Here is a 55,277-nt window from a genome sequence, read left to right as displayed (position 1 = left end):
GCCGCCATTCTCGCTTCCAGGGCAGCGCTGCTGCTGGGGGCAGGGAGGGTGTATTGCGGCCTGCTCGCAAGCCAGCCTTTGGCGCTGGATACGGCGCAGGCGGAACTGATGCTGCGCGATGCCGCCAGTGTGCCGACGTTGTCCAACGTATTGGCAGTCGGGCCCGGCATGGGGGTCTCGAGCGCGGCGATGGCGATTCTGCATGAGGTGCTGGCACATCCGCAATCCTTGGTGCTGGACGCGGATGCGCTGAACCTGGTGGCAGAACACCTCGAACTTCAGCAGAAATTAAAATGGCGCGCTGCAGGCAGCACGGTACTGACCCCGCATCCCGGCGAGGCGGCCCGCCTGCTCGGCTGCAGCAACGCCGAAGTGCAGGCCGACCGCATTGCCAGCGCGCTGAAGCTTGCCCATGGATATCAGGTCGCCGTCGTCCTCAAGGGTTGCGGCAGCATCATTGCCCTGCCGGACGGGCGCTGGTTCGTCAACCGGAGCGGCAATCCCGGCATGGCGAGTGCGGGCATGGGCGATACCTTGTGCGGCATCATTGCCGCCTTGCTTGCGCAGTCCATGGACATGGAGCAGGCGGTGTTGCTCGGGGTTTACCTGCATGGCGCCGCCGCCGATGCCTTGGTCGGGCGCGGTATCGGCCCAATCGGCCTGACTGCCGGCGAGGTGGCGTCGTCCGCAAGGGAATTGCTCAACCGCTGGGTGTACGGCAAGGCTTGAGGCTCTGCAACAGGGATCGTCAAGGCAGCTCCTGAAGCGATCATTCAAGTATTGATCCTTACTGGTTGAATATTAATCATAAGGGCTTCCGAGCCGCTGTGTTGGCGGATTTTCCCATTTGTCGGCAATAGGCGTTTGCAGTAAAATCTAGCCCCGTCCGCAATGTCCCAAAGTTTTTATTCCATGACCAAATTCGTATTCGTTACCGGCGGGGTTGTTTCCTCTTTAGGTAAAGGCATTGCAGCCGCCAGTTTAGGCGCAATTCTCGAGTCGCGTGGCATCAAAGTGACCATGCTCAAGCTTGACCCCTACATCAACGTCGACCCGGGCACCATGAGCCCGTTCCAGCACGGCGAGGTGTTCGTCACCGACGACGGCGCCGAGACTGACCTCGACCTGGGCCATTACGAGCGCTTCATCAGCGCGCGCATGGGCAAGCGCAACAACTTCACCACCGGCCAGATCTACGAAACCGTGATCAAGAAGGAGCGCCGCGGCGAATATCTGGGCAAGACCGTGCAGGTGATTCCGCACATCACCGACGAGATCAAGGCTCACGTGAAGCGCGGCGCCGAAGGCGCCGACGTGGCGATTGTCGAAGTCGGCGGTACGGTGGGCGACATCGAGTCCCTGCCTTTCCTCGAAGCCATCCGCCAGATGGGCATCGAGGAAGGCCGCACCAATACCTGTTTCATGCACCTGACGCTGCTGCCGTGGATTCCCACCGCAGGCGAGCTCAAGACCAAGCCTACCCAGCATTCCGTGAAGGAACTGCGCGAGATCGGTATCCAGCCCGACATTCTGCTCTGCCGTGCGGACCGCGCCATCCCCGAGGACGAAAAGCGCAAGATCGCCTTGTTCACCAACGTGCCGCACGAGGCGGTGATCTCGGTGATGGACGCCGACAGTATTTACAGCATTCCCCGCATGCTGCACGAGCAGATGCTGGACGAGATCGTCTGTCACAAACTCAACCTGCTCGCGCGCGCGGCGGACCTGTCGAGCTGGAACCGCATCGTGCATACGCTCAAGAACCCCAAGCATGAGGTCAATATCGCCTTCGTCGGCAAGTATGTAGACCTGACCGAATCCTACAAGTCGCTGACCGAAGCCTTGATTCATGCCGGCATCCATAACGAATCCAAGGTCAATATCCACTATATCGATTCCGAGGACGTGGAAAAGCAGGGCACCGGCGAACTCGAAAAGATGGACGCCATCCTGGTGCCGGGCGGTTTCGGCAAGCGCGGGACGGAAGGCAAGATCGCCGCGATCCGCTATGCGCGCGAAAGCAAGACGCCATACCTGGGCATCTGCCTGGGCATGCAGCTGGCCGTGATCGAGTTTGCGCGCAATGTCGCCAGGCTCGAGAATGCCAACAGCACCGAGTTCGACCCCAAGACCCCGCATCCGCTGGTGGGCCTGATTACCGAGTGGAAGAACGCCGACGGCAAGGTGGAGCAGCGCAGCGAGGATTCCGACCTCGGCGGCACCATGCGCCTGGGCGCGCAGAAGTGTCCCATCGTGCCGGATACCAAGGCGTTTACTATTTACGGCGCCGAAGTCAACGAGCGCCACCGCCACCGCTACGAAGTCAACAACAACTATGTGGAGAAGCTGGAAAAGGCCGGCCTGGTGGTGTCGGCGCGCACGCCGACCGAGCAGCTCTGTGAAATGGTCGAGCTGCCAAGCGACGTGCATCCCTGGTTCGTCGCCTGCCAGTTCCACCCTGAATTCACTTCCAATCCACGCAGCGGGCATCCCTTGTTCAATGCCTATATTGCAGCGGCCCTGGCCAACAGAAAGGCGTAAACAACATGCAGCTTTGCGGTTTTGAGGTTGGCATAGACCAGCCCTTGTTCCTGATTGCCGGCCCATGCGTGATCGAATCGCAGGAAATGGCGATCGAGACGGCAGGCCAGCTCAAGGAAATCACCACTGCGCTGGGCATCAACTTCATCTACAAGTCCTCCTACGACAAGGCCAACCGCAGCTCCAACAAGACCTTCCGCGGTTTCGGCATGGACGAGGGCTTGAAGATTCTCGACGAAGTGCGCCGTCAGGTCGGCGTGCCCATCCTTACCGACGTGCATACCGAAGAGCAGGTGCCGCACGTCGCCGCGGTGGTGGACGTCTTGCAGACGCCGGCCTTCCTCTGCCGCCAGACCGACTTCATCACCGCATGCGCCAAGTCCGGCAAGCCGGTGAATATCAAGAAGGGCCAGTTCCTGGCGCCCGGGGACATGAAGCAGGTGGTGCAGAAGGCGAAGGAGGCCAACGGCGGCGCGGATACCATCATGGTGTGCGAGCGCGGCGCTTCTTTTGGCTACAATACTTTAGTCTCTGACATGCGAGGACTCGCCATTATGCGCGAGACGAATTGCCCGGTGGTGTTCGATGCCACGCATTCAGTCCAGCAGCCTGGCGGCCAGGGGGACAAGAGCGGCGGCCAGCGCGAGTTCGTGCCTGTGCTGGCGCGTGCCGCAGTCGCCAGCGGCGTGGCAGGGGTGTTCATGGAAACCCATCCAGACCCTGCCAAAGCCTTGTCCGACGGCCCGAACGCCTGGCCTTTGTCCAAGATGAAGGCCTTGCTGGAAGTGTTGGTCGACCTCGACCGTGTGGTGAAAAAAGCCGGCTTCATCGAACATACGGTGTAAACCGGAACAAAAAATCCAAATCTAAATTGAGGAAATAAAGCATGAGTGCAATTGTTGATATTATTGCCCGCGAGATCATCGATTCCCGCGGTAACCCCACAGTCGAGGTAGATGTCCTGCTCGAGTCCGGCGTGATCGGCCGTGCGGCCGTGCCTTCCGGCGCCTCCACCGGCACCAAGGAAGCGGTCGAGCTGCGCGACGGTGATGCCGCGCGTTACCTCGGTAAGGGCGTGTTGCAGGCGGTCGAGAACGTCAATACCGAAATCACCGAAGCCATCATCGGCCTGGATGTTGAAGAGCAGAGCTTCATCGACCAGACCCTGATCGACCTCGACGGCACCGAGAACAAGAGCCGCCTGGGCGCCAATGCCATCCTCGCGGTCTCCATGGCCTGCGCCCGTGCCGCGGCTGAAGAGTCCGGCCTGCCGCTCTACCGCTACCTCGGCGGTTCCGGCTTCATGCAACTGCCTACCCCGATGATGAACATCATCAACGGCGGCGCGCATGCCGACAATAGCGTGGACATGCAGGAATTCATGATCATCCCCGCCGGCCTGCCGACATTCCGCGAAGCCCTGCGTGCTGGCGCCGAAGTGTTCCATGCCTTGAAGAAAATCCTGCACAACGAAGGCTTGGCGACCACCGTGGGTGATGAAGGCGGCTTTGCGCCCGACCTGCCGTCCAACGAAGCCGCGATCCAGTACATCCTGCAGGCGATCACGGCTGCAGGCTACGAGCCGGGACGCGACATCCTGCTGGGCCTGGATTGCGCCAGCTCCGAGTTCTACAAGGACGGCCTCTACCACCTGGAATCCGAAGGCCTGCAACTGACGTCGGAGCAGTTCACCGACTACCTGGCGACCTGGGTCGACAAGTACCCCATCGTCAGCATTGAGGACGGCATGTCCGAGCATGACTGGGACGGCTGGAAGCTGCTGACCGACCGCATCGGCAAGAAGGTGCAGCTGGTGGGCGACGACCTGTTCGTGACCAACGCCAAGATCCTGCGCGAAGGCATCCAGAAGGGCGTGGGCAACTCCGTGCTGATCAAGGTCAACCAGATCGGCACCCTGACCGAGACCTTCACCACCATCGAGACCGCCAAGCGCGCCGGCTACACTGCCGTGATCTCGCACCGTTCCGGCGAGACCGAGGACACCACGATTGCCGATATCTCGGTCGCGACCAATGCGTTGCAGATCAAGACCGGCTCCCTGTCCCGTTCCGAGCGCATCGCCAAGTACAACCAGCTGCTGCGTATCGAGGAAGAGCTCGGCGATGCCACCAGCTATGCAGGCAAAGAAGCGTTCTATAACCTGAAGTGAAATTCCTCACCCTCATCTTCGTCGCCCTGATTGCCTTGCTGCAGTATCCGCTGTGGCTGGGCAAGGGCAGCTGGCTGAGGGTGTGGGACCTGAACCAGAAGATCGTCGCGCAGAAGAGCAGCAATGCCCAATTGAAGCTGCGCAACGACACCCTGGACGCTGAAGTGCGCGACCTCAAGCAGGGCAATACCGCGATCGAGGAGCGCGCGCGCAGCGAACTGGGGATGATCAAGCAGGACGAAGTGTTCTATCAGGTCATCGACCAGATCCCTGCCGCATCTGGGGCTCCATCTGCCATTCCTGCCGCGCCGGATGGTGCGCATTGATCTGGTTGACCAACCAGGGCCGGCATGGGCAGATACAGATTAATCCTCTTGATCACCGTCATCCTCGCCATGGGGGTGATGGCGACGTCGTACATCAGCTATCGCGTGTCGCGCGCTTCCATCCACGATGCGATCGTGGAGAGCATGCTGCCTCTCACCTCCGACAATATCTATTCCGAGATCCAGAAGGATCTCATCCGGCCCGTCTTCATTTCCTCCATGATGGCTTCGGATACTTTCCTGCGTGATTGGGTGTTGGAAGGGGAACAGAACCATGACAGGATTAGCCGTTACTTGTGGGAGGTGCAGAATCGCTATGGCGCTTTCGTTAGCTTCTTTGTATCGGATCGTAGCCGCAACTACTATTACAACCGGGGCTTGCTCAAGCAGGTGAGCCCCGACGTCGAGGACGACGCCTGGTATTACCGCGCGCGTGGGATGCAGGCGCCTTACGAGATCAATGTGGATCGCAATACGTCGCATGCGGATGGGCTCATCATCTTTATCAATTACAAGGTGCTGGACTACGACGGCAGCTATCTCGGCTTGGTCGGCGTGGGGTTGGCTGTGGACTCGGTACAAAAACTCGTCAGCCATTACCAGCACAAGTTCAAGCGCGATGTTTACTTTATCGATGCCGAAGGCCTGGTAAGGCTTTCCGGTAGCCGCTACCATGCGACGGGCAGCCGGATTCAGGATAAGCCGGGCCTGGAGCAGGTGTTTCGCCAGGCACGGCAGCAGGGGGCGCCTGCCAGTTTCGAGTATGACCGCCAGGATAGCCGGCAGTTGATCAATATCCGCTTCATTCCGGAGTTGAACTGGTATCTGTGCGTGGAGCAGAACGAGAGCGAAGCCACGCGCGATATCCGCCATGCCTTGCATGCCAACCTCCTGTTGTGCCTGGTGGTGACGGCCATCGTGGTAGCATTGGTCCACGTCGTCCTGCGCCGATACCAGGGCAAGCTGGAAACCATGGCGACCACGGATACCCTGACAGGGTTGCCCAACCGGCGCGCGTTCGACATCGTGATCGACATATTCAGGAACGAGAACGACCGCGCTCGCAGCAACCTGGCTTTCATTACGCTCGATATCGATCATTTCAAGGCCATCAACGATCGTCTGGGCCACTTCGGCGGCGACCATGTCCTGGTCGAGGCTGCCAGGATACTGAAATCCAGCACCCGGGCGGCGGATTTCATCTGCCGCTGGGGAGGGGAGGAGTTCCTCCTCGTGGTCAAGGATTGCGACGAGCACAACGCAATGCTGCTGGCCGAGAAGATGCGTAGCGCCATCGAGCACGAAGCGATCGGTTATAAGGGGGCGCAGATTCGCATCACGGCTAGCTTGGGCGTGGCCGTGGCCAGAGCCGGGGACAAGGTGGAAGCCATGCTGGAGCGTGCGGACCAGGCCTTGTACGAAGCCAAGAGGGCGGGCCGCAACCGGGCCGTGCTGGGCGCTGTTGACCGCTGACGGTCAGCGGCAATCCGCTGCAATCTTTTCCAGGTCCTTCACTGTAAGCGCCCCCGGTTTGCGGAAACAGATATGCTCATTCTTATCCAGCGCCACAGTGAAGGGCAGTACGCCGATCTTGTTGCCCGCTTTGCGCATGAGCCCGGTCACATTCATGCCCGGCCGCAATACGGTTGAGCTGACCGGATGCTGATCCAGAAAACGCTGCGCCATGGCGGCGCTATCCGTATTGACCAGCAAAACGCTCCAATCCGGGCGTTGGGCCGCGAATTGATCGAGCATCGGCAGCTCCGCCACGCATGGCGGACAATCCACTCCCCAGAAATTGACCAGCACCGGCTTGGCGACTTGGCGCAATTCGACAAAGCGCGTGCCGTCCAGCGTCGGCAGTTTGAAATCCCACGCCGGTTCTGCTGCGGCATGGCTGTCCGAGACCAATAGCAGGATGAAAAGCAGTCTGCGCATCTATCGGCGATCCAGTCAGAAATTCAGCTTGAGCCCGGCGTAGAGATAGCGGCCGCGGCCCGGGCCCCATAAATGCGTGAAGTCCACGTTGCCCGCGCCGTCAATCCAGAGAAAGTTTTCCTTGTTGACCTGCTGGTAGTCGAACAGGTTGTCGGCGCCGGCATAGAGCGCCACGGTCTTGTTGACCTGGTATTCCGCACGTACGTCGGTGGTGGCGTAGGAAGGGCTATGGTCGCGCTTGCGGCTGCCGTCGAAGTTGTAGCGCGGATTGTTGGCGTAATCGTAGAACTTGGCGAGATCATGCGTGCCAGTCCAGTTCACGCGCAGGTAGGCGGTCCATGGACCTTGCTCATAATCCACAGTAAAGAAAGCGCGCGCCTTGGGTCGGGAAAAGATCAGCGTCCCGGGCGTAAACTCATAATGAAAACGTTCCCCGCCGACACTGACCACCGTGCTGGGCGTGAGCTGGTAGGAGAGGTTGATGTCGACGCCTTGCACCACGACCTTGTCGGGCGAATTCTCGAACAGAGTGACCGTACCGGTGCCGCCAGCCGGATCAGGTTCGCCCGGCGTCAGGATCGCCATATCATGGATGCGGTTGTAATTGTATGAGCTGACCACCGCCAGCCGCTCGTCGGCATAACTCAGAGCATAACTGAGGTTGTCGGACTTCTCCGGCTTGCTCAGCAGCCGGATGATGCGGATGTCGTCGAGGATGCCGTGATCCTGCTCGAAGAAGCTGGTCGGCGCGCGGAAGCCGCGTCCTACACTGAAACGGCTCGCGACCTCATCAGTATGGTGGTAGAGCAGATTGAGCCGCGGCGAGGTGATGGTGCCGAACACATTGTGGTCGTCCGCGCGTACCGAGGCATTGAGTTCCAGCTTGTCTTCAAGGAAAGTGCGGTAGGCCTGCAGGAACATGGCCGGGGTGCGGTAGCGGTAATTGTCCACGCCCTGCACGAAGTCATCCTGCGCCGCGGAATAGCCGTGGCTGCGCAAGTCTTCATAGCGGTAATTCAGCCCGGCGGTCAGCAGCCAATCCGCCAGCGGAAACTGGTAAGAGGCTTCCAAATAGTATTGCTGCTGCTTGGCCTTATAGGTGGTGATTTCGTAAAAACTGTCCTGCTTGTGCTGGGCGGCGCCGACAGCCAGGCGCAGCTTGCCGTCGCCCAGCTGTTTTTCTGCCGACGTGGTGAACTGCACCCGGTCGGTGAAAATGATTTCCGATAGTCCGGCCCGGCCCAGATCCCAAGGCAGGAATCCGCTGCCGTCCGGTGCGAACCAGCCATTGCTCACAGGCGAGCCATGCCGTCCGCGGCTGAAATCGAAAGGATTGCCCGACTGGTCCGCCTTGATGGCGCTGTAGCTTTTGCCGAGCGCGCCGCCGTTGCGCTTCTCGTCCACAATGTCCAGCCGTCCGCGGACCGTGAATCCGCCCAGGTCGTCGGCGAACCAGCCTATGCCCAGCATCTTGCGGTCATAGCCGGTATATTCGGAAACGCCTTCGCCGCTGGCATCCACCGCATCATGGCGGTTCTGGCTGAACGTCGCGGTCAACGCGCCGCTTTCCAATGTTTTTGCCAGATAGCCCTCATACAGCCGTGAGCCGAAGCTGCCCCCTTGAATGCGCAGCTTGGCGCTATCCTGCTGCGGCCGCTTGCTGACGATATTGACCGATCCCGCGAGCGCTTCCGGCGCGATCAGGCTGGCGCCCGCGCCGCGTGCGATATCGATGCGTTCTATGCCCCAGACGCTGACGCTGTCGAGGCCATAGGCCGAGGAGACGGACGAGTAGATGGGGATGCCGTCGATCAGCAATGTGGTATAGCGGCCGGGCAGATTGTTGAGCAACACATTGCGCACGTTGCAGATCGAGCACTCCACCTGCACGGCAATGCCGGGCTGCTTCTCCAGCGCCTCGGTCAGGTTGACGGCGCCGGATTGCTCGATGCGGCGTTCGCTGATGGATTCGGTCTTGACGATGTCGTCGCGCAGCGCGCCGGGCCTGGTCGAGCCCTGGTTGGTGCGGCTCTTGATGGTGATCGGCGGGAGCTGTATCTGGGCAGTGTCCTCTTCGGCCCGCGGGCTGGATAGGGGCAGCAATCCCAGGCAGAATGAGGCTAGCCATGCGGCAAAAAGTTTAGTGGGGGTCATATGCATCCCTTGAATAATCGATAATTTATGATAATGATAATTATTATCGTTTAATGATGCAATCCCTTTTTGACGAAATGGCTTTGTCGCGCTCCTGAAAGCGGATTATTTTTCCAAGGCATAAGGCAGGGATAATAGGGCGAGCTGCTGCCCCTGCCAGCTCAAGCCGCCAGCTTCCACGCTCTCGAGCCGCAATTCGGCAAGGACATCCTGCCCGCCAGCGGGGTTGGGCGCGCTGCGCACGATTTGGCCTGCGGCAATGCCGTTGGCGTCCACGATTTCCTCGCCTGCCGCAGGCTTGGCGTCACCGGCGACATGGGCAAGATGCGTGCGGCGTTTGACCTTGCCCAGGTAATGCGTGCGCGCGACGATCTCCTGGCCGGTGTAGCAGCCTTTCTTGAAGTTGATGCCGTTCAGCAGGTCGAGATTGACCATTTGCGGCACGAATGCCTCCTGCGTGGCGGCGACGATCTCGGGAATGCCTGCTTGGATTTCGCGCCAGTCCCAATCGGCCTTGTTCGCCGGGACAAGGTGCTGGCTCAATGCGGTCCAGAGCTCGGCAGCCTGCGCGGCCTGGCTGAGCAGCTCGTAACGCGGCAACGTGCCGGGCAGGCGGATGACGGTGATGCCGTCTTGGCTCACCTGGGCATACTCGGTTTCAGGGATATGGCTGAAACGGGTTTTCAATGCCGCTTCCGCCGCATTGCCCGCAATGCCGATGCGCACGGTTTCGTCGCTGCGGTCCGCAACCACCACCTTGGAGCGCAATATGTACATGCGCAGCCGCTTTGCGATGGATTCGAGCAGGCCGCGATCGAACTGCAGGTACAATTTGCCATCCTGGGCAAAGGCGAGGAACAGCGCCAGCAAGCGTCCCTTGGGCGAGCAATAGCCGCTGTAATGGCTGCTGCCGCCATCCAGCTTCTTGACGTCATTGGTCACCTGGCCCTGCAGGAACGTGACCGCGTCTTCACCCTCCAGCGACAACAGGCCATAATGCGACAAGTCGGCGATGATGTTGTCGTCAGCCTTGGCCTGGCCGGGAAATTGAATGATGCCGTCCTGCACTGTCGCGCCTTGTTCGGACAGGAATTGCTGCCATGAAGTCATGAATCATCCTCTGAATGAATAAACTGCAGAAAACACCGCACCATTATAGCGTGAAGCCGGCGACCCTGATCCTGGGGCCGTCGCGCTGGCTTGCTTTCCTGTTCCTGTCGATAGGTGCCATTGCTGGTGTTTCCATCATGCTGCTGCCGTGGGCATGGTGGCTGAAAGCCATTCTCATCGCCGGCATCATGGCCGCCATTGCCAGGAAAATTTGGTGCGATGCCTGGCGCAGGCATCCGTCCTCGCCCGTGATGATCGAGCTGGATCATGCGGGCAAACTCTGGCTCGCCACGCGCAACGGCATGCGTTATCCCGCCCAAGTGCAGGGCAGTACGTTGGTGATGGCGGGCCTGACCGTGCTCAACCTCAAGCTGGAATATGGACGGGCTTCCTGCGTGATCCTACCGGATGCCGTGGATGCGGAAGCCTTCCGATGCTTGCGCGTGTGGCTGCGTTGGCGTGCGCATGAAGAGGAGGTAGAAGCTGCTGTGGAGAAATGAGGCGGGTTGTCCGGCCTGATCGGCAACAGTGAAAACAAATTTTCCGCAGCGAGGATTGGGCCGGCTTTAACGGATAATCACCTGATGCTGGAGCAACGGCGGTCCCAATAGGTCTCGAACTGGTTTTTCTTGAACTCTTCAACCTCGTATGCAGAGTCGGTCGGCTCTATCCACACCGACTCAAAACGCCCGGCTTCCTTGTCGAAAATCTTGATGAAGCGCGTCCATTCGGGTTCATCTGGCCGTTTCACCTCGCCACAGAGGTTCAGGCTGTCGTCGAATTCCGTCACGATTAGCCCGCGGAATTGAATGCTGTCACGGTGGGATTGCCCATTCAGCATATCTTGCTTGGCAGCTTCTTCGAATGTTTTTTTGTCGGTATAAGGGCTTGCATGGGCTTGGTATTGAAATACCAATATCCAGGCAGACAAGGCGATTGCAATCAACTTCATACAACTTCCTGAGCATCCAAAGATTTTGGATTGTAATACATTGCTGAGATTGACTAATGGTCAATCCCATATTGGAGAGCACGGTATAAGCCTGAGCGAGATGTTCCCATCATTGCGGCGCAATGCTTATCGTGATTTCGTCCTACGTGGATTGGAGGCTTAAAACTGCCCTAATTGCCGGCGCAATGCCGCTACTTCTTCCATCAGGTCGACGGCGAGCGCAGCCAGTTGCGGGTCGGCATCGAAGCTGTGCTCCAGGTCGGCAATACGGCGGGCACGCAACAGGGTGGCGCTGGCAAACCGCCATTCGGCGGCAGCGTTACCGTGAGTTGGGTGCAGTACGCCGGCTTCGACATGGGTGAGCACCCATTCGGGGGCCTGGCGCACGCAGTGAGCCAGTTGTTCCAATGTCAGCGCTGCGTCTTCCAGCAGTTCTGTCAGTTCAGCGGGTACGAGGGTAGGGGTGTTGGTGGTCATGGGATGGCTCCACAGATAAGGTTCAGCGCGGATCAAAGCCGGGGTAGGCGGCGGCCAGGGCGTTCCAGGCAGCCTTCTGCGTATCAGTGACGGCGCCGGGCACGGCGATGTCCAGCTCCAGGTACAAATCGCCCGGGGCGCTGGCCGAAGGAATGCCACGGCCCTTCAGGCGCAGCTTTCGTCCGCTGCCGGAGCCAGCGGGCACGTTGACCTCGACCGTGGCACCGTCAGGCGTGGTGACCTGCACGCCGCCGCCCAGCGCAGCCTCCCAGGGCGTGACCCATAATTTTTGTGTGATGTCGCGGCCCTCGATGCGCCAGCGCGTATCATGACGGAAATGCACTTCCAGGAACAGGTCGCCCGCAGCGCCGCCGCCAAAGCCGGGGCTTCCTTGGCCCGCCAGGCGGATAAGCTGGCCTTCCTTCACACCTTGCGGAATCTTGACTTGCAAGGTGCGTTCCTCCGGGACAGGCTGGCCTTGCTCGTCCAGCTGTACGCCGCGTAGCGTGATGCCGCGCTCGGCGCCCCTGTAGGCGTCGATCAATTCCAGCTCGATGCGGGCATGGCGGTCCTCGCCGCGCATCTGGGCAGAGCCCCGGCCTTGGCGGCCGCCGGTGTGGGCGCGACCCGCGCGGCCAAACAACTGCTCGAAGAAATCGCTATGCTCGCCGCCTTCACCAAACTGGCTGTGGAAGGCATGGCGGAAAGCCTCGGCATTTTCATTGCCGCCGGAGAATTCGAAGCCCTCGTTCCAGCCCGGGGGCGGCCGGATATCGTCACCCGAGCGGGCGCCTGCGGCCCAGTTCTGCGCACCCACGGTGTCATAGGCCGCACGCTTCTCGGGGTCGGATAGTACGGTGTTGGCCTCGTTCACCTCGGCCATGCGCTCCGTGGCATCGGGTTCCTTGCTCACGTCTGGGTGGTATTTGCGCGCCAGCTTACGGTAGGCTTTCTTGATGTCGTCGGCGCTGGCTGATTTATCCACGCCGAGAATCTGGTAATAGTCCTTGAATTCCATAAATAAACTTGCCTCAGTGCGCTGCGGTGGATGGTTTTCCAGCACGGAGTCTGCGTGCCTCGTTTGCCGTAAGGTTGTTTCGCTTCTGAAAGCAGCATACTGTCCGAGCATGTCTTTGTCGAGGGATGGACGTAGGTAGCGGCCTGGCTGGAGTTATCCTGACCTAGCGCCACACCTATTCAGCATGTAGGGCGCAATGCTCTTTGGTTATTGCGTCCTGCGCGGGCTGCGTGATAGGGAGGTCGTCAAGCAATACAGCCAGGGCATGCTGGTGGAAAAGCAGGCTCTGGATAACGGCTTGTCCGACCGCCAGATCTGGAGCATCCTGAAAAAGACCGAGATGGACGATAGTCAGGAGAGTTTGTTTTGAAAGGGGAGAGTATGAAAAAAATAGTGTTGCTACTAATGGTGGCTATGAATAGCGCCTATGCTGACACTGCGCCTGCTATCAAGCTGAAAACCAATGTGATCAACGAAAAATCCGTAGTTGCTGGATTGCCTCTGACTTTTGCGGAGAAGGGCAAAAGCAACAATAACCGTCCGAGGAGTCGCTGGAAAATTACAGACAGTCGATTGGATAAGGATCTTGATTGGACGGTTGAGTTTATTGGGCAAAAAATGGCCGATGCTGACAAGGTGCAATGGGGGTGCGCCGAGTACGATGCCGCCGGGAATCTCGCCAGCGCAGTGCCAGAAATCAATGCCTGCCATCAGTTTCTGGTCAAGATGCTCGGCAAGTTTGTGGCAGACCCGGCACCATTGGCTGTATATTTAATTAAAACCTCAGAGTTGAGAAAGCAATCATTTGGTGTACGGCAGGGGGATTTTTCATTTGAAGTACACAAAGATTTCTATGGGGTTGTCCGAGAGTCCAGAAGGGTTAACGACTTCAAGAATTATTGACCATGTCTCAAATAAAGCCCGAGTAGGGCGCAATAAGCAACGGGCATTGCGCCGTATGTTATCTGACCTTTGACTGATTGAGCAAAGCGCCGAGTTTCACTTTTTCTCTAAGTGATTAACTACCTTACGATATAAAGCCCGCTTGAGCAGCCTCCTCAACCGTTGCGGCGTATACGAGGCAAGTACCAATCCCCCAGCGACAATCGCAAGCAGCCAATCGATATGCATAGGCGCAAAGTCGCGTCTGCTGGGCTTGAGCTGGTGCATCGCGGTTTTGACATCCTCGACATGGTCGCCGTTGACGTAAGCAGCGCCGATTTCCTCGCTGAGTTTGATCAGGTATTCCTCATCCAGGGTGGACTGGTAGCGGTCATTCTCGGAGACGGCCGTGCCTTTGTCGCGCGTGCCCAGGTTTTGCTGCGAAATCTGGGCGACGCCGGGTTGCAGCACGAAGTTTTCTGCCGACCAGTAACCCAGAAGCTTATTGTTTTCATCGAACTTGGGGATGGGTTGCGGCTCCTTGCTGCCTATGCCGACCATCAGCCAGTCGCCGTCTTTCTGGAAGTTGCTGAGGTCGCGGGTATTGAAGGCATGCAGACGCGGGGCTTCTTCGCCGTCGGTGAAGAAGATCGCCTGGGTGGGTTCGGGCATGGTGCGCAGCAGGCGTGCCAGTGAATCGATGCCTTCGCGCAGGCGGGTGTTGCCGGACCAGGCTTGGCGCCATTCTATGCGGGCGATGGTGTCCTGGATGGCGGCGTAGTTCTCGCAGACTTCGATCGGCGTGTAAAGCGCGGCGACGCTGAGACCGGAGAAAAACGCCAGGCTGACGCGGCTGCCGCACGGCATGCTGGCGACCAGGTCGTGCGCAACATGCTTGGTGTATTCCAGGCGTGAAATATCCTCGCCGCGCCAGGTCATGCCCTTGGTGTTCATGCTTTGGCTGATGTCGATCACCAGCATGGTGCTGTAGATGTTGTGCGGCACCGGGATGGTGGGCTTGAATGCGGCCGTCAATAGCAGCAGCAGCGCCAGCATCGGCAGCAGGGTCTCGCGGTGCATATAAGGCTTGAGGCGGGCGGGCAGCATGGTCTTGTTACGGCAGTCCTACCGGGATGTTGCCCATGATGAGGCCGGGCGAGTCTGATTCGCCCGATCCCGGCGTGGGGGTCGAGGGCAGCATGCTGAGCACGCGGTCGAGGTTATGGCGCGCATCCCAGAAGCTGTGGTCGAGACGCAGGGATTGCTCGTAGGCCGTGCGTGCCTGGTTGAGCAGGTATTCCGTCTCGTCTCGCACCGTGATGTCCCGCCCGTTCACCGCCAGGCCGCGCAGGAAGAAGATATTGCCGGTGTTGAACTGCACTGCGGATTTTTGCGTGCTGTCGCCTTTTTCCAGCAGTTGCCCGAACAGTTGCGTGGCTTCCTGGTAGCGTCCGTTGCGGGCCTGCCAGTAGGCCACCGCGAACTTGGCCTCATAGCTGTCCTGGCGCGTACTGGGGGATTTGCCTTGCTGGATGGCCTGGTTGAAGGCACGGATTTCCTGGATCTGGTAGGACTGCCATCCGGCCAGGCCGAGAGAGCCGATGGCGAGTAGGGCGAATCCCCAGATGAGCTTGCTGGCGCTTAGTGCCATGTTCTGACCTCGATGAATTTTGCCAGCAGCAGCAACGACAACAGCACGGCTGCCAGCAGGTAGCAATAGGGAGCGAAATCGCGGCCGGGAATTTCTTCCTGGTAGCGGATGGGTTTCTTTTCCTTGCGGTTGATGTCCTCGATCGCGGCGGCCAGCGATTTCGGATCTTCGGCCTCGTAGGCCTGGTAGCCGGTGCGCAGGGTCTTGAAGAAGTCGTTGAGCTCAAGCGCGGGCGGCAGCGGCTTGTCTTCCGGGGGCACATAGCTGGTATCGAAGATGCTGGTGGCGCCCGGCTGGCGCAGCACGATCCAGTACAGCGTCACGTTCATGCGCTCCAGCCAGTCGCGGATTTTCTGCTGGGTGTTGGCGCCCATGCGGCCGCCGCCGTCGGACAGCAGGATGATGGCGCGCGAACCCGAGTCGGGGGTCTTGTCGAACTGGGCGAGGCCGGTGGTGAGGCCGCTGCCGATATTGGTCTGGAACAGGGCGGCACCACCCGCAGCACGAATTGCCGCCAATATGGCCTCGCGGTTGTCAGTGAGTGGCAAGGCGTGCATGGCGGAGTTGCTGAAGGTGACCATGCCGAACATGTCGTTGCTGCGCTCATTGACGAAATGCGTGATGAGGCGCTCGGCCGCGGCGGCCTTGGATTCCCCGGCGACGCCGCTGGTTTCCGCGCCGGAGAAGGCTTCGTCCATGCTCGCGCTGCGGTCGATCACCAGCACCAGTTGCGCGCCCTGGCCGATGCGCTCGATATATTGCGCATCGGTCGCCGGCCCGGCGGCGCCCAATAGCATGAAGCACAGCGCCAGCGCGGCGAGTATTTTCAGCAATATGCCCAGCAAATCCGAGAGGCGGTCGCGCGGCAGCAGGCTCAACCAGGAATAGCTGCGGCTATGCTGGCGGTCCAGCAACAAGGGCGCCAGGCTGAGCGGCAGCAGCATGAGCAGCCAGGCGTGGTTGAAATTCACTTACTTCATCCCCCGCTCGATGTCGCGGCAGCGGCGGCCGAACTGGCGCAACCATGCGTGCGGGTCTGCCGGGACGTTCCGCTCGGAGCTGTCGAAAAATATCGCTCGGGACAATAAGAAAAAGCGCGCGACATCTTCCGCCAGCGGGGTGAAAGCGGGCTTGATGCGGATGATCTCCTCGGCGCTGAAGACGCTTTGCCTGCAACTCTGCTTGAACGCTTGGTGCAGGTGGTTGACGGCTGCTTCCAATCCGTCCGCGTCATGGCTGGTTTTCCTGAGCTTGCGATAGGCCTTGGCGAACGGGCCGCCCATGCGGGGCAGCCAGGCATGGTTGCCCAGGATGTACAACAGCCCGAGCAGGCTCAGTCCGAAGATGGCGAATGCGCCGTAAAGAACCTGCCGTTGCCTATGATCGCTGATCAGCAACGGGCCGCGCAGCGGGCTCATGTCCTTGCTGATATTGACCGAGCCATAAACGGCCAATGGCGAAATGCGGAAATTCCAGCTCGGGATACGCACCTGGAACAATTTGCCGTTGCCGGAGAACTTCACGAACTCTGGCGGTAATGCAGCCGGCTTGGCGACGATGCTGGAGGTGAACACCTGGTAGCTGAGTTCCAGCGTGTAGATGTTCTGGCCGTTTTCGTGCGATTCGCTGACCTTGCTGGCATAGATCTCGATGCCCTGTTCCTTGTTGCGGTAGCGCTTCTGGTTGCCGGGGATGGGCAGCGAGGTCGGCAGCAGCTTGTACTGATCGTTGACCTTGAGCGTGATGGTACGGCTGAGGACATCGCCGACGTGGTACCCCACTTCGCGTGCCGGGTTTTTGGCTATGATCTCGACAGGCGGGTCGTCGGCCTTCGCGGCAGGAGTTTCAGCCGCGGGAACCTCCGCCGCCTGGGCCGGAATGCTTGCCAGCATGGCGGCCAGCAAGAGGAATATGTTGAATCTGTGGAGTGCGATCATGTTCATGCTGTCACAAACTGGTAGAAGTATTCCGTCAAGGCGTCTGCGTCGAAGCCTTGCTCGATAAAGAAGGGCGGGACGTCGAAGCGCATGAACAATGCGTTGAGTGCGGCATGGCGTTCTGCAAATGCCGCCTGGATGCGGGCGTGGGTGGATTTGCGCAACATCAGCGTACGTTTCTCGCCGGTCTCGCTGTCGGTGACATGCGTCAGCCCGAATTCGGGGATGGCGCTGTATTCGGCCACATCCCACAACACGATGGGCACGATATGGTGCCGCTGCATGGAAACCAGTGCTTCCTCGAGAGCTTCCAGCGGCATGTGGAAGTCCGAGACTAGCAAGACCAATGCGCGTTCGCGCGGCAGGTAGCGGCTGACCTGCAGGATGCCCGCACCGCCGACATGGGGAGGGCGGTAGTCTTTCAAGGATTCAGCCAGCAAGTAGGCCGCCTGCACCCGCGTGCTGGCAGGGATTACCCACGCGTCACGGACTTCCTCGTCGAAGCCGATGAAGCCGAAAGGGTCGTTGATGCGAGAAGCCGACTGTGCGGCGGAGGCGGTGATTTCCGCGGCAATCCTGAGCTTGTTGAAATGGCCGGAGAACCCCATTGAGCCAGATAGGTCGCAAGCGACGAACACGGGCACCGCGCTGCGCTGGTTGTAGATGCGCACATAGACCTGCTCCATTGGGTCGCGCAGGCTGAGGCGCAAATCGATACGCCGCGGGTCGGGATAGGAGATCAGGGGCGCATGCCCGACGAAATCCATGCCCAGCCCGCGTTGCGCGCTGGCATGGCGGCCAGGATGGCGGCCGCGGGAACGCCAGCCGATCTGGTAGCTGAACTCCTTGGCTAGCTCGTTCATGGCGTTCAGGTGGCGCTGATGGTGTGAATGGCCTGGCTGAGCAGTTCGCGTGCAATCTCGGTGCGGCGCATTTCGTAAATCGGGTTGAAGACCAGTCGGTGCGCGATGGTTTCGTGGAACACGGCATGAATGTCTTCGGGCAGCACCGCCTCGCGGCCGTTGAGCCAGGCGTTGACGCGCGCTGCGCGCATCATCATGGCGATCCCGCGCGGACTGGCGCCGGCCACCACCAGGCGCTTGATGTCCACGCCTTCGACCTTGAGGCCATAATCGGCCGGGCTACGGGTCGCCAGCCAGAGGTCGAGCGTATAACGGCGCAAGGCAGGGCTGGCCTGCACGCTGGACTGGATCAGCGATGCGATCTGGTTGAGCCCGTCGAACTGCAGGATGCCTGGATTCACCTGGTCGACCAGGGCATCGACGTCATGGAAGCGCGTCTCGAAAATCAATGATTCCATGATGTCGGCGTCGGCTGGGACGGTGATGGGGATTTCCATCATGAAGCGGTCGCGCGCGGCGGAGGGGATTTCGAACGTCTCTTCTTTTTCCACCTGGTTGCGGTCGGCGAACACCAGCATGTGGGGAAAATGATGCTCGCGGTTGAAGGCGGACAAGGTGCGTTCCGCCATCACGCGCAACAGCAGCGAGTGTACCTGCGGACGCGCGCGGTTGATTTCGTTGAAGAAAAACACCGACAGGTTGGTGCCGTGCGACAGCAGCGGGCCCGGGCTCACGTGCGGGCGGCCGTCGTCCCCGAGGTAGGTGTGGTACACCAGGTCGTTGGGCATCAGGTCTATGGTGCCCTCGATACGCTGGTAGCCGCCGCCGATGCCTCGCGTGAAGGCGCGCAGCAACGTCGTCTTGCCGACGCCGACATCGCCCTCCAGCAGTACGTGGCCGCGGGCAAAGATGGCGGTGGTGATCAGGCGTATCGCATTGGCCTGGCCGACCACGACCTGATTGACGTTGTTTTCCAATTGCAATGCCTGCGCACGCCAGTCGGCCAATTGACGGTCACTCATGTGGTGGATTCCAGTACTAGGTTGAATGGTTGATGGGGAAAATTTCCCGTATGGTAGGGCTTTTAATTCATGGTGTAAACAGATCGGTATAGTTTTGGCGCGGGCTTGCCGTTTTGTGCCGTCATACACGGCAAGCCGGTGGAACCGGGACTGGATTTGCGGAGATTTATTAATACTTTCACAGCTTAGGGCTTTTGTTAAAAAGCATTTCAGGCGAAAATAACGGGATTATCAGTACAGAATAATTAAATGCAAAAACAGAATAGTTTCACCTTTGAAGAATTGCTTTCTTGTGGTCGTGGCGAAATGTTCGGGGAAGGCAATGCGCAATTGCCCTTGCCGCCGATGTTGATGTTTGACCGGATCGTCTCCATTACTGAAGATGGCGGTCAATATGGCAACGGGCAGATTATCGCGGAGCTGGACGTCAGGCCCGACCTCTGGTTCTTCAACTGCCATTTCGAGGGCGACCCGGTGATGCCGGGTTGTCTGGGCCTGGATGCCATGTGGCAATTGGTAGGTTTCTACCTCGGCTGGATGGGCGGCAAGGGCCGCGGCCGCGCATTGGGCGCGGGCGAAGTGAAGTTTACCGGCCAGGTGCTGCCTACTGGTAAACTGATTACTTATCGTATTGACCTCAAGCGCGTGATTATGCGCAAGCTGGTCATGGGCATCGCCGATGCCCACATGGAAATTGACGGTCGCGAGATTTATGCAGCCAACGACTTGCGCGTCGGCCTGTTCACACGCACCGACAATTTCTAGCAGATTATTCTGCTGAAACAGCCTATCGCTATTGATTGAATTAATGTGGGAGAACACGCAATGCGTCGTGTCGTCGTCACCGGGATGGGCATCATTTCCAGTCTCGGTAACAACAAATCTGAAGTCCTGGACAGCCTGAAGGCAGGCCGTTCCGGCATCCGTTTTCAACAGGAGTATGTTGATCAGGGGCTGCGTTCGCACGTCGCCGGCTCGATCGAGAACCTCGAGCTGGAAGCCCTGATCGACCGCAAGCTCATGCGCTTCATGGGCAAGGGGCATGCCTATGCCTGGCTGGCCATGCAGGAGGCGATTGCCGATGCCGGCCTGCCGCCCGAACTGGTGTCCAATATCCGCACCGGTCTGATCGTGGGCCAGGGTGGTGCCTCGCACGAGAACATCCTGTCCGGCGTGGATACCTTGCGTGCCAAGGGCGTGCGCCGCGTCGGCCCTTACATGGTGACCAAGGCCATGGCGAGCGGGGTGTCCGCATGCCTGGCGACGGGTGCCGAGATCAAGGGCATCAACTATGGCATCAGTTCCGCCTGTGCGACCAGCGCCCACTGTATCGGCGCAGCCGTGGAGCAGATTCAGCTCGGCAAGCAGGATATCGTGTTTGCCGGCGGAGGCGAGGAAGAGCACTGGACGCTGTCCTTCATGTTCGATGCCATGGGCGCATTGTCCAGCAAGTACAACGCGACCCCGGAGAAGGCATCTCGCACGTATGACGTCGACCGCGACGGCTTCGTGATTTCCGGCGGTGGCGGCATCGTGGTGGTCGAGGAGTACGAGCATGCCAAGGCGCGCGGCGCGAAGATCTATGCCGAAATCGTCGGCTACGGCGCGACTTCCGACGGCTACGACATGGTGGCGCCTAGCGGCGAGGGCGCCGAGCGTTGCATGCGCCTGGCCTTGCAAGGCGTGGAAGGTCAGGTGGATTACATCAACACCCACGGCACCAGCACGCCGGTGGGCGACGTGAAGGAGCTGGAAGCGATCCGCGCCGTGTTCGGCGGCAGCGATGTCGCGATCGCCTCCACCAAGTCGCTGTCCGGCCATGCGCTGGGCGCCGCAGGCGTCAATGAGGCGATCTATACCCTGCTGATGATGGAGAATAACTTCATCGCGGCTTCGGCCAATATCGACAATCTCGACCCGGCAGCCGAAGGCCTGAACATCGTGCGCGAGCGCATCGACAACGCCAATATCCAGACCGCGGTGTCGAACAGCTTCGGTTTCGGCGGTACCAATGCCACGCTAACATTCTCGCGCAGGCAGCTTGCTTGATCTGATTGAACGGGGCCGATGGCCCCGTTGTCATGTTGGAGTCTGGAGTGTGTATCAAGGGCTGTGGGTATGAAACGCTATGAAAAGCTGGTGCACGATATTGCGACGGCCATTCGCTCCGGGGTGCTCGCTCCAGGCGAAAAACTGCCTTCCGTGCGCCAGGCCTGCCTCAATCACAAGCTGAGCCCTGCCACGGTTTTCCGCGCCTATTACGAACTGGAAAACCTGGGCCTGATCCGCGCCCAGCCCAAATCGGGCTATTACGTCAGCAACCATGCCATCAAGCAGCTGGCTTCCAAGACCACGCCCGCGCCCGGGCAGGAAAGCACCGCCGTCAGCATTTCCGACATGGTGTTTTCCATCCTTGGCTCGATCAAGGACCCGGACACGGTGCCGCTTGGCTCGGCTTTTCCCTGGCCGGGATTGTTCCCGCTGGAGCGCCTGTCCCGCTCATTGGCGCATGCCACGCGCGACATGGGTCCAGCCGCCATCGTCGAGTCATTGCCGCCCGGCAACCGCGACCTGCGCCGGCAGATTGCAAGGCGTTATCTCATGCAGGGCATAGAGGCGGATGTCGATAGTATATTGATCACCAATGGCGCCTTCGAGGCATTGAATCTGTGCCTCGAGGCCGTCACCAAGCCCGGAGACCTGGTCGCCATCGAGTCGCCTGCCTTTTACGGGTGCTTGCAGGCGCTGGAGCGCCTGCAGTTGAAGGCGGTGGAAATCCCGGTAGACCCGGTGCTGGGCATGGACCTCGAGTACCTGGAAAGAATGCTGGAAAAGTGCCCGATACGCGCTTGCTGGAGCATGACCAGCTTCCAGAACCCCATGGGGGTTTCCATGCCCGCGGAGCGCAAGCAGGCGCTGGTCGAGCTGTTGACACGGCACAGCATTCCCTTGATCGAGGACGACGTATACGGCGAGCTCTATTTCGGCATGCAGGAGCACAGGCCTGCCAAGGCGTATGACAAGGAAGGCTATGTCATGCATTGCAGCTCGTTCTCCAAGACGCTGGCGCCCGGCTACCGCATTGGCTGGGCGTTGCTGCCAAGCCGCTTCGAGCGCGAAGTGGAGCGGCTCAAAGTGATCACTTCCTTATCCACCAGTACGATCGCCCAGGCGGCGATCGCGGATTTCCTCCAGCATGGAGGCTATGATCGCCACTTGCGCAGGCTCCGCACCAAGTTCGAGTTGCAGCAATATCAGTATCTGCACTTGATCGCGCAGCATTTCCCCGCGGAAGCGCAGGTGACGCGACCCCATGGCGGGTATTTCCTCTGGGTGGCCTTGCCGGAGGAGGTGGACGCATTGATGTTGTTCCAACGCGCGCTGGAGCAGGGAGTGAGCATTGCGCCCGGCCCGATCTTCTCTGCCCGGCGTCAATGCTGCAATTGCATCCGCATCAATTACAGCAAGCCGGTGGATGCCGAGATCGAGCGGGCGTTCAAGACCTTGGGACGTTTGATGGGTACGCTTGAGAGGTGCGATGCGGCCATCAGTGCGGACGAAAGGTGAGGTTGCCTGGCTGTGATGCCAGCCAGGCCTGTTGACCAGCTTTTATTCCTTGATCGTGACCGACTCGATCACGATGTTCTGGAATGGCGCGTCGCCGCCGTCGGTGGGCATGATCGCGATACGCTGCACCACATCCATGCCCTTGATCACGCGGCCGAACACGGTATAGCCCCATCCCGTCTCGGAGCGTTCGCTGAAATTGAGCGAGGCGTTGTTGGCGACGTTGATGAAGAACTGGTCGGAAGCCGAATGGGGATCGCCGGTGCGCGCCATGGCGATCGTGCCGGTGGCGTTGGTCAGGCCGTTGTCCGCCTCGTTCCTGATCGGCGGATGCGTGGGCTTGGGCTCGAAATTGGCGTCCAGCCCGCCGCCTTGGATCATGAAGCCTGCGATCACGCGGTGGAAGATCGTGCCTGCGTAATGGCCTTCCTTGGCGTAGCGGATGAAGTTGGCCACGGTGTTGGGGGCTTTTTCGCTATTGAGGTCGACGACAATCAGACCCTCGCTGGTCTGGATTTCGGCGAGCGGCTCGGCCATGGCCGGCATGGTTCCCAATAACAGGACCAGGAGTGTTGGCAGATGCAGGAGTTTGGACAGCATAGAACAATTTCCTCAATGACAAGTTGGGGCTGAAGATACGGACAACGGGGCAAACAAATACACCAGGCCTTCCAGATCGACGTGGTTGAGCGCGTAGGTGGCTTGCTGCTGTACAACGGGTTTTGCATGGTAGGCCACGCCGCAGCCGGCGGCAGACATCATCTTGAGGTCGTTGGCGCCGTCGCCGATGGCGGCCACCTGGTCGTGCCGCAGGCCCAGCTCCTGGCGGAAGCGCTCCAGATAGTCGGCCTTGGCCTGGGCGTCGACAATATGGCCGAGCAGGCGCCCGGTCAGCTTGCCATCGACGATCTCCAGCGAATTGGCCTTGGCGACGTCCAGGTCCAGCATGTCCTTGACCCGGTCGGCAAAGAAGTCGAAGCCGCCAGACACCAGCATGGTCTTGATGCCGTGCTGCTTGCACGCCGCGATCCAGGCTTGCGCGCCGGGCGTCAATTGCAGTCGCTCGTCGATCACGCGCTGCAAGGCAGACGCGTCCAGCCCCTTGAGCAGGGCCACGCGGCGGCGCAGGCTTTCGGCAAACTCGATCTCGCCGCGCATCGCGCTCTCCGTGATCGCCGCGACTTGCGGCTTGAGGCCTTGCATGTCGGCAATCTCGTCTATGCACTCTATGGTGATCAGGGTGGAGTCCATGTCCATCACCGCCAGGCCCAGGTTGTTCAGCTGATGTTTGTCTTCCACCAGCGCGACGTCAATGCGCTGCTCGAGGCAGAACGCATGCAGTGCGGGAGGAATCTCTGCCTGGCCAGCCAACTGATAGGCATGTTCGCCGATCTGGATAAACTGCTGGTGGCTGGCGCTGAGTAGCTGGTGGATATGGGCCAATTGCTCGAATCTGATTGCCGGGCCCTGGATGACGAGGCGCATATGCGAAAACACTATGGGGTGAAAATTGGGCTTTATTATACATGGCTGTAACTATTGCCGGATTCGAACTTGCTCGCCTGCTGATGCGGCCCCTGGGTCTCCGTGCTGGCGCAATACGGGGATTTGCGCGAAAATACGCTATTAGTCCATCACAAAAGTAAAAACATGAATTTGCATGAGTATCAGGCCAAGGCGCTGCTGCAGCGTTACGGCGTGAACGTGCCGCGCAGCCAAGTGGCGGAGACGGCACAGGCAGCTGTGGATGCCGCGCGGGCCCTGGAGGGCGATGCCTGGGTGGTCAAGGCCCAGGTGCATGCCGGCGGCCGCGGCAAGGCCGGCGGCGTCAAGCTGGTGCGCAACCTGGACGAGGTGCAGGATATCGCGGTCAGCCTGCTTGGCAAGCGCTTGGTCACCTACCAGAACGCTCCGGACGGCCAGCCCGTGGAAAAAGTGCTGGTCGAGGAAACGCTGCCGATCGCCCGTGAACTGTATGTCTCCATGCTCGTGGACCGCTCGCTGGAGCGCGTCGTGCTGGTCGCTTCGGCTGCGGGCGGCATGGAAATCGAGGAAATCGCCAAGGACAGTCCGGAAAAAATCCTGCAGGAGGTCTGCGACCCGCTGAACGGGTTGGTGGATTACCAGGCACGCAATATCGCGTTTGCCCTGGGGCTGGCCGGCGACCAGATCGCGGCGTTCACGCGGCTGGCCAAGGGGCTGTACCGCCTGTTCAAGGAAAACGACCTGGCATTGCTGGAAATCAATCCGCTGATCGTTACCGCGGAAGGCGCCCTAGTGGCGCTGGATTGCAAGATGAGCGTCGATGACAATGCGCTCTACCGCCGCCGCGAACTTGCGGAGCAGCGGGACTGGAGTCAGGACGACGCCAAGGAGGCCGAGGCGCATAATGCCGGGCTCAACTACATTGCTTTGAACGGCAATATCGGCTGTATGGTGAACGGCGCCGGCCTGGCCATGGCGACCATGGACCTGATCAAGCTGCACGGCGGCGCGCCCGCCAACTTCCTCGACGTCGGCGGCGGCGCTACCGCGACCACGGTGGCGCGCGCGTTCAAGATCATTCTCGCCGACCCCAACGTCAAGGCCATTCTCGTCAATATCTTCGGCGGCATCATGCGTTGCGACATCATTGCCGAAGGCATCATCACTGCAGTCAAGGAAGTGGGCATCGAGATTCCCGTGGTGGTCCGCCTGGAAGGCACCAATGTCGAGCTCGGCCGCAAGATGCTGAGAGAGAGCGGCTTATCCATAATTTCTGCCGCAGGCCTCACCGATGCCGCGCAGCAGGCAGTAGCAGCAGTGAAGGCGTAACGATGGCGATACTGGTCAACAAGCATACCAAGGTCCTCTGCCAGGGCTTTACCGGCAAGCAGGGCACATTCCATTCCGAGCAGGCGCTGGCCTACGGCACCCAGATGGTGGGCGGCGTCACGCCGGGCAAGGGCGGTCAACGCCATCTCGACCTGCCCGTTTTCAATACCATGCGCGCCGCAGTGGGCGAGACAGGGGCCAATGCCTCGGTGATTTACGTGCCTCCCGCATTCGCCGCGGATTCCATCCTGGAAGCCTGCGATGCGGGCATCGAGCTGATCGTCTGCATTACCGAGGGCATCCCGGTGCTGGACATGCTCAACGTCAAGGCGGCGCTCCAGGCCAACGGCGCCCGGTTGGTCGGCCCCAACTGTCCCGGCGTGATCACGCCGGACGAATGCAAAATCGGCATCATGCCCGGCAGCATCCACCTGCGCGGCAAGGTCGGCATCGTATCGCGCTCCGGCACCTTGACCTATGAGGCCGTGCACCAGACGACGGCGCTGGGCCTGGGGCAGTCCACTTGCGTCGGCATCGGCGGCGACCCGATCCGCGGCATGGATTTCGTCGATTGCCTAGAGCTGTTCGAGGCCGATCCGGAAACCGAGGCGATCATCATGGTGGGCGAGATCGGCGGCAGCGACGAAGAGGCGGCGGCGGAATACATCAAGCAATACGTGAGCAAGCCGGTCGCGGGTTACATTGCCGGCCAGACGGCGCCAGCGGGCAAGCGCATGGGGCATGCAGGCGCGATCATTTCCGGCGGCAGCGGCAAGGCCGAGGACAAGATCAGGGCATTGGAGCAAGCCGGGGTCGTGGTGGCCAGTTCGCCGGCGGGGCTGGGCGAAGCGGTCCAGGCCGCGATCAAGGCCAAGCAATAGGTATCGGGTAGGCAATTTGTGTTCAATTTATCAGCCATGGAAATCTCTATGTTGCGTCGTTTAACTGCAGTGGTGCTCTGTAGCGCATGGCTGGGCATGGCGGCAGCGCCCGCCATTGCGCAGGACCAGGTGCCTTACCTCCTGACCGTGTCGTCCAAGGGCGACCTTGCCACCGTCAAGTCATTGCTGAACAGCGGGGTCAATCCCAATACCAAGGATGCGGAGGGCATCACCGCCCTGATGTACGCGGCGCGCAAGGACAAGGCGGACGTCGCACGCGCCTTGCTGGAAAAAGGGGCCGACGTGAACGCCAAGGATGCGGGCGGCTGGACGGCGCTCATGTTCGCAGCCAAGAAGAACTTTGTCGCCACCGCCAAGGTGCTGCTCGAGCATGGCGCGGATGCCAAGGTGCGCGACGAATCCGGTTGGAGCGCATTGGGCATGGCGGCAACCTCCGGCTACAGCGAAATGGTGGGCCTGTTGGTGGAGCGCGGCATCGACCCCAGCAGCAAGAGCGACGACGGCAAGAGCATCCTCATGTATGCCGCCAGAAACGGCGATATCGACACTATCAATACCCTGCTGGCCCAGGGCGCCGACATCGCCGCACGCGACCGTTTCGGCCTGACCGCGCTCATGTATGCGGCGCGCGAGGGCAACGCAGAGGCGACCGCATTGCTGCTCGACAAGGGCGCCAAGGTGGACGCCCAGGACAAGACCAAGTGGACCGCGCTGGGCTGGGCTGTCAAGAAGTCCCAGGAGGCAACGGCCAAGGTGTTGATCGAGAAGGGCGCCAACGTCAACCACAGGGATTCCGAAGGCACGCCCATCCTGCAATATGCAGTGAGCGAGGGCAATGTCGAGCTGGTCAAGCTGCTGCTGGCCAGCGGCGCCGACGTGAAGGCCAAGGACCAGTACGGCCTGACCGCGCTGGTCTACGCCCTGAAAGGCAAGAAACCCGAAATCGTGCAGTTGATCAAGGATGCAGGTGGCAGCTACTAAAGTGCAGTTATGCCGGATGCAGCAATGTCGCGGATGCCGGCTTTTGCAAATTGCAGGCGTGACATGAAGATCGCGGTTGCTCAACTCAACGCCACGGCCGGCGACCTGGGAGGCAATGCCGCCAGGATCGTCGAACAGGCCCTGCGTGCCGAAGCCGTCGGGGCGACCTTGCTGCTCTGTCCCGAACTGGCGTTGTCCGGATATTCTCCTGAGGACCTGCTGTTGCGGGACGATTTCAACCAGGCATGCGAGCGCGCGCTGCATGCCTTGGCGCAGGAGTTGCCCGCTGCATTGACCGTGGTGGTCGGGCATCCGCGCAAGCATCTTGGCAACCGCTATAACGCGGCCTCGGTGCTGGAGGGCGGCAAGGTCCGCCATACCTATCATAAAGAACTGCTGCCCAACGACAGCGTGTTCGACGAAGTGCGCTACTTCAGCGAGGGCAGCGAGGCGCTGGTCATCGACCACCGGGGCCATAAGCTCGGCATCGTGATCTGTGCCGACGTCTGGGCGCCCGAGCCCGCCCGCCGCGCGCGCGATGCGGGCGCGGAATTGCTGCTGGTGCTGAATGCCTCGCCGTATCACATCGGCAAGCAGCAGGAACGCCATGCCGTGGTGCGCGACCGCATCAAGGAAACCGGGTTGCCCGTGGTCTATGTCAACCTGGTCGGCGGCCAGGATGAGCTGGTATTCGACGGAGCGTCGTTCGTGATGAACGATGAAGGCACATTGACGCAGCAACTGCCGTCATTTGAGGAGGCATTGGGCATCGTGTCCTTCAGCGATGGGGCGCCCGAGCTGGCGGAGGTTCATCCTGTGCCCGAGTTGGAACCGGCGGTTTATCAGGCGCTGAGCCTGGGGTTCCGGGATTACGTCGTCAAGAACAATTTTCCTGGCGTGCTGCTTGGCTTGTCGGGAGGCATCGATTCCGCACTGACGCTGGCGATTGCCGTGGATGTGCTGGGTGCCGACAAGGTGCAGGCAGTGATGATGCCTTCGGAGTTCACGGCTTCCATCAGCATGGAGGATGCCCGTGCGATGGCGGCGGGGCTCGGCGTGCGCTATAGCGAGGTTGCGATAGGCTCCGTATTCGAATCGTTTTGCGCGGCCTTGGCGCCGGAGTTTGCTGGCAAGCCGTTCGACACTGCGGAGGAAAACCTGCAGGCGCGCATTCGCGGCACCTTGCTGATGGCGATTTCCAACAAGTTTGGCAGCATCGTCGTGACCACCGGCAACAAGAGCGAGACTGCGGTAGGATATTCGACATTGTATGGGGATATGGCGGGCGGGTTTGCCTTGCTCAAGGACGTTTCCAAGACCTTGGTCTACCAGCTGGCCAAATACCGGAATATGATCAGTCCAGTGATTCCCGAGCGTATCATCGTGAGGCCGCCGTCAGCGGAATTGCGCCATGGGCAGACCGATCAGGACAGCTTGCCGGATTACGCCGTGCTGGACGGTATCATGGAGGCTTACGTCGAGCACGACTATAGCTGGGAAGAGATCTTGGCCCTGGGTTACCGTGAGCAGGATGTGCTCCGGGTCACCCGGTTGATCGACCGGAACGAGTACAAGCGGCGTCAAGCCCCTATTGGAGTCCGTGTGACGAAACGCGGGTTTGGCAAGGACAGGCGCTACCCATTGACCAACAAGTTTGCGTTCAATGGATAGCTTCAAGCGGAAAGCAAACAGGAGAAGGGATAAGAGATGAAGAAAATTGAAGCAGTGATCAAGCCATTCAAGCTGGACGAGGTGCGCGAGGCGCTGTCCGAGATCGGGGCGAACGGGCTGACCGTGACCGAAGTGAAGGGGTTCGGCCGGCAGAAAGGCCATACCGAACTTTACCGCGGCGCAGAGTACGTGGTGGATTTCCTGCCCAAGATCAAGGTCGAGCTGGTGGTGACCGACGATATCGTCGATGCGGCGGTGGAGTCCATCATCAAGGCAGCGCGCACCGGCAAGATCGGCGACGGCAAGATTTTTGTCACGCCCGTGGAACAGATCATCCGTATCCGTACCGGCGAGACTGACGAAGCTGCAATCTAATTAGCCTACGCTTTCGTTTTACCCAAATGTTTGCCTTGAATGGAGGGTGAGCTGTGATCAAGATCAAGCAGATGCTGCATACCGGCATCATCGTGTCCGACATGGAGCGTTCGCGCGCTTTCTACGAGGGCTTGCTCGGCCTGGTGCCGAGCGACAAGCGCCCGCCATTGAGCTTTGACGGCGCCTGGTACGATATCGGCATCAACCAGCTGCACCTGATGGTCGTGCCCGACCCCTACGCAGATGCCGAGCTTCCCGCCCACGGAGGACGGGACTACCACGTGGCCTTTGCCGTGGACGACGTGATGGAGATCAAGCAGGCATTGGACGAGGCCGGCGTGGAGTATTCCATGAGCATGTCCGGGCGGGCGGCCTTGTTTTGCCGCGACCCCGACGGCAATGCGCTGGAGTTCTCCGCCGTGAAGATGGATTGACCGCGCTTGTTCATTGCGTCCATCAGTCCGGGAGCAACCGGCTGATCCTGTCGAGCAGACAAAAAAGCCTGGCAACATGCCAGGCTTTTTTTTGCGTTTAATGTTTTTCCTGCTGCCGGCTGAGCAGCGTGCCGGCGACGATGAGCGCCAGCACTATGCCTTGCGCGGTAAGCGTCTGGATGGTGGGGTGTATGCCCAGCAGCGGCAGGCTGAAAAAGTGGATGCGGTCTGCGGCAATGACGCCGGCCTCCTGCAGCGCTGCGATGCCATTGCCTGCGAACACGACGGCCAGCAAGGCCAGCAGGCCTGCCGTGGCGGCGAAGAACTTGCCCAGCGGCAGACGGACGCTGAATTTGAGAATCGCCCATGAAATGATCGCCAGCAGGACGGCGGCCGCTACGATGCCCCCGATTACGGCGCCCTGGCCTTCGGCTCCTGCCTGCGCCCACAGCGCCTGGTAGAACAGGATGACCTCGAACAGCTCACGGTATACCGCGAGGAACGACACCCCGGCAATCGCCCACCAGGTGCGCTTGTTGAGGGCGGCGGTCACGTGGTGGCTGATGAATTGTTGCCAGGCGTGGGCGTGTGACTTGCTGTGCAGCCAGTAGCCCACGTACAGCAGCATGGCGGCGGCAACCAGCGCGGTGACGCCCTCTGTCATCTCGCGGCCCGCGCCGGAGATGGTGAGCAGGTAGCTCGCGACGAACCAGGTGACGCCGCCCAGCACGACGGCGAAGATCCAGCCGAGGTGGAAGTAGGGCAGGGCATCACGCCTGCCGGTCTTGCTGATGAAGGCGCTCAATGCGGCGAGGATGAGGATGGCTTCCAGCCCTTCGCGCAACAGGATCAATAGCGAGCTGACGAACGCGGTCACGCCGGTCAGGCTGCCGGACCCCAGCCTTTCATCGGCTTCGTCGAGCAGGTCGTTGATCCGATCGATTTGCGCTTCGACTTCATCAGCGCCGGCATTGCGCGCGATGGCGCTGCGCAGGTCCATCATGTGGCGCTCGATCTCGAGGCGGAGCGGCTTGTCGATGTTGTCCAGGCTGTTTTCCACCAACTCGAAACCTTCGAGGTAGGCGCTGATGGCATGCTGGCGCGCATTGGCATAGTCGCCATCGCGATAGGCTGCCAGCGCGGCCTCCAGCTTGCTGCGCGAAATGTTGAGCGGGTTGCCGGCAACCGCCTGCAATGCGGACGGTTGGGCGGCGAGGTAGGTTTGCACGTCGCTGAGGCCGGCCTGCTCAAGCTCGGCAGGGGCCTGCATCACCAATTGCTTCAGGCTGCCCAGTTCCGCCTTGCCGCGACCCTGTTGCCATGATTGCTCGCCAGCGGCCTTCTGCTCGTCGGTGGCGCGCAAGGTGCTCACATAGAACGCCAGGCTCCAGCGATCGGCCTCGGGCAGCTGCGCATAGGATTGCATCGGGGTGCCGTTCACGCCCAGTGTGATGGTGTTGTAGAGGCCGTAGATGCTGCGCATGCGCATGCGGTCCTGGTCGTGGAAATTGCTGGGCTCCGGTTCCAGCCCCTTTGCCAGCGGGCCATCCCCGTGGCCGGTGGCGCCGTGGCAGGCGGCGCAGGTTTCACCGAACAATTGCGCGCCGCGGTTGAGGTCGGGAATGTCCTTGGGCGCGACGGTGATCTTGTACGCCTGGATCACGGCAAGACGCAGGTTGTTGGCAGTTGCAGATACGGCTTCGCCTTCCGCTTTTGCCAGGATCTGCTCGCGCAGCTTTGCCGCCTGCTTGAGCAATTCCGCCTGCTGGGTAACGGCAGGCAGTTCCGCGATCAGGTTGGCGGACTGGGTGGCGAACTCGAGCTGCTCCTCATACTCCTCAGGATTGAGCACTTCGCCGCCCTGCACGAACTCGGGATAGTCCACGCTGACGTAATCCAGCATATGCACCGCAGTCTGCGCTTTTTCTTCGTTGGTGACGGCAAAGGCAGGATACTGGCCGGCCAGCCAGATCAAGCTGCCGATCACAAGCGCAGGCAAGGAGGGCAGCAGGCGGGGCAGGGCAATGGGTGTCATGGGTTCTAACCTTGTGTAATGCAGGTGCGGGGAATCTAGTATTTTATCAACTTATGGCAAGCCAGTCCTGCCGCAATTGGTCCTGTGCCGGTTTGCGTTTGTCGTCCAGCGCGAGCGTAGCGTCGGTCAGCGCATGGTCGCGCGGCTTGATGACGGTCGTCATGAGTTCGTCGCGGCGGAAGAAATGCAGGCCGATTTGGTTGCGCCCGCGCTTGAGCTGCTGCTTGAGCCCTTTGGCGCTGGCCTTCAGGTTGTCTTGCGCGACGAGCACGTCGCCTGCCGCCAGGCCTGCGTGTTCAGCCGCACTGCCGCTGAAGACATGGCTGATGCGGGTGTCGTCGTTCGCGAGCTGCAGGCCCAGCCATTGCCGCGCCAGGTCGGCGTCGCTGGTTTTGGGCGCGATGAAGCGGATGCCGAATTTCGACAGCAGCTTTTCCAGCGGCGGGTCCCCGCAGCCTTGCACGCAGTCGCGGAACAGCGAGGCGAGCCTGTCGCCGCAGGTTTCCCTGATCAAGCCCTGCATGCTGCCTTCATCCACGAGTACGCCGCGCTTGTAGTTGTCCCATAGCGCCAGCATGACGTCGTCGAGCGAGCGCCCTTTGAGCCGCAGGCTGAGATCTATCGCCAAGGCGACCAGCGAGCCCTTGAGGTAATAGCTAATCTGGCTGTTGGGCGTGTTTTCATCCGGCTTGTAGAGCTTGATCCAGGTGTCGAAGCTGGACTCCTCCAGCGCCTGCACTTGGCGCCCCGGCGTGCGCAGGTAGCGTGTGAGGTCCTTGCTCAACGCGGCGAGGTATTCCTGCTCGCTCATGAGGCCGCTGCGCACCAGCGCCAGGGTGTCGTAATAGGCGGTGAAGCCCTCGAACACCCATAGCAGGCGCGTGTAGGCCTCGCGGCTGAGGTCCAGGCTGGCAAAGGCGCTGGGGCGGATGCGCTTGACGTGCCAGGCATGGAAATATTCATGGCTGCACAGGCCGAGAAAGTCCTGGTATTGCTGCCGGTCGTGCTGTTCATGCTTCACCGGCAGCCAGCTGCGCGGGCAGATCAGGCTGGTGGAGTCGCTGTGTTCGAGCCCGCCGTACTGGTTGTCGGCCGCGGCATAGAGCAGGAAATCGTAGCGCTTGAACGGGGCCTCGCCGAAAAAGCGGATATGGTGCTCGCAGATTTTCTTCAGGTCGCGGCCGATGGTTTTGAGGTCCGCTTCGTGCCTGCCCGAGACGACCAGGCGGTGCGGCACACCCATGGCCTTGAACTCTGCAATGGCCAAGGTGCCGATCTCGACCGGATAGTCGATCAAGGCCTGGTAGTCGCTCGCCTCGTAGAGGCCAAAGCCGTTCGAGCTGGTTTTGCGGGCCGGCAGCGTGGTGGCGATGGACCAGCCTGCATAGGCCTTGCCCGGGTGGTGGATTTCGACGCTGCAATGTTCCTGCTCTTGCCCGGCTACTTGCAGGAACAGGCTGCTGCCGTTGAAGTAGGCGCGGGTGTGGTCGAGGTAGGCGGTGCGCACCGAGAGGTCGTAGGCGTACACCTGGTAGCGGATGACGAGCGGGTGCTTGCAAGGCGCTGCGACCCAGGTGCTTTTGTCGACCTTGCGCAGCTCGACTTCTTGCCCATCGCTGCTTGCATTGATACTGACGATGTGGCGCGCGAAATCTCTGACCAGGTAGCTGCCGGGCAGCCAGGCCGGCAACGACAGGCGCTGGCCTTCGGCTGCCGGGTGGGCGATGCGGCATTCCAGCTCGAACAAGTGGCTTTGCGGCGTATCGAAACGCACGTCATAGTGGATATTGTGTGGCTTCATTGGCAGTAAGCTCGATCAGGTCAGTATCAATATGAAAAAAGCCCGCCGCCGGGCGGGCTTTTCCGTGTCAAGCAGAGTGTTGCTTAAGGATTACTTGGCGACAGTGGCGCCGGCGGGAGCCTCGATCTTGGCCTTGCTGCGCAGGTCGGTCAGCAGTTTTTCCAGGTTGCGCTGTTGCAATTGCTTCTGCAGGCCATCCTTCACGTCGTCATAGGATGGCGGTTGCGTGGTGCGTGTGTCTTCCAGCTTGATGACGTGCCAGCCGAACTGGGTCTGTACCGGAGTTGTAGTGTACTTGCCCTTTTGCAGCTTGGCGACGGCATCGCTGAACGGCTTCACCATGCCGGCCGGTGCAAACCAGCCCAGGTCGCCGCCTTTTTCTTGTGAGCCGGGGTCCTTGGATTTTTCCTTGGCCAGCTTGGCGAAATCACCGCCCTTGCCGAGTTGGGCGATGATGTCCTTGGCTTCGGCTTCGGTCGGCACCAGGATGTGACGCGCGCTGTATTCCTTGTCTCCCAGCTCCTGCTTGTATTTCTCGTATGCCAGCTTGGTGTCGGCCTCGCTCACGGGGTGCTTCTTGATGTAGTCCTGCAGGAAGGTGTTGACCAGCAGTTCGCGGCGGGTCAGCTCTTCCTTGGCAAGGTAGTCAGGCTGCTTGTCCAGGCCAGTGCGCTGTGCTTCCTGGTAGATCAGTTCACTGCCGATCAGCTTGTTGATGATGACGTTCTTGACGTTGTCGTCCACATTCTGGCCGCGGGAAGAGGCTTCCTTGGCAATGTAATCGTACAGGGATTGCTTGATCGGCTTGCCGTTGACGGTGGCAACGCTGCCGTTGGCGCCAGCAGCAAAAGCGGGTTGCAGGATACCGAAGGCAACCGTGGCAATCAGGGCGCTGGTAGTGAGTTTCATGAGAATTCCTTGGCTGGTTAAAATGGATGTCATAAAGTTGAGCGTGCTAACGTATCAGTCAATTGTGACAACAGGAGGTTCATCTGCCGCAATCGCCTGGATGCTGAGCGCATGTATTTTCTGTGGGATCAGGTCGCCCAGTATTGCATAAACCTGGCGGTGCCGCATGACCTGGGACTTGCCGGAAAACTGCGCGCTGGCAATGGTCACGAAGAAATGCCCGCCGCCGTTGCTGCCCGCGTGGCCCCTGTGCAGGGCGCTGTCGTCACGAATCTCCAACGCGGTGGGTTCCAGTACCGAGAGTCTGCTGCGGATTTCTTCTGTCAGGGTCATGCTGGCAATGTCTTGCGAAAAGGTTTGACTGTGACAGTGGAATAAACGCCTGCGTTCACGAACGGGTCATCATTGGCCCAGGCTTGCGCAGCCTCCAGGCTGTCGAACTCCGCCACGATCAGGCTGCCGGTGAAGCCGGCCGGGCCCGGGTCATTGCTGTCGGTCGCGGGAAAGGGGCCGGCCAGCAACAGGCGGCCCGCGTCCTGCAACGCCTTTAGGCGCTCAAGGTGGGGAGGGCGGGCAGCCAGGCGCTTTTCCAGGCTGTCGGGGGCGTCTTCCGCGATGATGGCGTACCACATTATTTCTTATCCTGTTCGATGATGTGCTTGTTAAGCAGCAGGGTCTGGCCGATCACGAATACGAACATCAGGCCCATGGTGCCAAACAGCTTGAAATCCACCCAGAGGTCGGTGGAGTAATTGAAGGCGACATATAGGTTGAGGAAGCCCAGCAGCAGGAAGAACATCGCCCATGCCAGGTTGAGGCGGCTCCAGATCGGGTCCGGCATGGCAATCTGCTTTTCCATGAAGCTGCGGATCAGGTTGCGTTTGAACAGCCACTGGCTGCCCAGCAGGCCGACGGTAAATACCCAATAGAGGATGGTGGGCTTCCATTTGATGAAGCTTTCATCGTGCAGCCACAAGGTGGCGCCGCCAAACACCACGATGATGACGCCGCTCATGATCAGCGCGTTGTCCACCTTGCCGGTCCTGGCCTTGGCCCAGACGATCTGGGCGATGGTGGCGACAATCGCAGCGGCAGTGGCTTCGTAAATGCCGAACAGCTTGTAAACGATGAAAAAAAGAATAACCGGGAATAAATCGTAAAGAAACTTCATGTGTCGTCCGCAGGCCGTGCGCTAGGGTGCATCGGGATTAGGTTTTAAGTTGATGCGGTATTTTGCTATGATTCGGCAAGACTAACAAGCTGTACTGCCAACCCGCATCCATGCCATCCCTTATCGACTTGCATAGTCACTCCACGGTTTCTGATGGATTGCTCGCGCCGGAGGCGCTGGTGGCGCATGCCGCGGAGCAGGGCGTGAAGGTATTATCCCTGACGGATCATGACGATACGGCAGGCCTGGCGGCGGCTGCCAGCGCGGCGGCCGGGCACGGCATGCAGTTCATCAACGGGGTGGAAATTTCCGTCACCTGGCGCAGGCGCACCATCCATGTCGTGGGTTTGCGGGTGGATCCGGACTATGCCCCGTTGCGCGACGGGCTTGAAAAAATCCGCGCAGGACGCCATGTACGTGCGGAAGGCATTGCCGCCAGCCTGGAGAAATTCGGCATCAGCGGCAGCCTGGAGGGCGCCTACGTCCATGCCGGACAAGGCATCATCGGACGCGCGCATTTTGCGCGTTACCTGATCGAGCAAGGATACGCCTCCAATATGAAGAGCATATTCAAGCGCTACCTGGTCAAGGGCAAGCCAGGCTATTTCGAGCATCACTGGGCCACGCTGGAGGAGGTCGTCGCCTGGATCAACGGCAGCGGCGGCATGGCGGTGCTCGCGCATCCCGGCCGCTACGATATCGGGCGAAGCAATATGCTGTTATTGTTGGAGGAGTTCCGCAACCTGGGCGGCGAGGCGATCGAGGTCGTCACCGGCAGCCATACCGCGGACCAGTTCCAGGAGTACGCGAAGCTTGCGCATATGTTCGGCCTCAAGTCCTCCATGGGTTCCGATTACCACGGCCCGGGCCATGGCTATATTGAAATGGGCCGGCTGCCGGATTTGCCGCGCGGCTGCATCCCGGTCTGGCAGGATTGGCCGGAAACCCGATCGCTTAACAGTTAAGGTAGAGTCAAGTTGGCGCAATATTTTGTTATTCATCCTGAAAACCCTCAGACGCGTCTGATCAACCAGGCGATTGCCATCCTGCGCGATGGCGGCGTGATCGCCTATCCCACGGATTCCAGCTATGCGCTTGGCTGCATGCTGGGCAACAAGGACGCGCAGGACCGCATCCGCGCCATCCGCGGCGTGGACGACAGCCATCATTTCACGCTGGTCTGCCGCAACCTGGCCGAGCTTTCCACCTATGCCCAGGTGGACAACAGCCAGTTCCGACTGCTGAAAGCCAATACGCCTGGGCAATATACCTTTATCCTCAAGGCCACGCGCGAGGTGCCGCGCCGCCTGCAGCATCCCAAGCGCAGCACCGTGGGCCTGCGCGTGCCGCAGCATGCCGTCACCCTGGCATTGCTGGAAGAGTTGAATGAGCCGATGTTGAGCATGACGCTGCAACTGCCTGGAGATGACGCGCCCCTCAATGAAGCCTGGGAAATCCGTGACCAGCTGGAACACCAGGTGGAACTGGTGATCGATGCCGGCGCATGTTCGATCGACCCGACCACGGTGATCGACCTGACGGCGGAAAGCCCCAGCCTGATCCGCCTGGGTGCGGGCGATCCCGCGCCGTTCGGATTGGAGGCATGATGGAGCTCACGCTGATCCAGAAAATCGCGATCTATGCTTTGCCGGTGATTTTCGCGATTACCGTGCATGAGGCGGCGCATGGCTACATCGCGCGCTATTTCGGCGACACCACTGCGGAAAGCATGGGCCGCATCACGCTCAACCCGATCAAGCATATCGACCCGGTCGGGACTATCCTGGTCCCGGCATTGCTGGTGTTTTCCGGCACCGGTTTCCTGTTCGGTTGGGCCAAGCCGGTGCCTGTCGATTACGCGCGCCTGCGCAACCCCAAGCACGACATGCGCTGGGTGGCGGCTGCAGGCCCTGCGTCCAATTTCCTCATGGCGATTTTCTGGGCGATGGTCTACAAGTTTGCCACCACCATCTCGGGCGATTTCGCCATGCCGCTCAGCCTGATGGGGCAGGCCGGCATCCTGGTCAACGTGGTGTTGATGGTGCTCAACCTGCTGCCATTGCCGCCGTTGGATGGTGGCAGGATTGCGGTCAGCCTGATGCCCAACCAAATGGCGTACAAATTTGCCCAGGTCGAGCGCTACGGCTTTATCATTCTGCTGGTATTGATGTTCACTGGCGTGCTGTCCAAGATCATGATGCCCTTCATCATGATCTTGCTGGCGATGTTCGCTGGTATTTTCAGCTGAGCTATCGAACCAAGAATCAGCAGATCAACAATCACCACACCAAAAATCACCAAGGAGGCTGTATGGCGATGCGGATTGTGCTCTGGTACTGGCCTGACGCCACGGCTTGCCTGCGAGCTGCCCATTGAGGGCCGTGTGAGCAATGGCGACGCAACTTGCATTCGATGTGCGCATCTATGGCGAACAGCTGGACGCCATCCCGCAGGATCTCTATATCCCGCCTGACGCGCTCGAAGTCTACCTGGAGGCTTTCGAGGGCCCGCTGGACCTGCTGCTGTACCTGATCCGCAAGCACAATCTCGATATCCTCGATATCCCCATGGCGCAACTGACCCGCCAATACATGGAATATGTCGAGAAAATGCGCGAGAGCAAGCTCGAGCTGGCGGCGGAATATTTACTCATGTCGGCGATGCTGATCGAGATCAAGTCGCGCATGCTGCTGCCCAAGCCGGAGAGCATCGAGCAGGAAGAAGACCCGCGCGCCGAGCTGGTGCGCCGGCTTATGGAATACGAGGCGATCAAGCTGGCGGCGGAGCGGCTGGACGCCTTGCCGGTGGCCGGCCAGGAAATCCAGGTGGCGCGCGCCTATTACGAACATATTGCCGAGACGGTCTGGCCCGAGGTCAGCTTCGACGAGCTGATGGCTGCCTGGCAATCGGTGCTCAAGCGCGCGAGCCATTTCCAGCACCACAAGGTCGGTCGTGCCGAGCTTTCGGTGCGCGAGCACATGAGCCTGGTATTGCGCCGCCTGCAGCAGGAATCGCTGGTGGAGTTCACTGCCTTGTTCGATATAGAAAACGAAGGCCTGCCTGCACTGGTGGTGTATTTCCTTGCCATCCTCGAGCTGGCGCGCGAGGGCCTGGTACGCATCACCCAGCAGGAACCTTTCAGCCCGATTTACCTGCAGGCGGCAGACATGCCGCTGGTGAGCGTCAACTAAGCCATGAGCGCATCGCAAAACATCAGCGAAATGAAGCAGGTGCTCGAGGCCGTGTTGCTGACGGCGGGTGAGCCCCTGTCTCTGGACATGTTGTTGCGCCCGTTCGAAGGCCGCATGGAGCGCGCCACCTTGCGCATGCTGCTAGACGAGCTAAGGCAGGAGTGGCAGGGCCGCAGCATGGAGCTGGTGCAGGTGGCGAGCGGCTGGCGCTTCCAGGCGCGCGCCGACCTTGCCCCCTTTATCGCCCGCCTCAATCCCGAGCGGCCGATGCGCTATTCGCGCGCCGCCCTTGAAACGTTGGCGATCATCGCCTACCGCCAGCCGGTCACGCGCGGCGATATCGAGGAAATCCGCGGCGTGGCGGTCAACCCCAATATCATGCGCCAGTTCCTCGAGCGCAACTGGATCGATGTCGTCGGGCAGCGCGACGTGCCGGGGCGGCCTTCGCTCTATGCGACCACCAAGACTTTCCTCGATGATCTTGGCTTGCGCTCCTTGTCCGAACTGCCGCCCATCCAGCATTTCACCCAGCAGGAAATTCCGCTCGATATCGGATAATCTGCGCCAGGGCGGCGGAATGAACGCGCTCTGGCTTATAATACGCGCAATACTCTCAAGGTCGATTCCATGGCACGCCCGTTCAAGCAACAACGCAATCCCCGCAATACCTCTCCTGCCAAGCCTGCAGCGGCAGATCCCACTGCTGTGCCGCAAAGGCTGCACAAGCTCCTGGCTCTGGCCGGCCTGGGTTCGCGCCGCGAAATGGAAACCTTGATTGCCAGCGGCCGCATCACCATCAATGGCAAGACCGCGGAAGTTGGCGCCAGCGTGGTGCCCACCGACGTGGTGCGCCTGGATAGCCGTCCGCTGCACCTGCCGTTCGAGCCGGAATTGCCGCAGGTATTGCTGTACCACAAGCCGGAGGGCGAGATCGTGAGCCAGGACGACCCGGAAAAGCGCGCGTCCGTGTTCGACAAATTGCCGCGCATCCGCAACGGCAAGTGGATCGCGATCGGCCGCCTGGACATGAACACGTCGGGGCTACTGATCTTTACCACCTCCGGCGAGCTGGCCAACCGCTTCATGCATCCGCGCTATGAAGTAGAACGGGAGTACGCCGTGCGTATTTTCGGCGAATTGACCGACGGCGAGATGGCGCAGCTCACCTACGGCATCGAGCTGGACGACGGCCCGGCCAATTTCGATAGCATCCGCCCGCAGGGCGGCGAGGGCGCCAACCACTGGTACGAGGTGATCCTGCGCGAGGGCCGCAACCGCGAAGTGCGCCGCTTGTTCGAGGCGTTCCAGAAACCCGTGAGCCGCCTGATCCGTGTGCGCTTCGGCCCGGTCAACCTGCCGCCCCGCCTCAAGCGCGGGCAGATGCTGCACCTGGGCGTCAAGGAAGTCACCGGGCTGATGGAGTGGGCCGAGCTGGCGGTGCCCAAGGGGCCTGCGCGCCAGCTTACTCCGCGTGAGAAGGAAAAGCTGGGCAAGGTGTTTACCCCCAAGGCGAAAAGGTCGCGCTTTGATGCCGAGGCCGGCCTCGAAAGCAGGGGGCCGAGGCGTGTGACCAAGACGCGTGAGGAGGGAATCCGGCAGGAACTGGAAAAGCAGCAACCAGTCCGCAGGTCGCGTTCCCGGCATGGCGCCGTCGAGCCTGAGGAAGCGCAACGTCCTGCAAGGCCGCCCAAACAGGCTGCCAAGCCTGCGCGCAAACCGGCAAACCGCCGTATTCGGCAGGCTGCAGATATCGCGCCGGCAAAGCAGCCCGCAGGCAAGCGCGCGAAGCGCTAGGGCAAGGTTGTGAACAAGCTCTTAGAACAGCAGCAAGTCGACAGCAAGCAAGCTGCCGGCCAACGCCACTGCAATGGCCAATACCGAGGATAGCCAGGGCAAGGCTAGCTGAGGGACATCCTCGGGCGGCAATGTTTGGACGTAGCGGCGATGGTTGTACTGCGCGCAGAGAATCACGGCCGCGCCGCTGAGGACAAGCAGCAGGCCGAGCAGGTCGGAGAGCCAGCGGTGCGAATTGAGGTGTTCCACCTGGCCGGGCGCCAGCAGGGTGAGGAACAGGCCGAAGCGCGCCACGACGAACCCAAGCGCCATGAGCGTCAGGCCTGAACGCAGCCATGCCAGCAGGGTGCGTTCGGCGGCGAAGAATACTCTTGGGTCTGACACGGATGATCCTGTTTAAGGCAATTGTTCTTTGGTCAGCAGGAAGACGAATTCGTTGCCCGAGTCCACCTCCAGCCAGGTAAACGGCAAATGGGGATACGCCTCCAGCAATGCGTCGCGGTTGTGGCCGATTTCCACTACCAGCAGGCCGTTGTCGTTCAGGTGCTTCTTGGCTTCATGCAGCAGGGTTTGGGTGTGGTCCAGCCCCGCGGCGCCGCTGCCCAGCGCGATCTGCGGCTCGTTGCGGTATTCCTGCGGCAACAGTTCCATGGATGGCGCGTCCACATAGGGCGGATTGCTGATGATGAGGTCGTAAGTCTTGCCTTGCAGGTTGCTGAACATATCGGACTCCACGGCGCTGATCTGGTCTTCCAGGCCGTAGTTGCGGATATTGATGTTCGCCACCGCCAGCGCGTCGGGGGAGATGTCCACGACGTCGATCTGGGCGTTGGGGAAGGCATTCGCGAGCAGCACGCCAAGACAGCCGCTACCGGTACAGATGTCAGCGGCGCTTTCCACCATTTCCGGATATTCGACCCAGGGGTTGAGGCTGTCCTCCAGCAGTTCGGCAATGAAGGAGCGCGGTACGATGACGCGTTCGTCCACGTAGAACTTGAAGCCCTTGAGCCATGCCTCGTTGACCAGGTAGGCGGTCGGGGTGCGGTCGGTGATGCGGCGGCGGATCAGCTCTTTCAGGCGGGTGCGTTCCGGCGGCAGCAGGCGCGCATCCAGGAAGTTGTCCAGGGTGTCGTGCGGCAGGTGCAGTGACGACAGGATCAGCCATACAGCTTCGTCATAGGCATTGTCGGTGCCGTGGCCGAAAAAGATGCTGGATTCTTCGAAGCGGCTGACGGCGAAACGCAGCCAGTCGCGGATAGTGTGGAGTTCTTCAGTAATACCGGGGAATCTCATCATTTCAATAGCGCTTCCAGGGTGAGCTTGTATGCATGCTGCAGGGGTTCTATGTCCGCGACGGCAACGCACTCGTTGAGTTTGTGGATGGTCGCGTTGAGCGGGCCGAATTCGACGATCTGGGCGGCAATGTCAGCAATGAAGCGGCCGTCGGAGGTGCCGCCGCTGGTGGAAAGCTCGGGCGTGACGCCGAAAGCCTGTTCAATCGCGGCCGAAATGGCAGTGACCAGGGAGCCTTTCGGCGTCAGGAACGGTTTGCCGGAAAGCTCCCAGGCCAGGTCGTAGTCCAGCTGGTGGCTGTCGAGGATGGCATGGACGCGCTGCTTGAGGCTTTCGGCGGTGCTCGCGGTGGAAAACCTGAAGTTGAACAGTATCTCGACTTCGCCGGGCACGACGTTGGTGGCGCCGGTGCCGCCATGGATATTGGATATCTGCCAGGAGGTAGGCGGGAAGTATTCGTTGCCTTCATCCCATACGGTGTCGGCCAGCTCCTTGATCGCAGGCGCAGCCATATGGATCGGGTTCTTCACCAGGTGGGGGTAGGCGATATGGCCTTGTATCCCCTTGACGGTCAGCCTGCCCGAGAGCGAACCGCGGCGGCCGTTCTTGATCATGTCGCCGCCGACCTTGCTGGAGGTCGGCTCGCCGACGATACAGTAATCGATCAGCTCGTTGCGCGCCTTGAGGGTGTCGACCACCTTGACGGTGCCGTTGACTGCCACGCCTTCTTCATCCGAGGTGATGATGAGGCCGATCGAACCAGGGTGGTCGGGATGGTCTGCCACGAAGGCTTCGATTGCGGTGATGAAGGCCGCCAGCGAGGTCTTCATGTCGGCAGCGCCCCGGCCGTACAACATACCGTCCTTGACGGTGGGTTCGAACGGCGGGGTATGCCATTGCTCTACGGGGCCGGTAGGGACGACATCCGTATGTCCGGCAAACACCAGCAACGGGCCGGTATTGCCGCGACGTGCGTAGAAATTGTCTACATCGCCGAAGCGCAGGCGTTCAACGGTGAAGCCCAACGGCTCCAGGCGGGAGATCAGCAGCGCCTGGCAGCCTTCGTCGCTGGGAGTGACGGATTGGCGGGCAATCAGGTCCTTGGCTAGCTCCAGCGTCCTGCTCATGTATTGAACAGCTTGGCATAAGCTGCCTCGGTGAAGCCTAAGCTGAGCACCTGTTCGTCCTTGACCAGCACCGGACGCTTGATGACGGAAGTCTTTTCCTGCATGAGCCGGATGGCGGAAGCGTCGTCGGTAACCGCCGCCTTTTCCGCCTCGCTCAAACCGCGCCAGGTCATGCCTGCCCGGTTCACCAGCTTTTCCCACTCCACCTGGCTAAGCCAGTGCTTGAGCGTTTCTTCACTGATGCCGGATTTCTTGAAATCATGGAATTCGTAAGCAACGCCGTGCTCGTCCAGCCAGGTGCGCGCTTTCTTCACCGTATTGCAGTTGGGGATACCGTAGAGCTTCATGTATATGCATCTTGATGACTATGGATCCCTGCATTTTACACTAGCGCACCGGAGTGAGGCCGTCGGCTGTGACCGCATATGCGGACCACGCGATTTCTTCAGGCGAAGTTTTATCCGGTCGCGATGCGAACTTGCTGGACATCAGGAACTCGATCAACTGGGCCTGATGCACGGGGTTGGCACAGAAAAATCCTTGGATTTCGTTGCATTCCAGGGACAGCAGCGCATTGCGCTCGTCCTCGTTGCTTACCTGTTCCGCCGCCACCTTGAGGTTCTGGGTGTGCGCCAGTTCAATGATCGCGCCGGCAATGGCACGGGTTTTCTGGTTGCTGATGAGTGCATGGGTAAAGCTGCGGTCCAGCTTGAGCGCTTTCAGGCCCAGGTGCTGTATGTAGGGCAGGCTAGAAAAGCGCGTGCCGAAATTTTCCAGGCTGATCTTGAGGGTGATGGCCGGCAGCTGTTTGAGCAGGTCGGTGTAATGCTCCGGCTGTTGCATGAAATCCGACTCAGCCACTTCCAGGATCAACGCGTCGGCGGGCAGCCTGAAGTGGCTCAGCTTGGCCGCGACCTGTCGCTGAATATCGGGAAAACGCAATTGCATGGAAGTGAGCGGCAGGTAGACCGGCACATGGATGCGCTGCTGGCGCAATGTATTTACGATGCGGTAGCTTTGTTCCAGCACCCAGGCATTGATGTCATCGATCAGGCCGATGTTTTCCGCCATGGGGGCGAAGGTGGCGGCGGGGATGGCGCCTTTGGTCGGATGCAGCCAGCGGGGTTGTATTTCCAGCCCGGTGATGGTGTTGCCGATGATGTCCATGCGCGGTTCGAAGTAGAGCACCATTTCCCCATTCTCGATCGCGTGGCGCAGCTCCTGCCGGGTTTCCAGCAGGTCGAAGGAAGAGGGTTCCAGCCGGTCGTCGAACAGGCGGAAACCATGGTTGTCGCTGGGCTGCACGCGGTGCATGGCAGCTTCGGCATAAGTCAGCAGCCGATCGGCATCACCGTGCTTGGGGTACAAGGACAGCCCGGCCCTGGCTTCGAGCGTGATGTCATGGCGGTCGATGCGGAATGTGGTGTTCAGCGACTGCATGATTCTTTCCATGACAGGCATGATGTCATGTTCGTGCTTGATGTCCTCGAAGAGGACGAGAAACTCTTCCGATCCGTTGTAAGCCGCCATGTCGCAACCGCGAATGGTGTCCTGGATGCGCTTTGCCGCCGAGCGCAGGATTTCATCGCTGATATGCTGGCCTAATTCCTGTTTGATCAGCTTCAGGTTGTCGAGCTTGATGATGGCGACGGCCAGTGCCGTGCCGAGCCTTGCAGTGCGGCGGACACCAATACTCAGGTGATGTTGGAAATAGCGGTGGTTAGGGAGCTGGGTCAGGTTATCCAGCATGCTCATGCGGCTGAGCTTGTCCTGCGTGTCTGCATGCAACCAATTGCCCTTGTCGCGGTGGCGCGAATCCACGATGGTCAGGATGGCGGCAAGCAGGATCAGGGTACAGATGCCCAGGGCGATAATCACCGAAAACAAGCCGGGCTGCGATGTGGATGCCGCGGTCAAGACAACGTGAGGCGGAATCTCGACTGCAGCCATCGCGGTAAAGTGAGTGCAGGCAATACCGCCCGCCATTATCGTGGCAGCGTAAAGCTGCGAGCTGAGGCTGGACTTCCTGGATTGGTGGTCATGTAACATGCGGGCCAGTGCCAGTATCGAGATGGCGATGGCAATGCTGACGGATAATGCCAGCAATGTCTTATTGTAGGTGATCTCGGGATACATCTGCATGGCATGCATGCCGGTGTAGTGCATGCCGCTGATGCCCAGCCCCATCACCACTCCGGCAACAATCAGCATCTGCAGCTTGAGGCCGGGCCTGCTGGCGATATCCAGCGCGAGCCATGAGACGCTGACGGCAATCAGCCAGGACAATACGGTGTCGTCGAGCATGGACTCCATCGGAGTAGGCAGGGACCATGCGAGTATGCTGATGAAGTGCATGGCCCAGATGCCCGAGCCCATGGCGACGGCTCCCAATCCCATCCACGCCTTGGCGGATCGGCCTTGATTGCGGACAACACGATTGGTGAACATGAACGCAGCCATCGATGAGATGAATGCAATCACAATCGAGAGCAGCACCAGTTTGTAATCGTAATCGCCTGTCATGGTTATCCTTATATCCTGCAAAAAAATGTGGATTTGATATCCATATGGCAACTTTTATGCCGTCGGGAAAGAACGGGACAGGGGATGGGGTGTTGGAATGGTTTTCTTGTATTTTTTTATATAAAACAGGGTCTTGTTTTTTTATTCTTTGAAGGTGACGCTGGATGGAAAACAATAAAAAAACCTGCCAGTGGCAGGTTTTTGTTGGAGCTTCGACGCCAGTGTCAGAATATTGACAGCTTGGCTAGAGGGTTTGGTTTAAATGCCACGCAGTGGTTCGTTGATGTCCACTTTAATACCGAAACTTTTGACTCCGGCACGGCTTGCGCCTTAACTTGGGCAGATGCCCAAGTTAGCCTTCACCGAAAAACGCTTGGTACTGCGATCGTTTTTACAGTACTTAAATGCTACGTAGCAACTCGTTGATACCAACCTTGCCAAACGTTTTTTGGCTACGGCCCGGCTTTGCCTTAACCCGGGCAATGCCCGGGTTAGCCTACACCGAAAGACCTTGGGAGCGCAGACTCAATTTCTCTTTGTTAAATACCACGCAATAGTTCGTTGATGCCCACTTTACCCAAGGTCTTTTCATCGACTTTCTTGACGATGACGGCGCAGTAGAGGCTGTAGCTGCCGTCCTTGGAAGGCAGGTTGCCCGATACAACGACAGAGCCTGACGGTACGCGGCCATAGGTCACTTCGCCGGTTTCGCGGTCGTAGATCTTGGTGCTCTGGCCGATGTAGACGCCCATGGAAATCACGCAGTTGTCTTCGACGATGACGCCTTCGACCACTTCGGAGCGCGCGCCGATGAAGCAGTTGTCGCCGATGATGGTGGGGCCGGCCTGTACAGGCTCCAGCACGCCGCCAATGCCTACGCCCCCGGAGAGGTGTACGTTCTTGCCGATCTGGGCGCAGGAGCCGACAGTGGCCCAGGTGTCCACCATGGTGCCTTCGCCGACGTAAGCGCCGATATTGACGTAGGAAGGCATCAGGACGGCATTCTTGGCAATGAACGAGCCACGGCGCACGATGGCGTTGGGCACCACGCGGAAGCCGCCAGCCTTGAAATCGGCTTCAGTGTAATTGGCGAACTTGGGGGGAACCTTGTCGAAATACTTGGTGACGCCGTCGTCGAGCAGGACGTTGTCTTCGAGGCGGAAGGAGAGCAATACGGCCTTCTTGATCCATTGGTGGGTTACCCAGTTCTGGCCGTCGGTGCGCTCTGCCACGCGCAGCTTGCCGCTATCGAGGTCGGCAAGCACGCTGAACACGGCATCCTTGATTTCTGCGCTGGCAGTGGATGGGGTAATCTCGGCACGACGCTCGAACGCGTCTTCGATAATGGTTTGCAAATTGCTCATCTAAGATTCCTAGGGATCGCTTGAGATAAAACCGCTATTTTACCTGAAAACGGCCCCATGGTTAGGCTTGGCAAGCATTTGAATTGCCTTATTTGCCTTGCTTCTTTGCCTGTTCGTACAGCGGCATCACGGAAGGGATCAGACGCTTGATGTCCGCCATGCGTGATTCGTCCGAGGGGTGGGTGCTGAGGATTTCGGGCGGTTTCTCGCCGCCTACCGCGCTCATTTTCTGCCAGAGGCTTAAGGCGGCATTCGGGTTGTAGCCCGCGCGGGCGGCAAGCTCGAGACCGATTTGATCGGCTTCGTGCTCCGCGGTGCGGCTGTTGGGCAGCGTCAGGGCGACCGCGGCGACAGTGCCGCCAACCGCGAGGGCCTGGACTGCGTTGTCGGCATTCTTGGTGCTGAGGCCGACGACTGCTGCCAAGCCCAGCAGGCCGTATTGCTGGGCCTTGGCGCGCGACATGCGCTCGCGCACGTGCTCGCGCAGCGCATGGGCGATTTCATGGCCCATCACGGCGGCGAGCTCGTCATCGGTGGGCTTGATCTGGTCGATCAGCCCGGTATAGACCATGATCTTGCCGCCCGCCATGCAATAGGCGTTGATCTCCTTGCTTTCCTGCACGTTGACTTCCCATTTCCAGTTCGGGGCATCCGGGCGAAATACGCCGACATGCGCAATCAGCTTATCGGCGATATTGCGGACGCGCTTGGTCTCGGCGCTGTTCGTATTCAGGAGTTTCTTGGATTGCGCGTCCTTGACGGTTTGCTGGTAGGCGAGGGCGGACTGTTCCACCGCTTCCTGCTCGGTGACGAGCCCGACGTATTGCTTGCGGTCGACGCCCACATTGCCGCTGCTGGTCGTGCTGACGGTGGTGCAGCTCGTAAGCTGGGCCAATGCCAGCGCAATCAATATCAGTCTGATGGATTTCATGTTTACAACCTTAATAAGCGGCTTGATGGCATCAATCGATATCGTATTTTAGACCGTGCCATGCTGAGCCGACAATCCATCCTTGCCTATATCGTGACTTGCGCGCCCAGTTCAATCACCCGGTTTGGCGGCAGCTTGAATTGATTGGTGATGCTATCCGCATTGCGGAATATGCCGACAAACAGCTTGTTCCTCCAGTAAGCCATGCCGGAAGAGCGGCTGGCAAACAGGGTTTCCTTGCCGATGAAGAACGAGGTGTCCATGGTGTCTAGCTCCAGGCCTAGCTGTTTGGTCAGCTCCAGGTCGCGAGGCAGGTCCGGGTCGTCCTTGAAGCCGTAGTTCACCGTGATGCGGTAGAAGCCATGGCGCAATTCCTCCAGACCCAGCCGGCTGCGCTCTGCAACGTAGGGGACGTCGGCAAAGTTGACCGTCAGCAGGATATTGCGCTCATGCAGTATCTTGTTGTGCTTGAGGTTGTGCAGCATGGCATGCGGGACGCCGTGAGGGTTGGGCGTCATGAAGATGCCGGTGCCCTGCACGCGCTGCGGCGGATGGGCACCGATGGCGTCAACGAAGGGTTCCAGCAGCATGGACTCGTTGCGCAGGCGTTCGAGCAGCAGGCCGCGCCCGCGCTTCCAGGTGGTCATCAGCGTGAAGATGACGATGCCGATCAGGATGGGCGCCCAGCCGCCATCGGGAGTCTTCAGGATATTGGCGCTGAAGAACGCGAGGTCGATGACGAGGAACAGGCCGATCAACGCCAGGGTGCGCGGCCAGCTCCAGCGCCAGATGCCGTGGAACACGATGCCGGCCAGCAGGGTGGTGAACAGCATGTTGCCGGTGACGGCAATGCCGTAGGCCGCGGCCAGGTCGCCCGATGAGCCGAAGCCGGCCACCAGCGCCATGACGGCGATCATCAGGCTCCAGTTGATGTAAGGCATGTAGATCTGGCCTTTTTGCTGCTCCGAGGTGTGCAGGATGCGCATGCGCGGCAGGTAGCCAAGCTGCAATGCCTGGGCCGAGATCGAGAACGCGCCCGAGATCACGGCTTGCGAGGCGATCACGGTGGCGAGCGTCGCCAGGCCGATCAGCGGGTAGAGCATCCATTGCGGGGCCATGAGGTAAAAGGGGTTCTTGATCGCTTCCACATCATGCAGCACCAGGGCTCCCTGCCCGAAGTAGTTCAATATCAAGGCGGGCAGGACGAAGCCGAACCATGCGTAGCGGATCGGCCTGGGGCCGAAATGTCCCATGTCGGCATAGAGCGCCTCCACTCCGGTGACAGCGAGCACCACGGAACCCAGCGCAACGAAGGCGATCCAGGGCGCGTTGATGAAGAACTGGATGGCGTAGAGCGGATTCAGCGCTTCCAGCACCCTGGGCTCATGCAGGATGTTGACGATGCCAAGTGCGGCTAAAGTGCCGAACCACAGCAGCATCACCGGCCCGAAGAGCGCGCCTGCCACAGCCGTGCCCTTGCTTTGCAGCCAGAACAGGGCGAACAGCACCGCCAGGGTAACGGGCACGATGAATTGGTCCAGTGCCGGTGCGGCCACCTCCACGCCTTCCACCGCCGACAGCACCGAGATTGCGGGCGTGATCATGCCGTCTGCGTAGAACATGCAGGCGCCGACGATGCCGGCATACATCACCAGGCGCTTGCGCTCGCCCTTGATATTGCGGCTTGCCAGCGCAAGCAGCGCCATGATGCCGCCTTCGCCGTTATTGTCGGCGCGCATCATGAACACGGTGTATTTCACCGATACCACCATGATGAATGACCAGAGGATCAAGGCCAGGATGCCGAAGACGTTGTCGTGCGTGAGCGGCACCGGGTGGGGGCTCACGGCAAATACTTCCTTCATGGTGTAGAGCGGGCTGGTGCCGATGTCGCCGAATACCACGCCGAGTGCCGCGAGGGCCAGGAGCGGGAGGGCCGGCTTGGTGGTGCCAGAGGATTGCATATGGCAGGCTCAGTGAAAAATTGCCGCCATTCTACGCCCCTTGCAAATGCTTAGATAGCGCATGCGATCGCGCCTGCTTTGCGAGAAATTGTGAAAGCTCAGCGTTTGCGCCCGCGCGCGGCGCGTAACGCGGCGGCATAGGCGAGGCGCGCCCAGTAGACGGCTTGTTCCGCTTCTTCGAGCATGTCGGCAGGCGCCTGGCAATAGGACATGGTGATCTCCTTTCCCTGCTTGGCGTAGCGAAAGGCGGGCAGGCCGAGTGTCTCGAACTCCTTGCGGTTTTCCGCATCGGCCTTGAGGTAGAGCGTATCGTCCGCGATCAGCGCGAACATCAGGCCGTCGTGGTAAATGCCATAGCCGCCGAACATGCGCTTGGCATGGATGGGGCCGAAACCGTGCAGCAATTCCTCCAGGTGGCTGATGAGCTCGTTCATGTCACCGGATGCTTGAGAGCGTAAGAATGACTAAAAAACTCAGCGCAGCGGTCCTGGCTAAGCGTTCTGCCGTAGGCAGTACAAGGTGTACGGCAAGGCAGGGCAACAACGCCAGGAGAGTTTTGTTGGCCATTCTAGGTGCTTTTGTCGCAGATTTCAGCCTGGGCGCTGCCTTTGCCCAGGGTGAGCTTGACCTGGTCGCCGGGAGCGAGTTGGCTGCTGTCCTGCACCAGCTCGCCATTCAGTTTTTCCACCAGTGCGTAGCCGCGCTGCAATACCGCGCTCGGGTTTAGGTGCGTCAGGCTTTGCTGCACTGCCTGCAAGTGCTGGCGCTGCCTCTGCAGCTGCCTGGCCATGGCCTGGGTCAGGCGCAGATGCAATTGGGACAGGTGCTGCCGCTTGTGCTCGGCCTGCTGCATGGGGGACAACAGCCTGCGGCTGAGATAGTCGAGGTGCTGGCTGCGCTGCTGGAGCAGGCTTTGCATGCTGCGCGCCAGGCGGTTGCGGTGTTGCTGCAGGTTGCGCAGCAGGCTGCCGCGGTCAGGCGTGGTCAGTTCCGCGGCAGCGGTGGGGGTGGGCGCGCGTACGTCGGCGACGAAGTCCGCGATCGTGAAGTCGGTCTCATGGCCGACGGCGCTGATCACCGGCAATGCGCAGGCATGGATGGCGCGCGCGACGACTTCCTCGTTGAACTGCCACAAATCCTCGATGCTGCCGCCGCCCCGGCACACGATGAGCACGTCGCATTCCGCGCGCTGGTCGGCGGCGCGGATGGCGGCGGCAATCAGCTTGGCCGCGCCCTTGCCCTGCACCGGCGTGGGGTAGATGACGACATTGACCGCAGGCATGCGGCGGCGCAGCGTGGTGAGCACGTCGCGCAAGGCTGCAGCGTCGGGCGAGGTGACGATGCCGATCTGGCGCGGGTGTGCGGGAATTGCGATCTTATGCTCCGCGGCAAACAGGCCTTCGGCGGCGAGCTGGTTCTTGAGCTTCTCGTAGGCTTCGAACAGGTTGCCCAGGCCTGCGCGCTGCAGGAACTCGATGGTAAGCTGGAAATCGCCGCGTGCCTCATAAAGCGTGACCACGGCCCGCGCCTCGACCTTGTCGCCTTCTCGCGGCGTCCAGTCCAGGTAGGCGTTGCGGCCGCGGAACATCACGCAGCGTACCTGGGCGCCCTGGTCCTTGAGCGAGAAATACCAATGCCCCGAGGCGGCCCGGGTCAGGTTGGAGATTTCGCCGCTGATCCAGAACAAGGGGAAGCTGGTTTCCAGTAGCTCGCGCGCCATGCGGTTGAGTTCGCTGACGCTGAGGATGCGCTGAGGGTCTGCCATATAGGGTTTATCTATTAGGTTTGTCTATTAAGGTTGTCTGGCGGCCGTGCCCGGGTGTCGCAGCATGGATTGGTGCTAACCGGGGTGTATCCGTTACAATTGCGGGACTTTCATTATAAGTGCTGGGGCTTTGTTTATGTGCAATAAGCTGTTTGCTGGGCGACGCGGGTATTTCCTCGGCTTCGTCGCCAGTTTCGGGCTGGTGGGCCTGGCCTTGTTCCTGCAGCAGAAATACAACCTGGAGCCCTGTCCGTTGTGCATCTCCCAGCGGATTGCATTCATGGTGCTGGGGGTATTGTTCCTGGTTGCCGCGCTGCACAATCCCGGCAGCCTGGGCCGCAAGGTATACGGCCTGCTGCACGTCATTGCCGCGGCGACCGGCATCGGCATCGCGGCACGCCATATCTGGATCCAGGCCAACCCGGACAAGGTAATGGCCGAATGCGGCGCGGGATTTGACTACATCATGGAAACCTTTCCGCTGAAAAAGGCGCTGGACCTGATCTTCAAGGGCACTGGCGAATGCTCGGCGATAGACTGGACCTTGTTCGGCCTGACCATTCCGCAGCTTTCGCTGGTCGCATTTGTCGGCCTGGGCCTGTTCGCCGTCTTGTTGGCCTTTCACAAGAAAGCCTGATTTGGAATTCCGGGCAGGCCAGCCAGGCGTGCCCAGCAACTGATTGAAACTACATGTATAAAACCCTGGATGATTTCGTAGGCAACACTCCCCTGGTCAAGCTGCAGCGCATGGCGGGCAAGACCAGCAACACCATATTGCTCAAGCTCGAAGGCAACAACCCTGCGGGCTCGGTCAAGGACCGGCCCGCGCTTTCCATGATCAAGCGTGCCGAGGCGCGCGGCGACATCAAGCCGGGCGATACCCTGATCGAGGCGACTTCCGGCAATACCGGTATTGCGCTTGCCATGGTGGCGGCGATGCGAGGCTACAAGATGGTGCTGGTGATGCCGGATAATCAGAGCGTGGAGCGCCGCCAGAGCATGAAGGCATATGGCGCCGAGCTGGTGCTGACGCCGCGCGACGGCGGCATGGAGCTGGCGCGCGACGTGGCGACCAAGCTGCAGGCGGAGGGCGAGGGCATCGTGCTCGACCAGTTCGCCAACCAGGATAATCCACTGGCGCATTACGAAGGCACCGGCCCGGAAATCTGGCGCGACACGGCAGGCAAGATTACGCATTTCGTCTCCAGCATGGGCACGACTGGCACTATCATGGGCACCTCGCGCTACCTCAAGGAACAGAACCCTGATATCCGCATCGTCGGCGTACAGCCTGACGAAGGCGCGCAGATTCCCGGTATCCGTAAATGGCCTGAGGAATACCTGCCCAAAATCTATGACGCCAAGCGCGTCGACGAACTGATGTACGTTAACCAGGAAAATGCGGAAAAAATCACGCGCAGGCTGGCGGAGGAGGAAGGCATCTTTGCCGGCATTTCCTCCGGCGGCGCCTTGTATGCGGCATTGCAGCTCTCCAAGCGCGTGGAGAATGCCGTGATCGTGTCCATCGTCTGCGACCGCGGCGACCGTTACTTATCCACCGGAGTGTTTCCTGCGTAGGTCGCACAACAATCCTTGCTTTACCGGGTGGCAAGCCCTGCGTCATCTTGCCGCCTTTCCTTTTTTTTCCGGTGTATTCGTTTATTGCTGCCTCGCATTTCCGCTGCCGGCGCATGCCATTACCAGCATCAGCATAGAGGCGGATAGCATTGAAACGCCCTCGGCCAATCTGCGCAAAGTGCGCGGCGAACTGGGGCTGGATGGCAATGTAAGCCTGCAGGCGGAGTTCAAGCAGGAGGAGGGTGCTTCCTGGCAGCCCTTGCGCCTGGATTGCGCGCAGGCGGCGCAACCCGTCGCGCGGGAGTGGCGTTGCGAGCGCGGCGAGTTCGGTACCACCGGCGTGCACGTGCCGTTCAGCCTGACCGTCAAGCAAGTTGCAGCCCAGGATCAGCATTACCAGCTCGCCCTGTCGCTCAACGATGCCTCGTTCAACAACCAGGCCGGGACGCAGGCGGCAGAAAAGCTCAATGCCGATCTATCGCTGGATGTGCGCAAGCAGGCCGGCGGCTGGCAGTGGCAGGCGTCGGTGCATTGGCGCGATGGCGAGCTTTACTGGCAGCCCTGGTATTTCGCCGAGGGCGGGCACCGTCTGGTTGCCAATGGGCATTATGCCGGTGATGAACTGGCGGTAGAGGCGGCCGATGTTACGCTCGCCAAGGTGGGCAAGGCTGCGCTGCGCGCGCGCTGGAAGGCGGGGAACCTGCAGGATTTGTCCCTGGACGCAGACCGCCTGGAACTGTCGGCGCTCTATTCATTATTGCTGCAGCCTCTGCTGGCGGATAGCGCCTTGAATAAGCTGGATATCGCCGGCCAGGCCAACGTGAAGTTCGAGCTGCGCGACGGCGAGCCGGTTTCTGCGTTGCTGGCGCTCAAGGATGTGGATATGGAGGACAAGGAAGGCCGTTTTGCGCTGTACAAGCTCAATAGCCATATTCCGTGGTCGTATGATGAGCCGCACGTGGTCCAGCTCGCCTATGCCGGCGGCCATTTCCTCAAGATTCCCCTGGGAGAGGCCAGCGTGCTGGCGGAGGTCAACCGCTATTCATTGACCATGTCGCAGCTATACCTGCCTATCCTCGACGGCGCGCTCAGCCTGACGGATGTCTCGGCCACCCGTGCTGCGGGGGAATGGCATTGGCACCTCCGCGCCAACCTGGTGCCGATCTCCATGCCGGCGCTGAGCCAGGCGCTGGGCTGGCCGCGCATGGAAGGGAAGGTGGCTGCGGCGATCCCGATGGTCACTTATAGCCGCGGCCAGCTTACGGCCAATGGCGACATGCTGTTCCAGATGTTCAACGGCAGTATCGCCGTGCGCAACCTTGGCATGCAGACCCCGCTGGAGGCGGCTTCCAGGCTGCATGCCGACCTGGAGTTGCGCAGGCTGGACCTGGGCGACATTACGCGTACCTTCTCGTTCGGTGCGATCGAGGGCAAGCTGGATGGCGATGTGCGTAACCTGGAGCTGTCCAACTGGCAGCCCGTGAGCTTCGATGCGCGCCTCTACAGCAGCCCGGGTAGCTATCGCAAGAAGATCTCCCAACGCGCGGTGGAGAATATTACCGCGCTGGGCGGGGCAGGGGCTGCCGCGGCGATACAGCGCAGCGTGCTGCGCTTCTTCAGCGAGTTCAACTATAAGCAGATCGGCTGGAATTGCCAGTTGCGCAACGACGTCTGCCAGATGAGCGGCGTCGAGTACACCCCGCAGGGCTATGTGATCGTCAAGGGCAGCGGCCTCCCGGCGATCACGGTGATGGGCTACAACCACAACGTGGGCTGGAGCGACCTTCTCACGCGCCTCAAGCGCGTCACGGAGGGCAATGCCAGCCCGGTGATCCAATGACCGTTATCTCCAGCTTTGCATGCAGACAAAGGGCTGGCTGGGGTACAATCCCGACTGATGAGCGGCGGCGAACCGGCTGCCAATGCAAGAGGAAACATGCGATGCAAATTACCTGGAAATGGGTGGCGCCCTGGCTGTTGGTGCTGGCGCTGCCAGCCTGCGTCACCATCAATATCTACTTCCCGGCGGCCGCTGCAGAAAAGGCG

At 60.2% G+C, this 55,277-nt stretch carries 59 protein-coding genes (2 of these 59 only partly in view); 29 read left to right on the top strand and 30 right to left on the bottom strand.

Translation table 11 applies throughout. The annotated features are described in order from the left end of the window. The 6 genes from ACJSDX_RS05420 to ACJSDX_RS05395 form a co-directional block, all read left to right on the top strand. Positions 1-729, top strand: partial view of an NAD(P)H-hydrate dehydratase gene (locus ACJSDX_RS05420; protein ID WP_407993832.1) — the 3' end only. 735 nt of this gene lie to the left of the window's left edge; 729 of the gene's 1,464 nt are visible here — the last part of the coding sequence; its start codon lies beyond the left edge, outside the window; the stop codon is at positions 727-729. Between the two features lie 183 nt (positions 730-912). Continuing rightward, on the top strand, positions 913-2,541 hold the full coding sequence (gene pyrG, locus ACJSDX_RS05415; RefSeq protein ID WP_407993831.1) for a CTP synthase: 1,629 nt from the start codon (positions 913-915) through the stop codon (positions 2,539-2,541). Between the two features lie 5 nt (positions 2,542-2,546). Continuing rightward, complete coding sequence (gene kdsA, locus ACJSDX_RS05410) at positions 2,547-3,386, top strand: 3-deoxy-8-phosphooctulonate synthase (RefSeq protein ID WP_407993830.1); 840 nt, start codon at positions 2,547-2,549, stop codon at positions 3,384-3,386. Between the two features lie 41 nt (positions 3,387-3,427). Further along, positions 3,428-4,711 (top strand): phosphopyruvate hydratase, encoded by a 1,284-nt coding sequence (gene eno, locus ACJSDX_RS05405; protein ID WP_407993829.1) that lies wholly within the window; start codon positions 3,428-3,430, stop codon positions 4,709-4,711. Further along, a complete protein-coding gene (gene ftsB / locus ACJSDX_RS05400; protein ID WP_309566483.1) occupies positions 4,708-5,037 on the top strand; it encodes a cell division protein FtsB in 330 nt (109 codons plus the stop codon). Before eno ends, ftsB begins: the two co-directional genes overlap by 4 nt. A gap of 24 nt (positions 5,038-5,061) precedes the next feature. Further along, positions 5,062-6,510 (top strand): sensor domain-containing diguanylate cyclase, encoded by a 1,449-nt coding sequence (locus ACJSDX_RS05395; protein WP_407993828.1) that lies wholly within the window; start codon positions 5,062-5,064, stop codon positions 6,508-6,510. Positions 6,511-6,513: 3 nt separating this feature from the next. Here the strand turns inward: ACJSDX_RS05395 and ACJSDX_RS05390 are convergent, their stop codons facing one another. The 3 genes from ACJSDX_RS05390 to ygfZ form a co-directional block, all read right to left on the bottom strand. After that, on the bottom strand, positions 6,514-6,975 hold the full coding sequence (locus tag ACJSDX_RS05390) for a TlpA family protein disulfide reductase (RefSeq protein WP_407993827.1): 462 nt from the start codon (positions 6,973-6,975) through the stop codon (positions 6,514-6,516). A gap of 15 nt (positions 6,976-6,990) precedes the next feature. Further along, on the bottom strand, positions 6,991-9,129 hold the full coding sequence (locus tag ACJSDX_RS05385) for a TonB-dependent receptor plug domain-containing protein (protein ID WP_407993826.1): 2,139 nt from the start codon (positions 9,127-9,129) through the stop codon (positions 6,991-6,993). 105 nt (positions 9,130-9,234) lie between these two features. Next, a complete protein-coding gene (ygfZ, locus tag ACJSDX_RS05380) occupies positions 9,235-10,239 on the bottom strand; it encodes a CAF17-like 4Fe-4S cluster assembly/insertion protein YgfZ (RefSeq protein ID WP_407993825.1) in 1,005 nt (334 codons plus the stop codon). A 14-nt stretch (positions 10,240-10,253) separates the two neighbouring features. Between ygfZ and ACJSDX_RS05375 the strand changes: the two genes are divergently transcribed. Continuing rightward, positions 10,254-10,739: a protein YgfX gene (locus ACJSDX_RS05375; RefSeq protein WP_407993824.1), complete on the top strand. Its 486-nt coding sequence runs from the start codon at positions 10,254-10,256 to the stop codon at positions 10,737-10,739. Positions 10,740-10,816: 77 nt separating this feature from the next. Here the strand turns inward: ACJSDX_RS05375 and ACJSDX_RS05370 are convergent, their stop codons facing one another. The 3 genes from ACJSDX_RS05370 to ACJSDX_RS05360 form a co-directional block, all read right to left on the bottom strand. Continuing rightward, positions 10,817-11,191 (bottom strand): hypothetical protein, encoded by a 375-nt coding sequence (locus ACJSDX_RS05370; RefSeq protein WP_407993823.1) that lies wholly within the window; start codon positions 11,189-11,191, stop codon positions 10,817-10,819. Between the two features lie 159 nt (positions 11,192-11,350). Then, complete coding sequence (locus ACJSDX_RS05365; protein WP_407993822.1) at positions 11,351-11,668, bottom strand: chaperone modulator CbpM; 318 nt, start codon at positions 11,666-11,668, stop codon at positions 11,351-11,353. A gap of 22 nt (positions 11,669-11,690) precedes the next feature. Next, positions 11,691-12,686: a DnaJ C-terminal domain-containing protein gene (locus ACJSDX_RS05360; protein WP_407993821.1), complete on the bottom strand. Its 996-nt coding sequence runs from the start codon at positions 12,684-12,686 to the stop codon at positions 11,691-11,693. A gap of 196 nt (positions 12,687-12,882) precedes the next feature. Between ACJSDX_RS05360 and ACJSDX_RS05355 the strand changes: the two genes are divergently transcribed. Continuing rightward, on the top strand, positions 12,883-13,056 hold the full coding sequence (locus ACJSDX_RS05355) for a hypothetical protein (RefSeq protein ID WP_407993820.1): 174 nt from the start codon (positions 12,883-12,885) through the stop codon (positions 13,054-13,056). Positions 13,057-13,067: 11 nt separating this feature from the next. Continuing rightward, entirely contained in the window at positions 13,068-13,589 is a 522-nt protein-coding gene (locus ACJSDX_RS05350) for a hypothetical protein (RefSeq protein ID WP_407993819.1), read from the top strand. Positions 13,590-13,685: 96 nt separating this feature from the next. Here the strand turns inward: ACJSDX_RS05350 and ACJSDX_RS05345 are convergent, their stop codons facing one another. Genes ACJSDX_RS05345 through ACJSDX_RS05320 form a run of 6 tightly spaced genes read right to left on the bottom strand, consistent with a single transcriptional unit; the run spans position 13,686 to position 19,041 of the window. After that, positions 13,686-14,675, bottom strand: a complete 990-nt coding sequence (locus ACJSDX_RS05345; protein WP_407993818.1) for a vWA domain-containing protein — start codon at positions 14,673-14,675, stop codon at positions 13,686-13,688. 7 nt (positions 14,676-14,682) lie between these two features. Next, positions 14,683-15,219: a tetratricopeptide repeat protein gene (locus tag ACJSDX_RS05340; protein ID WP_407993817.1), complete on the bottom strand. Its 537-nt coding sequence runs from the start codon at positions 15,217-15,219 to the stop codon at positions 14,683-14,685. Then, positions 15,210-16,190 (bottom strand): vWA domain-containing protein, encoded by a 981-nt coding sequence (locus ACJSDX_RS05335; RefSeq protein WP_309566737.1) that lies wholly within the window; start codon positions 16,188-16,190, stop codon positions 15,210-15,212. Before ACJSDX_RS05335 ends, ACJSDX_RS05340 begins: the two co-directional genes overlap by 10 nt. Next, positions 16,191-17,156, bottom strand: coding sequence for a hypothetical protein (locus ACJSDX_RS05330; protein WP_407993816.1), 966 nt, complete (start codon positions 17,154-17,156; stop codon positions 16,191-16,193). A gap of 2 nt (positions 17,157-17,158) precedes the next feature. Continuing rightward, a complete protein-coding gene (locus tag ACJSDX_RS05325; RefSeq protein WP_407993815.1) occupies positions 17,159-18,019 on the bottom strand; it encodes a DUF58 domain-containing protein in 861 nt (286 codons plus the stop codon). A 5-nt stretch (positions 18,020-18,024) separates the two neighbouring features. Beyond that, entirely contained in the window at positions 18,025-19,041 is a 1,017-nt protein-coding gene (locus ACJSDX_RS05320) for an AAA family ATPase (protein WP_309566740.1), read from the bottom strand. Between the two features lie 249 nt (positions 19,042-19,290). Between ACJSDX_RS05320 and fabA the strand changes: the two genes are divergently transcribed. The 3 genes from fabA to ACJSDX_RS05305 all read left to right on the top strand — a co-directional run bounded on the left by fabA (position 19,291) and on the right by ACJSDX_RS05305 (position 22,608). After that, entirely contained in the window at positions 19,291-19,806 is a 516-nt protein-coding gene (gene fabA, locus ACJSDX_RS05315; protein ID WP_309566741.1) for a 3-hydroxyacyl-[acyl-carrier-protein] dehydratase FabA, read from the top strand. A gap of 60 nt (positions 19,807-19,866) precedes the next feature. Continuing rightward, positions 19,867-21,090 (top strand): beta-ketoacyl-ACP synthase I, encoded by a 1,224-nt coding sequence (gene fabB / locus ACJSDX_RS05310; RefSeq protein WP_407994011.1) that lies wholly within the window; start codon positions 19,867-19,869, stop codon positions 21,088-21,090. 69 nt (positions 21,091-21,159) lie between these two features. After that, on the top strand, positions 21,160-22,608 hold the full coding sequence (locus ACJSDX_RS05305; protein ID WP_407993814.1) for an aminotransferase-like domain-containing protein: 1,449 nt from the start codon (positions 21,160-21,162) through the stop codon (positions 22,606-22,608). A 42-nt stretch (positions 22,609-22,650) separates the two neighbouring features. Here ACJSDX_RS05305 and ACJSDX_RS05300 read toward each other — a convergent pair whose 3' ends face one another. Both ACJSDX_RS05300 and serB read right to left on the bottom strand, forming a co-directional pair. Further along, positions 22,651-23,208, bottom strand: a complete 558-nt coding sequence (locus tag ACJSDX_RS05300) for a peptidylprolyl isomerase (RefSeq protein ID WP_309566744.1) — start codon at positions 23,206-23,208, stop codon at positions 22,651-22,653. Between the two features lie 12 nt (positions 23,209-23,220). Beyond that, entirely contained in the window at positions 23,221-24,093 is an 873-nt protein-coding gene (gene serB, locus ACJSDX_RS05295) for a phosphoserine phosphatase SerB (RefSeq protein WP_407993813.1), read from the bottom strand. Positions 24,094-24,258: 165 nt separating this feature from the next. Between serB and sucC the strand changes: the two genes are divergently transcribed. From sucC to ACJSDX_RS05265, 6 genes are all read left to right on the top strand, one after another. Next, complete coding sequence (gene sucC, locus ACJSDX_RS05290) at positions 24,259-25,422, top strand: ADP-forming succinate--CoA ligase subunit beta (protein WP_407993812.1); 1,164 nt, start codon at positions 24,259-24,261, stop codon at positions 25,420-25,422. Between the two features lie 2 nt (positions 25,423-25,424). Next, the gene (gene sucD, locus ACJSDX_RS05285) at positions 25,425-26,303 is read left to right on the top strand and encodes a succinate--CoA ligase subunit alpha (protein ID WP_407993811.1); all 879 of its coding nucleotides are present in this window, start codon (positions 25,425-25,427) and stop codon (positions 26,301-26,303) included. Positions 26,304-26,351: 48 nt separating this feature from the next. Further along, a complete protein-coding gene (locus ACJSDX_RS05280; protein ID WP_407993810.1) occupies positions 26,352-27,305 on the top strand; it encodes an ankyrin repeat domain-containing protein in 954 nt (317 codons plus the stop codon). 63 nt (positions 27,306-27,368) lie between these two features. Next, positions 27,369-28,976, top strand: a complete 1,608-nt coding sequence (locus tag ACJSDX_RS05275) for an NAD+ synthase (RefSeq protein ID WP_407993809.1) — start codon at positions 27,369-27,371, stop codon at positions 28,974-28,976. Between the two features lie 36 nt (positions 28,977-29,012). Next, on the top strand, positions 29,013-29,351 hold the full coding sequence (locus tag ACJSDX_RS05270; protein ID WP_309566749.1) for a P-II family nitrogen regulator: 339 nt from the start codon (positions 29,013-29,015) through the stop codon (positions 29,349-29,351). Between the two features lie 53 nt (positions 29,352-29,404). Continuing rightward, the gene (locus tag ACJSDX_RS05265) at positions 29,405-29,785 is read left to right on the top strand and encodes a VOC family protein (protein ID WP_407993808.1); all 381 of its coding nucleotides are present in this window, start codon (positions 29,405-29,407) and stop codon (positions 29,783-29,785) included. Between the two features lie 97 nt (positions 29,786-29,882). Here ACJSDX_RS05265 and ACJSDX_RS05260 read toward each other — a convergent pair whose 3' ends face one another. From ACJSDX_RS05260 to ACJSDX_RS05235, 6 genes are all read right to left on the bottom strand, one after another. Then, the gene (locus tag ACJSDX_RS05260) at positions 29,883-31,820 is read right to left on the bottom strand and encodes an FTR1 family protein (RefSeq protein WP_407993807.1); all 1,938 of its coding nucleotides are present in this window, start codon (positions 31,818-31,820) and stop codon (positions 29,883-29,885) included. 46 nt (positions 31,821-31,866) lie between these two features. After that, positions 31,867-33,621, bottom strand: a complete 1,755-nt coding sequence (locus ACJSDX_RS05255) for a M61 family metallopeptidase (protein ID WP_407993806.1) — start codon at positions 33,619-33,621, stop codon at positions 31,867-31,869. Positions 33,622-33,711: 90 nt separating this feature from the next. Further along, positions 33,712-34,563: a peptidylprolyl isomerase gene (locus ACJSDX_RS05250; protein WP_407993805.1), complete on the bottom strand. Its 852-nt coding sequence runs from the start codon at positions 34,561-34,563 to the stop codon at positions 33,712-33,714. 21 nt (positions 34,564-34,584) lie between these two features. After that, positions 34,585-34,863, bottom strand: a complete 279-nt coding sequence (locus ACJSDX_RS05245) for a BolA family protein (RefSeq protein ID WP_407993804.1) — start codon at positions 34,861-34,863, stop codon at positions 34,585-34,587. Beyond that, entirely contained in the window at positions 34,860-35,162 is a 303-nt protein-coding gene (locus ACJSDX_RS05240) for a YciI family protein (RefSeq protein WP_407993803.1), read from the bottom strand. The genes ACJSDX_RS05245 and ACJSDX_RS05240 overlap by 4 nt, the downstream gene beginning before the upstream one ends. Continuing rightward, the gene (locus ACJSDX_RS05235; RefSeq protein WP_309566756.1) at positions 35,162-35,701 is read right to left on the bottom strand and encodes a septation protein A; all 540 of its coding nucleotides are present in this window, start codon (positions 35,699-35,701) and stop codon (positions 35,162-35,164) included. The genes ACJSDX_RS05240 and ACJSDX_RS05235 overlap by 1 nt, the downstream gene beginning before the upstream one ends. A gap of 110 nt (positions 35,702-35,811) precedes the next feature. Here ACJSDX_RS05235 and ACJSDX_RS05230 point away from each other — a divergent pair, with 110 nt between their 5' ends. From ACJSDX_RS05230 to ACJSDX_RS05205, 6 genes are all read left to right on the top strand, one after another. Next, entirely contained in the window at positions 35,812-36,666 is an 855-nt protein-coding gene (locus ACJSDX_RS05230) for a 3',5'-nucleoside bisphosphate phosphatase (RefSeq protein WP_407993802.1), read from the top strand. 12 nt (positions 36,667-36,678) lie between these two features. Continuing rightward, positions 36,679-37,308, top strand: coding sequence for an L-threonylcarbamoyladenylate synthase (locus ACJSDX_RS05225; RefSeq protein ID WP_407993801.1), 630 nt, complete (start codon positions 36,679-36,681; stop codon positions 37,306-37,308). Further along, positions 37,308-37,949 (top strand): site-2 protease family protein, encoded by a 642-nt coding sequence (locus ACJSDX_RS05220; protein ID WP_407994010.1) that lies wholly within the window; start codon positions 37,308-37,310, stop codon positions 37,947-37,949. Before ACJSDX_RS05225 ends, ACJSDX_RS05220 begins: the two co-directional genes overlap by 1 nt. A gap of 142 nt (positions 37,950-38,091) precedes the next feature. Continuing rightward, the gene (locus ACJSDX_RS05215; RefSeq protein ID WP_407993800.1) at positions 38,092-38,892 is read left to right on the top strand and encodes a segregation and condensation protein A; all 801 of its coding nucleotides are present in this window, start codon (positions 38,092-38,094) and stop codon (positions 38,890-38,892) included. A 3-nt stretch (positions 38,893-38,895) separates the two neighbouring features. Further along, positions 38,896-39,450 (top strand): SMC-Scp complex subunit ScpB, encoded by a 555-nt coding sequence (gene scpB / locus ACJSDX_RS05210; protein WP_407993799.1) that lies wholly within the window; start codon positions 38,896-38,898, stop codon positions 39,448-39,450. 69 nt (positions 39,451-39,519) lie between these two features. Then, entirely contained in the window at positions 39,520-40,686 is a 1,167-nt protein-coding gene (locus ACJSDX_RS05205) for a pseudouridine synthase (RefSeq protein ID WP_407993798.1), read from the top strand. A 21-nt stretch (positions 40,687-40,707) separates the two neighbouring features. Here the strand turns inward: ACJSDX_RS05205 and ACJSDX_RS05200 are convergent, their stop codons facing one another. Genes ACJSDX_RS05200 through ACJSDX_RS05180 form a run of 5 tightly spaced genes read right to left on the bottom strand, consistent with a single transcriptional unit; the run spans position 40,708 to position 45,629 of the window. Further along, entirely contained in the window at positions 40,708-41,070 is a 363-nt protein-coding gene (locus tag ACJSDX_RS05200; RefSeq protein ID WP_309566762.1) for a YidH family protein, read from the bottom strand. A 12-nt stretch (positions 41,071-41,082) separates the two neighbouring features. Further along, on the bottom strand, positions 41,083-41,982 hold the full coding sequence (prmB, locus tag ACJSDX_RS05195; RefSeq protein ID WP_309566763.1) for a 50S ribosomal protein L3 N(5)-glutamine methyltransferase: 900 nt from the start codon (positions 41,980-41,982) through the stop codon (positions 41,083-41,085). Continuing rightward, complete coding sequence (gene dapE / locus ACJSDX_RS05190; protein ID WP_407993797.1) at positions 41,979-43,106, bottom strand: succinyl-diaminopimelate desuccinylase; 1,128 nt, start codon at positions 43,104-43,106, stop codon at positions 41,979-41,981. The genes prmB and dapE overlap by 4 nt, the downstream gene beginning before the upstream one ends. Continuing rightward, on the bottom strand, positions 43,103-43,453 hold the full coding sequence (locus tag ACJSDX_RS05185) for an ArsC family reductase (protein WP_407993796.1): 351 nt from the start codon (positions 43,451-43,453) through the stop codon (positions 43,103-43,105). Before ACJSDX_RS05185 ends, dapE begins: the two co-directional genes overlap by 4 nt. A gap of 40 nt (positions 43,454-43,493) precedes the next feature. Then, positions 43,494-45,629 carry a putative bifunctional diguanylate cyclase/phosphodiesterase gene (locus tag ACJSDX_RS05180; RefSeq protein WP_407993795.1) on the bottom strand — a complete coding sequence of 712 codons (2,136 nt, stop codon included), beginning with the start codon at positions 45,627-45,629 and terminating at the stop codon, positions 43,494-43,496. A gap of 27 nt (positions 45,630-45,656) precedes the next feature. On the opposite strand from ACJSDX_RS05180, the gene ACJSDX_RS05175 reads away from it, so the two are divergent. Continuing rightward, the gene (locus tag ACJSDX_RS05175) at positions 45,657-46,055 is read left to right on the top strand and encodes a hypothetical protein (protein WP_407993794.1); all 399 of its coding nucleotides are present in this window, start codon (positions 45,657-45,659) and stop codon (positions 46,053-46,055) included. A gap of 113 nt (positions 46,056-46,168) precedes the next feature. On the opposite strand, the gene dapD is transcribed toward ACJSDX_RS05175, so the two are convergent. From dapD to xseA, 5 genes are all read right to left on the bottom strand, one after another. Then, entirely contained in the window at positions 46,169-46,993 is an 825-nt protein-coding gene (gene dapD, locus ACJSDX_RS05170) for a 2,3,4,5-tetrahydropyridine-2,6-dicarboxylate N-succinyltransferase (protein WP_287111087.1), read from the bottom strand. 88 nt (positions 46,994-47,081) lie between these two features. Then, complete coding sequence (locus ACJSDX_RS05165) at positions 47,082-47,924, bottom strand: M48 family metallopeptidase (RefSeq protein WP_407993793.1); 843 nt, start codon at positions 47,922-47,924, stop codon at positions 47,082-47,084. Between the two features lie 86 nt (positions 47,925-48,010). Further along, positions 48,011-49,888, bottom strand: coding sequence for a potassium transporter Kup (locus ACJSDX_RS05160; protein ID WP_407993792.1), 1,878 nt, complete (start codon positions 49,886-49,888; stop codon positions 48,011-48,013). Between the two features lie 98 nt (positions 49,889-49,986). Beyond that, positions 49,987-50,322 (bottom strand): TfoX/Sxy family protein, encoded by a 336-nt coding sequence (locus tag ACJSDX_RS05155; RefSeq protein ID WP_407993791.1) that lies wholly within the window; start codon positions 50,320-50,322, stop codon positions 49,987-49,989. Positions 50,323-50,456: 134 nt separating this feature from the next. After that, the gene (gene xseA / locus ACJSDX_RS05150; protein WP_407993790.1) at positions 50,457-51,653 is read right to left on the bottom strand and encodes an exodeoxyribonuclease VII large subunit; all 1,197 of its coding nucleotides are present in this window, start codon (positions 51,651-51,653) and stop codon (positions 50,457-50,459) included. Between the two features lie 136 nt (positions 51,654-51,789). On the opposite strand from xseA, the gene ACJSDX_RS05145 reads away from it, so the two are divergent. From ACJSDX_RS05145 to ACJSDX_RS05130, 4 genes are all read left to right on the top strand, one after another. Then, the gene (locus ACJSDX_RS05145; RefSeq protein ID WP_407993789.1) at positions 51,790-52,290 is read left to right on the top strand and encodes a disulfide bond formation protein B; all 501 of its coding nucleotides are present in this window, start codon (positions 51,790-51,792) and stop codon (positions 52,288-52,290) included. A gap of 53 nt (positions 52,291-52,343) precedes the next feature. Then, complete coding sequence (gene cysM, locus ACJSDX_RS05140; RefSeq protein WP_287111095.1) at positions 52,344-53,231, top strand: cysteine synthase CysM; 888 nt, start codon at positions 52,344-52,346, stop codon at positions 53,229-53,231. 178 nt (positions 53,232-53,409) lie between these two features. Next, positions 53,410-55,071 carry a hypothetical protein gene (locus ACJSDX_RS05135; protein WP_407993788.1) on the top strand — a complete coding sequence of 554 codons (1,662 nt, stop codon included), beginning with the start codon at positions 53,410-53,412 and terminating at the stop codon, positions 55,069-55,071. 101 nt (positions 55,072-55,172) lie between these two features. Beyond that, positions 55,173-55,277, top strand: partial view of a hypothetical protein gene (locus ACJSDX_RS05130; protein WP_309566774.1) — the 5' portion only. It continues 81 nt past the right edge of the window; the window shows 105 of its 186 coding nt (coding positions 1-105); the start codon lies at positions 55,173-55,175; its stop codon lies beyond the right edge, outside the window.

The sequence above is a fragment of the Methylobacillus draconifructus genome, assembly GCF_045984355.1.
In the GTDB taxonomy this organism is placed as follows: Bacteria; Pseudomonadota; Gammaproteobacteria; order Burkholderiales; family Methylophilaceae; genus Methylobacillus; species Methylobacillus flagellatus_A.
Note: the sequence above shows the minus strand (reverse complement) of the source record. Positions and strands in the feature narration are given on the sequence as shown.

Excerpts from the sequence above, each read along its gene's own strand:
- ACJSDX_RS05340 (WP_407993817.1), bottom strand. The coding sequence starts at position 15,219 with ATGGCACTAAGCGCCAGCAAGCTCATCTGGGGATTCGCCCTACTCGCC.
- dapD (WP_287111087.1), bottom strand. The coding sequence starts at position 46,993 with ATGAGCAATTTGCAAACCATTATCGAAGACGCGTTCGAGCGTCGTGCC.
- ACJSDX_RS05365 (WP_407993822.1), bottom strand. The coding sequence starts at position 11,668 with ATGACCACCAACACCCCTACCCTCGTACCCGCTGAACTGACAGAACTG.
- ACJSDX_RS05355 (WP_407993820.1), top strand. The coding sequence starts at position 12,883 with ATGCTCTTTGGTTATTGCGTCCTGCGCGGGCTGCGTGATAGGGAGGTC.
- dapE (WP_407993797.1), bottom strand. The coding sequence starts at position 43,106 with ATGAGCAGGACGCTGGAGCTAGCCAAGGACCTGATTGCCCGCCAATCC.
- ACJSDX_RS05185 (WP_407993796.1), bottom strand. The coding sequence starts at position 43,453 with ATGAAGCTCTACGGTATCCCCAACTGCAATACGGTGAAGAAAGCGCGC.
- fabA (WP_309566741.1), top strand. The coding sequence starts at position 19,291 with ATGCAAAAACAGAATAGTTTCACCTTTGAAGAATTGCTTTCTTGTGGT.
- kdsA (WP_407993830.1), top strand. The coding sequence starts at position 2,547 with ATGCAGCTTTGCGGTTTTGAGGTTGGCATAGACCAGCCCTTGTTCCTG.
- ACJSDX_RS05260 (WP_407993807.1), bottom strand. The coding sequence starts at position 31,820 with ATGACACCCATTGCCCTGCCCCGCCTGCTGCCCTCCTTGCCTGCGCTT.
- eno (WP_407993829.1), top strand. The coding sequence starts at position 3,428 with ATGAGTGCAATTGTTGATATTATTGCCCGCGAGATCATCGATTCCCGC.
- ACJSDX_RS05255 (WP_407993806.1), bottom strand. The coding sequence starts at position 33,621 with ATGAAGCCACACAATATCCACTATGACGTGCGTTTCGATACGCCGCAA.
- serB (WP_407993813.1), bottom strand. The coding sequence starts at position 24,093 with ATGCGCCTCGTCATCCAGGGCCCGGCAATCAGATTCGAGCAATTGGCC.
- ACJSDX_RS05360 (WP_407993821.1), bottom strand. The coding sequence starts at position 12,686 with ATGGAATTCAAGGACTATTACCAGATTCTCGGCGTGGATAAATCAGCC.
- ACJSDX_RS05395 (WP_407993828.1), top strand. The coding sequence starts at position 5,062 with ATGGGCAGATACAGATTAATCCTCTTGATCACCGTCATCCTCGCCATG.
- ACJSDX_RS05250 (WP_407993805.1), bottom strand. The coding sequence starts at position 34,563 with ATGACATCCATTTTAACCAGCCAAGGAATTCTCATGAAACTCACTACC.
- ACJSDX_RS05300 (WP_309566744.1), bottom strand. The coding sequence starts at position 23,208 with ATGCTGTCCAAACTCCTGCATCTGCCAACACTCCTGGTCCTGTTATTG.
- pyrG (WP_407993831.1), top strand. The coding sequence starts at position 913 with ATGACCAAATTCGTATTCGTTACCGGCGGGGTTGTTTCCTCTTTAGGT.
- ACJSDX_RS05230 (WP_407993802.1), top strand. The coding sequence starts at position 35,812 with ATGCCATCCCTTATCGACTTGCATAGTCACTCCACGGTTTCTGATGGA.
- cysM (WP_287111095.1), top strand. The coding sequence starts at position 52,344 with ATGTATAAAACCCTGGATGATTTCGTAGGCAACACTCCCCTGGTCAAG.
- ACJSDX_RS05275 (WP_407993809.1), top strand. The coding sequence starts at position 27,369 with ATGAAGATCGCGGTTGCTCAACTCAACGCCACGGCCGGCGACCTGGGA.
- ACJSDX_RS05215 (WP_407993800.1), top strand. The coding sequence starts at position 38,092 with ATGGCGACGCAACTTGCATTCGATGTGCGCATCTATGGCGAACAGCTG.
- fabB (WP_407994011.1), top strand. The coding sequence starts at position 19,867 with ATGCGTCGTGTCGTCGTCACCGGGATGGGCATCATTTCCAGTCTCGGT.
- sucD (WP_407993811.1), top strand. The coding sequence starts at position 25,425 with ATGGCGATACTGGTCAACAAGCATACCAAGGTCCTCTGCCAGGGCTTT.
- ACJSDX_RS05270 (WP_309566749.1), top strand. The coding sequence starts at position 29,013 with ATGAAGAAAATTGAAGCAGTGATCAAGCCATTCAAGCTGGACGAGGTG.
- ACJSDX_RS05350 (WP_407993819.1), top strand. The coding sequence starts at position 13,068 with ATGAAAAAAATAGTGTTGCTACTAATGGTGGCTATGAATAGCGCCTAT.
- ACJSDX_RS05280 (WP_407993810.1), top strand. The coding sequence starts at position 26,352 with ATGTTGCGTCGTTTAACTGCAGTGGTGCTCTGTAGCGCATGGCTGGGC.
- ygfZ (WP_407993825.1), bottom strand. The coding sequence starts at position 10,239 with ATGACTTCATGGCAGCAATTCCTGTCCGAACAAGGCGCGACAGTGCAG.
- ACJSDX_RS05180 (WP_407993795.1), bottom strand. The coding sequence starts at position 45,629 with ATGACAGGCGATTACGATTACAAACTGGTGCTGCTCTCGATTGTGATT.
- ACJSDX_RS05345 (WP_407993818.1), bottom strand. The coding sequence starts at position 14,675 with ATGCTGCCCGCCCGCCTCAAGCCTTATATGCACCGCGAGACCCTGCTG.
- ACJSDX_RS05160 (WP_407993792.1), bottom strand. The coding sequence starts at position 49,888 with ATGCAATCCTCTGGCACCACCAAGCCGGCCCTCCCGCTCCTGGCCCTC.
- ACJSDX_RS05375 (WP_407993824.1), top strand. The coding sequence starts at position 10,254 with ATGAATAAACTGCAGAAAACACCGCACCATTATAGCGTGAAGCCGGCG.
- ACJSDX_RS05165 (WP_407993793.1), bottom strand. The coding sequence starts at position 47,924 with ATGAAATCCATCAGACTGATATTGATTGCGCTGGCATTGGCCCAGCTT.
- ACJSDX_RS05320 (WP_309566740.1), bottom strand. The coding sequence starts at position 19,041 with ATGAGTGACCGTCAATTGGCCGACTGGCGTGCGCAGGCATTGCAATTG.
- ACJSDX_RS05305 (WP_407993814.1), top strand. The coding sequence starts at position 21,160 with ATGAAACGCTATGAAAAGCTGGTGCACGATATTGCGACGGCCATTCGC.
- sucC (WP_407993812.1), top strand. The coding sequence starts at position 24,259 with ATGAATTTGCATGAGTATCAGGCCAAGGCGCTGCTGCAGCGTTACGGC.
- ACJSDX_RS05330 (WP_407993816.1), bottom strand. The coding sequence starts at position 17,156 with ATGATCGCACTCCACAGATTCAACATATTCCTCTTGCTGGCCGCCATG.
- ACJSDX_RS05155 (WP_407993791.1), bottom strand. The coding sequence starts at position 50,322 with ATGAACGAGCTCATCAGCCACCTGGAGGAATTGCTGCACGGTTTCGGC.
- ACJSDX_RS05325 (WP_407993815.1), bottom strand. The coding sequence starts at position 18,019 with ATGAACGAGCTAGCCAAGGAGTTCAGCTACCAGATCGGCTGGCGTTCC.
- ACJSDX_RS05245 (WP_407993804.1), bottom strand. The coding sequence starts at position 34,863 with ATGACCCTGACAGAAGAAATCCGCAGCAGACTCTCGGTACTGGAACCC.
- ACJSDX_RS05390 (WP_407993827.1), bottom strand. The coding sequence starts at position 6,975 with ATGCGCAGACTGCTTTTCATCCTGCTATTGGTCTCGGACAGCCATGCC.
- ACJSDX_RS05220 (WP_407994010.1), top strand. The coding sequence starts at position 37,308 with ATGGAGCTCACGCTGATCCAGAAAATCGCGATCTATGCTTTGCCGGTG.
- ACJSDX_RS05145 (WP_407993789.1), top strand. The coding sequence starts at position 51,790 with ATGTGCAATAAGCTGTTTGCTGGGCGACGCGGGTATTTCCTCGGCTTC.
- scpB (WP_407993799.1), top strand. The coding sequence starts at position 38,896 with ATGAGCGCATCGCAAAACATCAGCGAAATGAAGCAGGTGCTCGAGGCC.
- ACJSDX_RS05370 (WP_407993823.1), bottom strand. The coding sequence starts at position 11,191 with ATGAAGTTGATTGCAATCGCCTTGTCTGCCTGGATATTGGTATTTCAA.
- ACJSDX_RS05205 (WP_407993798.1), top strand. The coding sequence starts at position 39,520 with ATGGCACGCCCGTTCAAGCAACAACGCAATCCCCGCAATACCTCTCCT.
- ACJSDX_RS05235 (WP_309566756.1), bottom strand. The coding sequence starts at position 35,701 with ATGAAGTTTCTTTACGATTTATTCCCGGTTATTCTTTTTTTCATCGTT.
- ACJSDX_RS05385 (WP_407993826.1), bottom strand. The coding sequence starts at position 9,129 with ATGACCCCCACTAAACTTTTTGCCGCATGGCTAGCCTCATTCTGCCTG.
- ACJSDX_RS05240 (WP_407993803.1), bottom strand. The coding sequence starts at position 35,162 with ATGTGGTACGCCATCATCGCGGAAGACGCCCCCGACAGCCTGGAAAAG.
- xseA (WP_407993790.1), bottom strand. The coding sequence starts at position 51,653 with ATGGCAGACCCTCAGCGCATCCTCAGCGTCAGCGAACTCAACCGCATG.
- prmB (WP_309566763.1), bottom strand. The coding sequence starts at position 41,982 with ATGATGAGATTCCCCGGTATTACTGAAGAACTCCACACTATCCGCGAC.